Source organism: Paenibacillus sp. FSL H3-0469 (assembly GCF_038051945.1).
Lineage (GTDB): Bacteria > Bacillota > Bacilli > Paenibacillales > Paenibacillaceae > Paenibacillus_AQ.
Genome location: NZ_CP150302.1, coordinates 3,343,774 through 3,401,444 on the forward strand (window position 1 = coordinate 3,343,774; position 57,671 = coordinate 3,401,444).

Annotated in this window: 54 protein-coding genes, 1 pseudogene and 1 riboswitch (1 of these 56 running past the window's edge); of the genes and pseudogenes, 15 read left to right on the forward strand and 40 right to left on the reverse strand. The window is 52.8% G+C overall.

Going from position 1 to position 57,671, the window contains the following annotated elements; genetic code table 11:
• Nucleotides 1-90: 90 nt before the first annotated feature.
• The 3 genes from NSS83_RS14500 to NSS83_RS14510 all read right to left on the reverse strand — a co-directional run bounded on the left by NSS83_RS14500 (nt 91) and on the right by NSS83_RS14510 (nt 5,101).
• Nucleotides 91-1,761 (reverse strand): response regulator, encoded by a 1,671-nt coding sequence (locus NSS83_RS14500; protein WP_341183924.1) that lies wholly within the window; start codon nt 1,759-1,761, stop codon nt 91-93.
• Nucleotides 1,758-3,512, reverse strand: coding sequence for a histidine kinase (locus NSS83_RS14505; protein WP_341348485.1), 1,755 nt, complete (start codon nt 3,510-3,512; stop codon nt 1,758-1,760). Before NSS83_RS14505 ends, NSS83_RS14500 begins: the two co-directional genes overlap by 4 nt.
• A gap of 629 nt (nt 3,513-4,141) precedes the next feature.
• Nucleotides 4,142-5,101 (reverse strand): alpha/beta fold hydrolase, encoded by a 960-nt coding sequence (locus tag NSS83_RS14510; protein WP_341348486.1) that lies wholly within the window; start codon nt 5,099-5,101, stop codon nt 4,142-4,144.
• A gap of 105 nt (nt 5,102-5,206) precedes the next feature.
• On the opposite strand from NSS83_RS14510, the gene NSS83_RS14515 reads away from it, so the two are divergent.
• Nucleotides 5,207-6,070, forward strand: a complete 864-nt coding sequence (locus NSS83_RS14515; protein WP_341183921.1) for a PocR ligand-binding domain-containing protein — start codon at nt 5,207-5,209, stop codon at nt 6,068-6,070.
• A gap of 246 nt (nt 6,071-6,316) precedes the next feature.
• Here NSS83_RS14515 and NSS83_RS14520 read toward each other — a convergent pair whose 3' ends face one another.
• The 11 genes from NSS83_RS14520 to NSS83_RS14570 form a co-directional block, all read right to left on the reverse strand.
• Complete coding sequence (locus NSS83_RS14520; RefSeq protein WP_036696310.1) at nt 6,317-6,700, reverse strand: hypothetical protein; 384 nt, start codon at nt 6,698-6,700, stop codon at nt 6,317-6,319.
• 158 nt (nt 6,701-6,858) lie between these two features.
• Entirely contained in the window at nt 6,859-7,632 is a 774-nt protein-coding gene (locus NSS83_RS14525) for an ABC transporter permease subunit (protein WP_341348487.1), read from the reverse strand.
• Nucleotides 7,629-8,540, reverse strand: coding sequence for an ABC transporter ATP-binding protein (locus tag NSS83_RS14530; RefSeq protein ID WP_341348488.1), 912 nt, complete (start codon nt 8,538-8,540; stop codon nt 7,629-7,631). Before NSS83_RS14530 ends, NSS83_RS14525 begins: the two co-directional genes overlap by 4 nt.
• Nucleotides 8,540-8,731 carry a PLD nuclease N-terminal domain-containing protein gene (locus NSS83_RS14535; protein ID WP_036696316.1) on the reverse strand — a complete coding sequence of 64 codons (192 nt, stop codon included), beginning with the start codon at nt 8,729-8,731 and terminating at the stop codon, nt 8,540-8,542. Before NSS83_RS14535 ends, NSS83_RS14530 begins: the two co-directional genes overlap by 1 nt.
• 40 nt (nt 8,732-8,771) lie before the next feature.
• A complete protein-coding gene (locus tag NSS83_RS14540; protein ID WP_341183918.1) occupies nt 8,772-8,999 on the reverse strand; it encodes a hypothetical protein in 228 nt (75 codons plus the stop codon).
• 2 nt (nt 9,000-9,001) lie between these two features.
• Nucleotides 9,002-9,322 carry a YxlC family protein gene (locus tag NSS83_RS14545; protein ID WP_341183917.1) on the reverse strand — a complete coding sequence of 107 codons (321 nt, stop codon included), beginning with the start codon at nt 9,320-9,322 and terminating at the stop codon, nt 9,002-9,004.
• Nucleotides 9,312-9,854, reverse strand: a complete 543-nt coding sequence (gene sigY / locus NSS83_RS14550; protein ID WP_341183916.1) for an RNA polymerase sigma factor SigY — start codon at nt 9,852-9,854, stop codon at nt 9,312-9,314. Before sigY ends, NSS83_RS14545 begins: the two co-directional genes overlap by 11 nt.
• Before the next feature lie 58 nt (nt 9,855-9,912).
• Nucleotides 9,913-10,119, reverse strand: coding sequence for a hypothetical protein (locus NSS83_RS14555; protein ID WP_341183915.1), 207 nt, complete (start codon nt 10,117-10,119; stop codon nt 9,913-9,915).
• Nucleotides 10,120-10,318: 199 nt separating this feature from the next.
• Nucleotides 10,319-10,948 (reverse strand): MBL fold metallo-hydrolase, encoded by a 630-nt coding sequence (locus NSS83_RS14560; protein WP_341348489.1) that lies wholly within the window; start codon nt 10,946-10,948, stop codon nt 10,319-10,321.
• Nucleotides 10,949-10,953: 5 nt separating this feature from the next.
• Entirely contained in the window at nt 10,954-11,520 is a 567-nt protein-coding gene (locus NSS83_RS14565; RefSeq protein ID WP_340751667.1) for a thioredoxin family protein, read from the reverse strand.
• Nucleotides 11,517-12,131: a DedA family protein gene (locus NSS83_RS14570; protein ID WP_341183913.1), complete on the reverse strand. Its 615-nt coding sequence runs from the start codon at nt 12,129-12,131 to the stop codon at nt 11,517-11,519. The genes NSS83_RS14565 and NSS83_RS14570 overlap by 4 nt, the downstream gene beginning before the upstream one ends.
• A gap of 349 nt (nt 12,132-12,480) precedes the next feature.
• Here NSS83_RS14570 and NSS83_RS14575 point away from each other — a divergent pair.
• Nucleotides 12,481-12,726 (forward strand): annotated as a pseudogene (locus NSS83_RS14575) (autorepressor SdpR family transcription factor); the annotation flags it as partial.
• Nucleotides 12,727-12,851: 125 nt separating this feature from the next.
• On the forward strand, nt 12,852-13,505 hold the full coding sequence (locus tag NSS83_RS14580) for an SdpI family protein (RefSeq protein WP_341348490.1): 654 nt from the start codon (nt 12,852-12,854) through the stop codon (nt 13,503-13,505).
• Nucleotides 13,506-14,371: 866 nt separating this feature from the next.
• On the opposite strand, the gene NSS83_RS14585 is transcribed toward NSS83_RS14580, so the two are convergent.
• From NSS83_RS14585 to NSS83_RS14595, 3 genes are all read right to left on the reverse strand, one after another.
• A complete protein-coding gene (locus tag NSS83_RS14585) occupies nt 14,372-16,948 on the reverse strand; it encodes an O-antigen ligase family protein (RefSeq protein ID WP_341348491.1) in 2,577 nt (858 codons plus the stop codon).
• Between the two features lie 682 nt (nt 16,949-17,630).
• Nucleotides 17,631-18,812, reverse strand: a complete 1,182-nt coding sequence (locus NSS83_RS14590) for an SAM-dependent methyltransferase (RefSeq protein ID WP_341183910.1) — start codon at nt 18,810-18,812, stop codon at nt 17,631-17,633.
• A gap of 57 nt (nt 18,813-18,869) precedes the next feature.
• The gene (locus tag NSS83_RS14595; RefSeq protein WP_341183909.1) at nt 18,870-19,532 is read right to left on the reverse strand and encodes a DUF6483 family protein; all 663 of its coding nucleotides are present in this window, start codon (nt 19,530-19,532) and stop codon (nt 18,870-18,872) included.
• Between the two features lie 238 nt (nt 19,533-19,770).
• Here NSS83_RS14595 and NSS83_RS14600 point away from each other — a divergent pair, with 238 nt between their 5' ends.
• Both NSS83_RS14600 and NSS83_RS14605 read left to right on the forward strand, forming a co-directional pair.
• The gene (locus tag NSS83_RS14600; RefSeq protein WP_341348492.1) at nt 19,771-20,331 is read left to right on the forward strand and encodes a winged helix-turn-helix domain-containing protein; all 561 of its coding nucleotides are present in this window, start codon (nt 19,771-19,773) and stop codon (nt 20,329-20,331) included.
• Nucleotides 20,332-21,636, forward strand: coding sequence for an MFS transporter (locus NSS83_RS14605; RefSeq protein WP_341348493.1), 1,305 nt, complete (start codon nt 20,332-20,334; stop codon nt 21,634-21,636).
• Between the two features lie 86 nt (nt 21,637-21,722).
• On the opposite strand, the gene NSS83_RS14610 is transcribed toward NSS83_RS14605, so the two are convergent.
• Nucleotides 21,723-22,508: an alpha/beta fold hydrolase gene (locus NSS83_RS14610; protein WP_341348494.1), complete on the reverse strand. Its 786-nt coding sequence runs from the start codon at nt 22,506-22,508 to the stop codon at nt 21,723-21,725.
• 68 nt (nt 22,509-22,576) lie between these two features.
• Nucleotides 22,577-23,104 (reverse strand): spore protease YyaC, encoded by a 528-nt coding sequence (gene yyaC / locus NSS83_RS14615; protein ID WP_341348495.1) that lies wholly within the window; start codon nt 23,102-23,104, stop codon nt 22,577-22,579.
• A gap of 160 nt (nt 23,105-23,264) precedes the next feature.
• Between yyaC and NSS83_RS14620 the strand changes: the two genes are divergently transcribed.
• Nucleotides 23,265-23,489, forward strand: coding sequence for a DUF1128 family protein (locus NSS83_RS14620; RefSeq protein WP_341183904.1), 225 nt, complete (start codon nt 23,265-23,267; stop codon nt 23,487-23,489).
• Between the two features lie 156 nt (nt 23,490-23,645).
• On the opposite strand, the gene NSS83_RS14625 is transcribed toward NSS83_RS14620, so the two are convergent.
• Nucleotides 23,646-24,365: a pirin family protein gene (locus NSS83_RS14625; protein ID WP_341183903.1), complete on the reverse strand. Its 720-nt coding sequence runs from the start codon at nt 24,363-24,365 to the stop codon at nt 23,646-23,648.
• A gap of 323 nt (nt 24,366-24,688) precedes the next feature.
• Between NSS83_RS14625 and NSS83_RS14630 the strand changes: the two genes are divergently transcribed.
• Both NSS83_RS14630 and NSS83_RS14635 read left to right on the forward strand, forming a co-directional pair.
• Nucleotides 24,689-25,192, forward strand: a complete 504-nt coding sequence (locus NSS83_RS14630) for a YtxH domain-containing protein (protein ID WP_036694978.1) — start codon at nt 24,689-24,691, stop codon at nt 25,190-25,192.
• Between the two features lie 128 nt (nt 25,193-25,320).
• Nucleotides 25,321-25,650 carry a DUF5665 domain-containing protein gene (locus NSS83_RS14635; RefSeq protein WP_036694977.1) on the forward strand — a complete coding sequence of 110 codons (330 nt, stop codon included), beginning with the start codon at nt 25,321-25,323 and terminating at the stop codon, nt 25,648-25,650.
• Between the two features lie 219 nt (nt 25,651-25,869).
• On the opposite strand, the gene NSS83_RS14640 is transcribed toward NSS83_RS14635, so the two are convergent.
• The 10 genes from NSS83_RS14640 to NSS83_RS14685 form a co-directional block, all read right to left on the reverse strand.
• Nucleotides 25,870-26,640, reverse strand: coding sequence for a sigma-70 family RNA polymerase sigma factor (locus tag NSS83_RS14640; RefSeq protein ID WP_341016627.1), 771 nt, complete (start codon nt 26,638-26,640; stop codon nt 25,870-25,872).
• Nucleotides 26,637-27,089 carry an anti-sigma B factor RsbW gene (gene rsbW, locus NSS83_RS14645; protein WP_341348496.1) on the reverse strand — a complete coding sequence of 151 codons (453 nt, stop codon included), beginning with the start codon at nt 27,087-27,089 and terminating at the stop codon, nt 26,637-26,639. Before rsbW ends, NSS83_RS14640 begins: the two co-directional genes overlap by 4 nt.
• 18 nt (nt 27,090-27,107) lie before the next feature.
• A complete protein-coding gene (locus tag NSS83_RS14650) occupies nt 27,108-27,446 on the reverse strand; it encodes an STAS domain-containing protein (RefSeq protein ID WP_341183901.1) in 339 nt (112 codons plus the stop codon).
• Between the two features lie 97 nt (nt 27,447-27,543).
• Nucleotides 27,544-29,214, reverse strand: a complete 1,671-nt coding sequence (locus NSS83_RS14655) for a response regulator (protein ID WP_341348497.1) — start codon at nt 29,212-29,214, stop codon at nt 27,544-27,546.
• A gap of 17 nt (nt 29,215-29,231) precedes the next feature.
• The gene (locus tag NSS83_RS14660; RefSeq protein ID WP_341348730.1) at nt 29,232-30,092 is read right to left on the reverse strand and encodes a protein-glutamate O-methyltransferase CheR; all 861 of its coding nucleotides are present in this window, start codon (nt 30,090-30,092) and stop codon (nt 29,232-29,234) included.
• A gap of 90 nt (nt 30,093-30,182) precedes the next feature.
• A complete protein-coding gene (locus NSS83_RS14665; protein ID WP_341348498.1) occupies nt 30,183-33,851 on the reverse strand; it encodes a response regulator in 3,669 nt (1,222 codons plus the stop codon).
• Nucleotides 33,848-35,020, reverse strand: a complete 1,173-nt coding sequence (locus NSS83_RS14670) for a fused response regulator/phosphatase (protein WP_341348499.1) — start codon at nt 35,018-35,020, stop codon at nt 33,848-33,850. Before NSS83_RS14670 ends, NSS83_RS14665 begins: the two co-directional genes overlap by 4 nt.
• A gap of 222 nt (nt 35,021-35,242) precedes the next feature.
• Complete coding sequence (locus tag NSS83_RS14675; protein WP_076080447.1) at nt 35,243-35,590, reverse strand: general stress protein; 348 nt, start codon at nt 35,588-35,590, stop codon at nt 35,243-35,245.
• 91 nt (nt 35,591-35,681) lie between these two features.
• A complete protein-coding gene (locus NSS83_RS14680; RefSeq protein ID WP_341183896.1) occupies nt 35,682-36,218 on the reverse strand; it encodes a hypothetical protein in 537 nt (178 codons plus the stop codon).
• 80 nt (nt 36,219-36,298) lie between these two features.
• Nucleotides 36,299-36,805 carry a DUF948 domain-containing protein gene (locus NSS83_RS14685; protein WP_341183895.1) on the reverse strand — a complete coding sequence of 169 codons (507 nt, stop codon included), beginning with the start codon at nt 36,803-36,805 and terminating at the stop codon, nt 36,299-36,301.
• 190 nt (nt 36,806-36,995) lie between these two features.
• Here NSS83_RS14685 and NSS83_RS14690 point away from each other — a divergent pair, with 190 nt between their 5' ends.
• Both NSS83_RS14690 and NSS83_RS14695 read left to right on the forward strand, forming a co-directional pair.
• Complete coding sequence (locus NSS83_RS14690) at nt 36,996-37,163, forward strand: DUF1328 domain-containing protein (RefSeq protein ID WP_036694965.1); 168 nt, start codon at nt 36,996-36,998, stop codon at nt 37,161-37,163.
• A gap of 283 nt (nt 37,164-37,446) precedes the next feature.
• Nucleotides 37,447-37,851, forward strand: coding sequence for a hypothetical protein (locus tag NSS83_RS14695; RefSeq protein WP_341183894.1), 405 nt, complete (start codon nt 37,447-37,449; stop codon nt 37,849-37,851).
• Between the two features lie 248 nt (nt 37,852-38,099).
• Here NSS83_RS14695 and NSS83_RS14700 read toward each other — a convergent pair whose 3' ends face one another.
• Both NSS83_RS14700 and NSS83_RS14705 read right to left on the reverse strand, forming a co-directional pair.
• Nucleotides 38,100-39,197, reverse strand: a complete 1,098-nt coding sequence (locus NSS83_RS14700; RefSeq protein WP_341183893.1) for an SH3 domain-containing C40 family peptidase — start codon at nt 39,195-39,197, stop codon at nt 38,100-38,102.
• Between the two features lie 212 nt (nt 39,198-39,409).
• Entirely contained in the window at nt 39,410-40,279 is an 870-nt protein-coding gene (locus NSS83_RS14705; protein WP_341183892.1) for a cation diffusion facilitator family transporter, read from the reverse strand.
• A 129-nt stretch (nt 40,280-40,408) separates the two neighbouring features.
• Between NSS83_RS14705 and NSS83_RS14710 the strand changes: the two genes are divergently transcribed.
• A complete protein-coding gene (locus NSS83_RS14710) occupies nt 40,409-40,594 on the forward strand; it encodes a hypothetical protein (RefSeq protein WP_036694961.1) in 186 nt (61 codons plus the stop codon).
• 100 nt (nt 40,595-40,694) lie between these two features.
• Here NSS83_RS14710 and NSS83_RS14715 read toward each other — a convergent pair whose 3' ends face one another.
• Both NSS83_RS14715 and NSS83_RS14720 read right to left on the reverse strand, forming a co-directional pair.
• Nucleotides 40,695-42,320, reverse strand: a complete 1,626-nt coding sequence (locus tag NSS83_RS14715) for an ATP-binding cassette domain-containing protein (protein WP_341183891.1) — start codon at nt 42,318-42,320, stop codon at nt 40,695-40,697.
• A 117-nt stretch (nt 42,321-42,437) separates the two neighbouring features.
• Complete coding sequence (locus NSS83_RS14720) at nt 42,438-43,436, reverse strand: MBL fold metallo-hydrolase (protein WP_341183890.1); 999 nt, start codon at nt 43,434-43,436, stop codon at nt 42,438-42,440.
• Between the two features lie 524 nt (nt 43,437-43,960).
• Here NSS83_RS14720 and NSS83_RS14725 point away from each other — a divergent pair.
• The 4 genes from NSS83_RS14725 to NSS83_RS14740 all read left to right on the forward strand — a co-directional run bounded on the left by NSS83_RS14725 (nt 43,961) and on the right by NSS83_RS14740 (nt 48,337).
• Complete coding sequence (locus tag NSS83_RS14725) at nt 43,961-45,094, forward strand: virulence factor (protein ID WP_341348500.1); 1,134 nt, start codon at nt 43,961-43,963, stop codon at nt 45,092-45,094.
• Nucleotides 45,095-45,191: 97 nt separating this feature from the next.
• Nucleotides 45,192-45,409: riboswitch (Lysine riboswitch) on the forward strand.
• Between the two features lie 151 nt (nt 45,410-45,560).
• On the forward strand, nt 45,561-47,048 hold the full coding sequence (locus NSS83_RS14730; RefSeq protein ID WP_341183888.1) for an amino acid permease: 1,488 nt from the start codon (nt 45,561-45,563) through the stop codon (nt 47,046-47,048).
• A gap of 520 nt (nt 47,049-47,568) precedes the next feature.
• Nucleotides 47,569-47,934, forward strand: coding sequence for a MerR family transcriptional regulator (locus NSS83_RS14735; protein WP_341183887.1), 366 nt, complete (start codon nt 47,569-47,571; stop codon nt 47,932-47,934).
• A gap of 79 nt (nt 47,935-48,013) precedes the next feature.
• The gene (locus tag NSS83_RS14740) at nt 48,014-48,337 is read left to right on the forward strand and encodes a DUF3889 domain-containing protein (protein ID WP_341183886.1); all 324 of its coding nucleotides are present in this window, start codon (nt 48,014-48,016) and stop codon (nt 48,335-48,337) included.
• Between the two features lie 38 nt (nt 48,338-48,375).
• Here the strand turns inward: NSS83_RS14740 and NSS83_RS14745 are convergent, their stop codons facing one another.
• From NSS83_RS14745 to NSS83_RS14770, 6 genes are all read right to left on the reverse strand, one after another.
• Complete coding sequence (locus NSS83_RS14745; RefSeq protein ID WP_341183885.1) at nt 48,376-49,515, reverse strand: transglutaminase domain-containing protein; 1,140 nt, start codon at nt 49,513-49,515, stop codon at nt 48,376-48,378.
• A gap of 223 nt (nt 49,516-49,738) precedes the next feature.
• A complete protein-coding gene (locus NSS83_RS14750) occupies nt 49,739-52,120 on the reverse strand; it encodes a glycoside hydrolase family 95 protein (RefSeq protein WP_341348501.1) in 2,382 nt (793 codons plus the stop codon).
• A 111-nt stretch (nt 52,121-52,231) separates the two neighbouring features.
• Nucleotides 52,232-53,974 carry an ABC transporter substrate-binding protein gene (locus NSS83_RS14755; RefSeq protein WP_341183883.1) on the reverse strand — a complete coding sequence of 581 codons (1,743 nt, stop codon included), beginning with the start codon at nt 53,972-53,974 and terminating at the stop codon, nt 52,232-52,234.
• A gap of 191 nt (nt 53,975-54,165) precedes the next feature.
• Nucleotides 54,166-55,065 carry a carbohydrate ABC transporter permease gene (locus NSS83_RS14760; protein ID WP_341183882.1) on the reverse strand — a complete coding sequence of 300 codons (900 nt, stop codon included), beginning with the start codon at nt 55,063-55,065 and terminating at the stop codon, nt 54,166-54,168.
• Nucleotides 55,066-55,077: 12 nt separating this feature from the next.
• The gene (locus tag NSS83_RS14765) at nt 55,078-56,058 is read right to left on the reverse strand and encodes a sugar ABC transporter permease (protein WP_341183881.1); all 981 of its coding nucleotides are present in this window, start codon (nt 56,056-56,058) and stop codon (nt 55,078-55,080) included.
• Nucleotides 56,059-56,191: 133 nt separating this feature from the next.
• Nucleotides 56,192-57,671, reverse strand: partial view of a histidine kinase gene (locus tag NSS83_RS14770; protein ID WP_341183880.1) — the 3' portion only. The gene runs 299 nt beyond the window's last position; 1,480 of the gene's 1,779 nt are visible here — the last part of the coding sequence; its start codon lies beyond the right edge, outside the window; the stop codon is at nt 56,192-56,194.

A 57,671-nucleotide genomic window follows, 5' to 3' on the forward strand; every position in this document is an offset into this window, starting at 1 on the left:
CCCCCTGAATCTTGGTGGGTCCGCGTGAAAGTTCGCCTTATTTAGCATTATTATAGGCTGGCTTCCTCTCGCCCCTCTACTCGCCGATTTTCACTTTTGATTATCCGATTTGGATAATGCATGCCTCTCTCTGTATTCCTGGGGGGTGATACCAGTCTCCTTCTTGAAAAAACGGTAGAAGGATTGCTCCGTCATAAAGCCGACCGCTTTGGAAATATCCTGAACGATCAGGCTGCCGCCTTCCAGCAGTTTCTGGGCTTCCGTGAGCCGGGAGTCTGCCACGTAATCTGCCAACGACTGGCCCGTTAAGCGTTTATACAACCGGGTCAAGTAATACGGATTGTAGCCTACGACATCACCGATCCTGGTGAGCGACAAATCCCCGGCCAAATGGTGCTCTACGTACAGCCGGACGCGGGTGATTAAATCATGCTCACGGTAGACCTGATCATTTTGCTTTTGTTCAAACAAAAGCATAGCCAGCGCCGATAAGTAGGCTTCTGCGCTATCCCAGGACAGGTGAGCCTCATATCTTGTCAGCTTGTCCAAATCAATGGAGTCTCCGATGACCTCATGCAATTCCCAGCGGTTCATATAAGACAGAAATAAACACATGAGGGAATAGTAGATCTCCAGCTTCAGCCGGTGACCGGTGCCGCGCTGCGGGGAGGCCAAGGCCGCCAGTTTGCCGAATTCGAGAAAGAAATGCTCCTGCTGCCCGTTGTCCAAATAAGCCGCCATGGCCCCCAGCTTACCCAATTGGCTGCTGACTTCATGATTATGCAGTTCCGTCTCCAGCGAAGCATCGCCGATTTCCTTGCACTCTTCGATTAGGACAAGCTCCTTGCCCATGCCCAGTCCCCGGCCCAGCAATGCCTTCAAGGTGCTGAACTGCCGGGGCGCATCCTCCCAGGGGCGAAACACTGCACCGGCTGAGAAAGAGATCCGCAGTTTCAGCAGCCGCTTACAGCACATTGCGATCGTCTCCAGCGTCCCGTGAATGAAACGGATTGCCCGCTTCTTTTCCTCCGGAGCATCGTTCAGGGGCTGCAGCAGCCATAACAGCTTGTTCTTGTCATAACGCAGACTGAGGCAGCGGACGGAGGGGTGCCAGTATTCCTCGGCAATATTCCGGATAGCGTACAGCATCAGCTCCCTGTCTGCCACACTGAGCTCATCCCGCCAATCATCCACGCGTCCGATGGTGAGCAATACGCCGCAGCCGGCATCCAGCGGACACTCAAGCTCATGAAATTTATGTGCAAGCTGGCTTAAGACCGGGCTGTCTCCCTGCAGCAGCTCCAGTAAATAATCGCCCAGCAGCAGCGGACGGACCAGCTGAAGCTGCCGGTGAGCCCGGCCGATCAGCTCCTCTGCTTCCACCGCGGCATCCAGCTGCGCAGCAGCCTGCTCCACGGCATGAAGAATCGCTTCCTCGCCCTCCGTCTTTAACAGGTAGTCCACCCCGCCGCCGCGCATGACCTGCTGTATATAATCAAACTCATCATATCCGCTCAAGAAAATAATTTTGCACCACGGCCAGTGACGCCTGATTTCCTGCTGCAGCTCAATCCCGTCCATTCCCGGCATGCGGATATCGGACAATACAATATCGAACTTCATCTTTCCCAGCAGCTCCAGCGCCTCCGCTGCGGAATACACGCCGTATACCTCCAGCTCCAGCTTGTCCCAATGCCCGAACAAATCAAGCAGGTTCTGCACAATCCACCGTTCGTTATCGACAATCAGCAGTCTGATCATGGCTGTTCCCCCTCTTCCCGTCTCATACTCAGCAGCACCTTCAACCCGCCCAGCTCGCTGCGTGAAACCTCAATTCCAAACTCCGGCCCATATTTCAGTTGAAGCCGGCGGTGCACATTGAGGACCCCTGTCGTTTCCATAGCTTCTTCAGCCAGAGTCAGCGTTCTTCGCAGCGCCTCCAGCTTTCCGTCGTCCAGCGCTTCGCCGTTATCCTCAACCCCGATAACAAGCCGGTCCGTTCCTTCCTCCCGGAAGGATACCCGCAGAATTCCTCCTGCCAGCTTGTTCTCCAATCCGTAGGCATAGGCGTTCTCAATTAATGGTTGTACAATGAGCCGGGGCACCATGGAAGACTCCCATCCCTGAGGTATGGGCTCCAGTTCGGATATGACCGTACCGGAGAAGCGGATGTTCTGAATTTCCACATAGGACCAGGCATGCTTCATCTCAGCAAGCAAACTGACCTGCTCCGCCCCATTTCGTGTGATGAATTGGAAATAACCGCTGAGATGACGAAGCATCCGGTCGGCTACTTCAAATTCCCTCATCCGGACAAGACCCTGCAGAATAAAGAAGGTGTTGTAGAAAAAATGGGGGTTAATCTGCGATTGCAGTTGCTTCAGCTCAGACTGCTGGGATCGGATTCTCTGCTCATACACTTCATGAATTAATTCCTGAATCCGTTCCAGCATGTGGTTGAAGTGATTATACACATAATTGAATTCATCCTGATTGCCGTGATATAGCCTGACGCTCAGGTCCCCTCTCTCCACTCTCCGGAAGGAAGTAATCAGCCGCCTCATCGGCTTATGAATAAAGCGGTAAATCCAGTAGGAGAAAACTACGACGAGCAGCAAAGCGATCAGCGACACCCCCCAAATCCAGCGCCGGTGCTTGCTCAGAGGCTCAAGGACCGTTTCCGCAGGAACAAAAACAGCCAGCGTCGTCCCTAGCAGCGGTGAATATTCACTGGCTCCAAAATAGTCAATTCCCTCAGATTCCAGCCGGTATTGACCGGATGTGCCGCCTTCATTGAGCAGTTCACCCTGCAGACCTTCCCCGAGCGCAGCCAGCAGCGAGTCCTCCACACCGGAAGCAATCTGCCACTGCCCGCCCGTATCCATCCATACTGCTCCGCCGCCTTCCCCCTCGGCCATGCTGGAGAGTGCACGGAGAATTTCCGGGCGGGACAGCTGAATCTCAATGGCCAGCACAGGCGGCCGGCCGGCGTACACAGCATCAGGATACACCCCGCTCATCAGCAGCTTCTCCCCCAAACCGAAAATCGGCGATTTCATATGGGCCGGGTTCAGAAGTTCTTCCAGCTCTTCAGGCGGCATCGCACTGTCGAAATTGTTGGCATTAATACTTCTGTCCATGGAGGGAATATACAGCTTAACGTTCTCCACGAACGGGCTGGAGCTTTTGAGCAAATACAATTTATTCTTGGCAGATAATAAGGCGCGGATTCGTTCGTAGTCATTCAACTGATCCGGAACCGTCGCCAGCAAGAGCAGGTCGTCATCATTGACATACTCCAGCTTCAGCCGCGTAAGCCGTGTCAGCTCTGTCTCCAGCGAAGTCAGATAGAAGTGGACACGGCTGGCCATGGATTCCGAGATTTGCTTCTGGACAACCTCTTGCCCGGATTGATTCATGATCAGCCCTGACAGGTAGAGCGGAATAATAACAAGCAAGAAAGCCATAACAAGTTTGGGATAAATTGAAAGCGCTCTCATAAATCTTGTCAATAGTATCTCTCCTTCAAAAGCTTTCCTTCGTATCGACATCATACCTCTGTAACAGGTCCTGGAACAACAAAACAACCCCACAAGCTATCCATGCCGCTGGCGCGGCACCACAGAAAATGGAAATGGGGAAGTAAAGTTATTTCCAAGGTAGGCTTCGCGGTTTTTTGGTGCATGAAATAAATAATTTGGGTGATTGCCGGACTGGGCGTCTCTTATATTGCCAAAAAGACACCTATTCTGCTGATTGCGGACTGAGTGGCCGTTATTGGGTCTGGACGAGCCGAAAACAAGAGCAAATAAGTTAGTTAAGAGCACCTCAGTCCGCCGAGCGTGCAGAATAGCCCAAACGTCTGAAATAACGGCCTTCCAGTCCGCATGGATTGCAGTAGCATGGATGATGTACGGCTGCGATAGGCAAAACTACTGAATTCTACGTACATACCCAAGACTATACAAAATACCCCCACAAAGCCATCCATGCCCTGACGCGGCACCACAGAAGATGGAAATGGGGAAGTAAAGCTATTTCCAGGGTAGTGAGGCTTTAGCGTAGGTGTTGACTCAGGTACTTTGCGGGGACCCCAAAACATATAAATTCTATCTATCAAGAAAGAGAGGCGGTTCGCCTCTCACATTTCAAGCAGAAATTGTATCGTCTTGTCCTCGAAGCCCGGCAGCCGTTCATGAATAAAATCGGGGTAAATCTCCAGTGTCTTCTCGCTGCGGATGCGGTTGTAGGCAGCGAACTGAGTGGAAGGCGGGCACACCGTGTCCAGCAAGCCCACACCCAGCATCACTTTTCCTTGAATCCGGTCCGCCAGATGTTGAACATCAATGTATCCGAGCCGTTCAAAAATCTCGTCCTCCCGCAGGTGCTGGGGATCGCGGTGACGAAAAAAAGTCCGCAGTTCCTCGTAGGCATCTCTGGCCAGGTCCATTTCCCAGACCCGTTTGTAATCACACAGGAACGGAACACTGGGCGCAGCCCGGTTGATCCGCGGCTCAAGCGCCGCACAGGCCAGCGCCAGCCCTCCTCCCTGCGATCCTCCGATTGCCGCGACACGGGCAGCATCCACTTCCGGCATGTCCATTACAATCGCGGCCAGCTGCGCCGCATCAAGAAAGATCTGCCGGAACAGCAACTGTTCGGCTGAATCATCCAGTCCGCGAATCAGGTGCCCTTTATGTGTGGTTCCTTTGACCCCTCCGACATCTTCGGACAATCCTCCCTGACCTCTGCAATCCATTGCAGCTATAGTAAAGCCCAAGGAAGCATAGATCAGCTTGTCGGCCCAGTCATCCGAGTGGTGGGCGTACCCGTGGAACTGCACCACCGCCGGATGCGGGCCGGCAGCACGCTTCGGCTTGATCAGCTTCGCGTGGATACGCGCTCCACCTGTCCCTGTAAAATATAAATGAAAGCATTCAGCGTACGGAACCTGAAACTCGCTTCTCACCAATTCAACTTGGGCATCCGTCGTTCTCATCTCTTGCAATGCTTGTTCCCAATAAGCCTCGAAGTTGGCCGGACGGGGGGTCCGTCCCTCGTAAGTCAATAATTGCTCCAGCGGCAGATCGATAAGCGGCATTCTAAAAGCACCTCGTCTCTTTTTTTTGTTTGTATGTCACACATAAGATACAGTACAATGTTGCCAGCAACGAGTGATCCATCCGGAAGAAGAGGAGGCAGCATAATGGGCTTGTTGTTCAACTTATCGGACGTCAAGGAACTGCTGCGCAATTTTTATACATTGACCGGTATCCGCACAGTGATTTTCGACAATTCCTTTCATGAGCTGGCTGCTTATCCCACCCGCCATTCGACCTATTGCCATATCATCCGGAGTGATCCGCGCGCGGAGGCCCAGTGCATCCTCTGCGACCAGCAGGCCTGTACCCAAGTGAAAAAGGAGAAGCAGCTATATACCTATCAATGTCATGCCGGACTTACAGAAACGGTGGTTCCTATTCAAACGGATAATCAGGTCATCGGGTATATTATGTTCGGCCAACTGCTGCAGACCGGAGAACGCGATGAGCTATGGCAGAGGGTCTATGAGAATATAGGCGTCTATCAGGTGGATATGGATAAACTGCACCATGCCTTTCAGCAAAAAAAACAGATCTCCAAGGAAATCATTGATGCTTATGCCAAAACCATGGAGATGAGCGCCAGCTACCTGTATCTGTCCCGGATGCTGATTCTGAAGGAGGATTCGCTCGCACAAAAGATTGACAGTTATATTACAGATCATATTAAGGAGCATCTGTCCGTTCCTGTTCTGTGCAGGGAGTTCAGCATCAGCAAATCCCATCTCTACAAGCTCTCGGAGCAGAACTTTGGCATGGGCATTGCGGAATATATCCGCAACCTGCGCATTCAAATGGCCAAACGGCTGCTGGGTGACACCGACAGTCCGATCTACGAAATTGCGGAGCAAGTCGGCATTCCCGATTATAATTACTTTACCAAAGCCTTTAAAAAGGTCACCGGCACATTGCCCAGAGTCTACCGCAAAGAAAATCCTTTGCAGGGACGCACTATGGACCGGTTCTGATTATAAGTGGAAGCGTATACAGGAGGGGAGGCGTCATGGCTGTCTCCCGCAAGCAGCCGATTGTTATCACCCCCGGTTTATAGATCTATTGCCCTGCTCTTTGCTGATCTTATCATCCGTTCCCTAGACCAAAATAGTAATAATCGTTTGAATTAATAGTCATTTTGTTTGTAAAGGTGTGGACTGCAGGCGGCATGCTTAGCTTATCACTAGACAAAAAAAAGCCGGCATTTCGCCGGCTCTTACTTAAATCCAAGCGCGAAGATTCACCTGTTTGATGAAATCCGCCTGGGACAAACTTTCTGGGGATGTTGTCTCTATCTCTTCCGCTTCAACTTCTTCCCCGTTCATCAGGTGATGGAACAGCTTCTCGTTGTACGTTGACAATGCATAATCTATCAGCGCTTCGTGCGTGGCTCTCTCGGCTTCTGCTACCAGCAATTGCTCCTCGGCCTCAATATCCTCTGCCGTAACATAGAAATTCCGGTTAGCTTCGGGAACACGAATGACATAATCAAACGCATTATCAGGATTGCGGTCGTAAGCAATCAGGTAGCCATAGTCTCCGATAGGAAGACTTTGCTCAAAAGCGTCTGCGACAATGACAATTTTCTCTCCTAAACGCAGCATCATCCTACCTCCTGACCAAAATCTATCATGGTTCTGCTTGTTTCAACAGTCTACTAAAAAAAGATAGAGCTGTCCAGCAGCAGGATGATTGTACGATGAATTTCCGCAGAAAACACTCTGAAAATTCATGAAAGATGGCTTTCTTATTGTAAAGCTTGCTAAACTGGCAATTTATTCCTTCCAGCCAGCAGTGCGGCACCGGCAATACAAATCACAATCAGGAGCACGGCGGAGACAATCGGTGCCAAGCCCACTCCGGTGCCTCCATCTGCAAGCACACCGGCAGACATTCCGGGCAGAGCAGCAGGCATCCAGCTCAGCTTAACTGGCAACAGGCCATGGACGAGACTCATGACTGCTGCCAGCAGGAGAGACAGGCCGGCAGCTGCAGGCCCGCGCAGCCAGGCACTGAAGAGCAGGGTAAGCGACACCGCACAGAGCAGCCACAATGCATACAGTCCGGACGCTGCGATCACATCCCGCCAGGATAAAGCTCCCATAAGCTGTATTGTATAATAAGCCGCTCCCGCTGCCCCCAGCCCAATGGCAATAACCAGTACCGTGAAGTTCGCGGTCCATTTGGCCGCAACAACGGATATAGGGGAGACCGGCTTCGCCATTAACAGTTCGGAGGTGCCGCTGCTGCGCTCTCCTGCCAGGCTGTTCATCGTTCCCAGCACCAGAATCAGCATACCAATTGTTCCATACTGGCCCAAGGCCTGAACCATTACAGAGGACGCGGCCGGTCTCTCCATATTCTCCATCAACCCAGCCGGGACATTGGAAGAGAACGCCAGGATATCCGCCATATAAAAGCTCACCAGCGGCTGCATAATTCCCAGAACAATAAACACCACGGGAACCCATATCAGCTTATAGCTGCGCACATTCTCCAGCATCTCCTTCAAATATAGAGCCCAAAGCTTCCTCATGTTCCCACCACCTTCATGAACAGGTCCTCCAGTGTCGATGAGCCTGCTTCAAATTGCAGCAGCGGAATATCCAGCTCTACGGCTTCCTGTAATAGCGTCCGGCGGGCAAGCCCTACATCCGTGACGTTGAACACGGCCTTGCCCTCCGAAATAAGCGCTTCTTCAATAAAATCCCTGTGTCTAAGCTCCTCCAGCCACCGGATAGCCGAAGCTTCCTTCCCTGTAGTGAGCCGGATTACCGGCAGACTGTATTCTGCGCGGAGACTGGACAAGGTTCCTTGAACGGCTATGGTCCCCTGGTTCATCAATACGACATCATCGCATATCTCTTCCGCATCATGCAGCACATGCGTGGAGAAAATAACGGTTGTCTGCTCCCGGATGTCCCTAAGCAGTTCCATGACTTCCCGGCGTCCGATAGGATCAAGCGCGGAGACCGGCTCATCCAGCAGAAGCAGGCGCGGGCGGTGTACCAGGGCCTGGGCCAGCCCCAAGCGCTGCTTCATCCCCCCGGAATATCCGCCAATCCGCCGCCGTGCCGCAGAGCCTAGTCCCACACGCTCCAGCACAACGCCCGATGCCGCTGCAGCCTCCCGTGCATTCAATCCGCTCATCTTGGCGGCAAATAAGATATATTCGTGCCCGCTCATCCAATTGTAAAAAGCCGGGGCTTGCGGCAGATAGCCCAGTTGCCGGCGGTAATCCGTCCCCGGAGACCCGTCAAAAGTGATCGTTCCCGCAGTCTGCGGCAGAAGGCCGGCAAGCATGCGCAGCGTTGTAGTCTTCCCGGCTCCATTGGGTCCGAGCAGGGCGACACAGCGTCCTGCTTCAATTCCAAAGCTGATGCCATTCACTGAGGGATGTCCCTTAAAGCTCTTGTGAAGATCCTTAACCTCTAGCAGCGGCATCAGAACTCTTTCCTTCCCAGTGTGAAATAAGCCACACTGCCCAGCAGGTTGCCAAAAATCAAGAATAGAACCCACATCCATTTCGGTCCGCGTACCTGCTCTGTCTTGCTCAGAGAAATCAGACCGATGATTGCCAGTATTACCTGCAATGCAAGCAGCGGCCCAATCAATCCCCAATTCAAATCATTCATAGCCGTATCCTCCTTATCTCCCGGGCAATCAGCTATTGTCTCAGCGGCTCCTTCCGGCCTTCCGTTTGCGCTTATCTGGAAGAACTACAAACAGCAGGTAACATACTGCCGGTGAGGGCGCCCCGGTAAGTCCCCAGATTCCCCACAACCAGGCCTTCATCCCCTGACCTCTGTCTCTGGCATCATGGAACAGCCAGGTTCCCTGCAGCAGCAGTAAGGCCGCAATAATCATCCAGAGCCAAATAGGTATCTCCTGCAGCTCCTTCACAATTATAATTCCTCCCGCCCGTGTCTGATCCGCGCTGCTCCCAGGCTGCCAAGTGCGCTCAGAATGAACACTGCCTGCAGACTCCAATACAGCACCGGCGCCGTGCTTAGAATAGAAATCACTATGGTAACCAGTACAAGAGCCACCAATAGGAAGATCAGCAGCTCCTTACGGCGCCGCTTCCTCCGGCGGACAGCTTCCCCGGCAATAAGCTGCTCCAGCTCCGGCAAGGAGGGCGGAGTAACATCGGCATACAGCATATCCAGATGATCCAGCTCCGCGGACAGCTTACCCAGCAGCTCCTCGTCACTCTTAAACCTCATCCTCATTCAGCTCCTTTCGCAGTTGACCCAGTCCGGCAGCTACCCGTGATTTGACCGTTCCGGAAGGAATCTCCAGCATCTCCCCGATCTCATCATAGCTGTACCCGTAATAATGCTTCAGCAGTACAGCCATTCTGTGCGCAGAGGATAGACGCGACAAGGCGTCAAGCACTTCACTCCACTCCATATTCCGGCTCTCAAAGCTCCAGCGTAAACTGCGGTTCCCCTGCTCCTGCATCTGCCCTTCCCGCCACTGCGCCTCACGGCTCCAGCGCCGCTTACGGTCGATGTAGAGCCGGCTGCCAATGGTAATCAGCCATGAAGAGAATGCCGAGGTCCCGTTATAAGTCCCGATCTTCTCCATACATCTGACCATCGTGTCCTGAGCAATCTCTTCCGCAAGCAAAGGGTCAAGTGTCGCTTTGATCAGATACTTGTACAGGAAGGGATAATGCTCCCGCAGCAGCACGGCCAGTGCAGCAGCGTCACCCTGCTGTGCCTGGCTGATGTTCTCCAGCGTCCTGTCGCCCATAGCCCCTCCCCTTATCTCTTCTGTCACACCTGTAATACGTCTATGTAATAGCTATCGTTCATTCAGAGTCCGAATTATTCTGCAGCTCCCACAGTCTGCGTCTCCATGGCTGTACAGCCCCCTTGCCTCCGGGAAAGCTCCAGAACAGCGTATACTTAGTATCACTCTTCCCGGTCAGATCATTCCCTTCATTCCGCTCTGCTATCAATGAATCATTCGCTTCCAATTCCCCGTAATCCAGCTGGCAATGCATATTATTCTTCATTCTGCTTCCCCCTAAAAAAATTCATATCTATAGGCAAATCTATAGGCAAAAAAAAGAACGCAAACCGGGATTATTCCACAGTCTGCGTGCTTCGCGAGGTAAATGTTACATTTAATTAACCATATTGTAACAACCTGGCCCCTGCTTGTCCACCTCTAATTTCCCGGTTTGTGTCAAATCAGGCCAGAAGATGTCGTTCCTACATCGGAACATACGGGTTGTGAAGCTTCTCATAGCCGATTGAGGTTCGCGGACCATGTCCGGGGAACACTCTCACTTCCTCATCCAGCCGGTAGAGCTTGCCGCGGATCGAATCAATCAGATCCCGTTCTCTGCCGCCCGGAAGATCGGTACGTCCCACTCCCATTTTGAACAAGACATCACCGGCGAACAGATCATTCCCGCATAAAAAGCTGACGCTGCCCGGCGAATGTCCCGGCGTATGCAGTACACGGAAAGAAAGGCCGAGCAGCTTCAGAATCTGGCCTTCCGCCAGATCGTATTCTGCCGGATCTGTGCTGATGGGAGGCGTGGTATCAGGCCACATCAAGGAGCCGTTCAGCTTCGGGCTGCCCAGCCACTCACTCTCCAGCGGATGGATATAGACCGGGCACTTCTTGGCCTTGCGGACCTCGTCCAGCCCGGCAATATGGTCGAAATGGGCATGTGTCAGCAGAATCGCCTCAATCTCCATTCCCTCAGACGCGCGCAGAAGGGCAGCTGGATTAGCACCAGGATCGATGATGACACCGCGCTTAGGGTCTGCCCCCGTCAGAAGATAGGCATTGGTCTGGAGTGCCCCCAGATTATAAGAACGAATATCAAGCATCGGCATTAGAATCCGGAGATCAGACTGCGCAGCTCTTTGGCGATAACTGCGTGTGATTCCGTTCCTTCTCCGTAGGCTTGCCCCATTGCTTTGCGCACTTCGGTAATTTTGCTGTCATAGTCCGCTGCTTCGCGGTCCGGGTTCTCCCGTTTGAATTCTCTCATCAGGGTCTGGACATGCTCCGGACGCGGTCCCCACTGCCCCAGTACATAACCTCCGGTATCCGCAAAAATCACGATGGGAACGGAGCGTCCGCCCATGGTCAGGAAATTGTCCATCAGCTCCTGGTTCTCTTCGAGAATCAGCACTTCCGTCTTAATGCCCGCAGTCTCCAGAATCCGGAAGACGACCGGAACATTGCGGACCACATCTCCGCACCAGTCCGCAGCCAGAATCAGCACACGCAGATCATCACGGTGATTCAGGCTCTCGAAATATTCCCGGTCACTCTCGTCTTCCCAGGCGAACTTCTCATACCAGGATTCAAAAGCCTGCTGGTTCTTCGTCATGGCTTCCACGAACTGGCGCGGAGTCAGGCCTTGGCCAAATTTGGATGCTACATTCTGCTTCATACTGCACTACCCTTCTTTTTGGATTTGTACCACTTGAACAGGAAATACAGAATAATTACCGCAATAGCGCCAAGAAGAATCTCATGAGTATACTTGGCTGCGACCTCATCAATGGTCTCCCACTTGTCTCCAAGCGTGTACCCCAGATAGACAAACAACGCGCTCCACGGGATAACTGCAAGGGTTGTCAGCATAGTGAATTTGCCCAGCGGCATGCGGGAAATACCGGCCGGAACGGATATGGCATGGCGGACAACCGGGATAAAACGGGCTGTGAAAATCACACCGGTCCCATACTTTTGAAACCATTCTTCGGAGTGGTCAATATGCTTTTTGGAGATGAAAATGTACTTGCCGTACTTCTCCAGCACAGGCCTGCCGCCATAACGGCCAATCCAATAAACAAAGATCTGGGCGATTACTCCCCCAACGGTACCGAACAGCACCGCACCAAAAAAGTTAATATCGCCTTGTGAGACCAAATAGCCGCCAAAAGCCAGGACAATCTCACTTGGAATGACTTCAATCATGAGCCCGATCATAATCCCGAAGTAGCCCAGAGACTGAATCCATTCAAACAATTGTGAAATGACATCAGATATAAAATGCACTGCAGGTCTCCTCCCGTATGGCGTAATAGCCTGGTATTCTGCTGGCAGAACCCATCTGCTTAACCGCTCTATGTATCCAGCTTCTCCTAGCCTATTCTAGCATATGCAGGCTTACGACTTCTACTTAAGGAATACAAGCGTAAACGGCTCTGCTGTTCTTTGCAGGACGGTAGCGGTTTGGCGGGAAATAGAAGGATAATTTATAGCGTGAAGCATATAAATTCTTCTATTTGGAAGAAAAGCGCCTTCGCTGAAACATATGTGTGAGTTTTCCGTGTTGACAAAGATTGGAATCGAGTCATATTATACATTTAGATAATTATTTAAATATCGAAAGGAGGACATGGAGTTGAATGAATCGTTCAAAGCGCTCGCCGACCCGACCCGGAGACAAATTCTCCGGCTGCTGCGTGAAAAGGACCGGACGGCCGGGGAAATCGCCGATTTTTTCAATATGACGAAGCCCAGCATCTCTCACCACCTCAATGCGCTGAAGCACGCAGGACTGGTGCAGGACGAACGTAACGGGCAATTCATCGTCTATTCGCTGGACTCCACGGTACTTGAAGAGGTACTTGGCTGGTTCCTGGAATTAACGGGTACGGGCAAGGGCAGCACGGACGGCCAACCGGAAACTCAGACAGATTCTGGCTCGAAGGGCTCCGGGACCAAAGGGAAAAGTGAACCGCCCGCTATTAAACATACGGAGGATGAACATTGATGAAGAATTTCACATGGAAGTGGCAGGATACGCTGATTGTCATTCTCGGGCTCCTCTCACTGGGCTACGCGCTGGTGAATTACGGCAGGCTGCCGGATCAGCTGCCCGCCCAATTCAGTATAACGGGCAAGGTCAATACTTACTGGAGCAAGGGTTCGGTTATTATCTTGTTCTCTTTTTTGGGCTTGATTTTTCCGCTCGCGATGCAGTTCATACGCAATGTTGACCCCAAGGGAGAGAATTATAATAAGTTCCCCGGCCCTTACAAAATGATCCGTCTCACCGTTGCCGTCATCTGTGATGCCGCTCTAGTCCTGTCGGTCAGCTTCGGGCTCGATGAGCAATTTGCCGCCGGAAAATGGGCTACTGTGAGCGTAGGGCTGCTGCTGGCTGTAATCGGAAATTTCCTGCCGCAGATCAGGGATAATTATTTCACAGGAATCCGCACGCCCTGGACGCTGCATGACCCTGCCGTATGGCGGAGAACCCACCGTTTCTCCGGAAGAATGTGGGTGACTGGCGGTCTGCTGATTGCGCTTGCCACCTTCATGCCCGTTACGCTGTCGATCAGCATGATCATCACCGCTCTGGTAATCATGACTATTGTTCCAATTGTGTACTCATGGCTGATCTCGCGGCGTGTTAAAGCCTGAGATAAGCCGGGGGATGGGTAGGAACTGCGGCTCGGGGGATGGGCGGTGGTGGGAAGTCCTAGTACAGCAGTCATTCGGATGCTGCAGGCGCTCGAACGATAGTAACTGCATTTTGTACAATGGAATGCTGTAAAATAGGCTCCGAAATAGAATCTATTGTATTCCGTACAATGGAATGTTGAACAAAGGCCAGTTTTCACCCAAAACACAACATTCTACTGTATGAAATACAATAGAATCTCATTCTACGGTCAGTAATCCATTTTCTATTGCAGGAAATACAATCACCTACTTGAATGCAAGAGTAGAAGTCTGCAACGGGTGCAGCATCAGCTTAATATCAGCTTGATGTTCATGGATGTTCATGTTCACACGTTAACACTCCTGAGGTCTTCCTTACAGTTTTAAAGCTGATGGGCTACTAGTACAGTGTCAGATTGAAAAGGGCGGATACGCTTTTGATACTCAGGGGTTCGTGTAATGAAACCTTATCATCTCAAAAAATCTAACGGACTGAAAAGACCTTATTCCCACGAGAACGCCACCTTTTGCAGCGTAACGGAATCAGGCGACCTTAGACTCTCTCTAGGAGACGTTTCGGAGCTGAAGTGCAAAGGATAAGGCCTGTGGAGTCCGTTACTCGCCCAATAGGCGAATTTCTTCCCGGATAAGAGCATCTCTGTCCTTTACGCGAAGCCAAACGCCCCTAAAAACAACCCCCGCTTGGAAAAGTTGCAATTTGAAGGGGAATTGCTTCTGCTCCACTATTTTAAAGCTGATGAGCTACTTGGTTGAAGCTGCGGTCATTGTGCTAATGTGTTTACCCCATTCGCGATCAAACTTCGAGTTCCATACTGAGGTACGTCTTATTTATTATTGGAGCTAAGGGCCGCCTGGGACTGTAAATGTGTTAACGCAAGATAGATCCCTTCGCTCTGCGGAAGTAGGGTGAAGTTGCGGTCATTGTGCTGCGGTCCTCTGTCCTGCTCCATGGTGGTCAGCAGGCTGTACTGCCGCAGCAGCTCTAGTCCCGCCGTCGCGCTGTCCTCCGCTATACGTCTGTCTCCCTCTGCCAAGCTGCGTTCCCCCATCTCAAGCATTCCTCTTAGAGCAGCAAGCCGCCCCGAAGCATTAAAGTGATCCGTCTGTTGACTTCGGCGGACCCAGTACAACGCTTCACCAGGATCACTGCCCCGCAGATAATTTGCCGCAAGCTCCCCATGCAGAGCAACATTCCCTGGAGAGAATGACAGGCTGCGCAATAACAGATCAACCCCTTGGTTTTGTGGGAGCAGCCGTGATAAAGCAACCGCAGTCTGCGGCTCTCTCGGATTCCATCTCAGTGATTGCTGCAGCAGTGTAATTCGTACCGCAGGATCATTCTCTCTGACCGCCTGCTTGAATAGAGCAGCCCCTTTCATGACCTGGAAGGAAAGGCCGCTGTATAGGACGGTCAGCCCGCAGAGAACGGTTATGCCTGCATAAACCCATAACCGGCGCGGCCGCTTCCTTCGCTGGCCAGTCAGCTTGCTGCGCTGCCAACGGGAGTCATGCTGAGCTGGAGAGTTAACCGTCCTAATAGTCAGGCTATTAGCTTCGGCAACTGCCCAGGCGGGCAGCAGGAGCAGCAGCAGCCAGACCAGTCCATAGCTCCAGTCGAAATCGGCTGCGCTATGCAGCACGATCACAAGCAAGGGCGGAAGCAGCCTTGGTGACGCCTTGAATACCAGCCCTCCTGCGGCCAGGAGCAGCAGGAGGAGCGCAGCCAGACCCGCCATCCCGAGGTTCAGGAGGATGTCGAGGTAACCGCTGTGCACCTGGCTGCCTACGTAGGGGCGGGACTGGGCGGCAAGGTACGCATGCCGCCAAGTCTCGCCCCCGCGCCCCAGCCAGGGCGCTTCTGCCGCGAGCTTCCAGGCGTCGCGGTAGAACAGCCCGCGCGCGGCGGCCGTCGGTGACGGCCCGGTGATCCGCGCGCGTACCAGCAGCAGGACGGCGCTGGCCGCCGCCGTCCAGCCCGCCGCCGCCAGTGCCAGCACGGCGGCGCGGACCCTGCCCGCCGCATGGCAGCTGCGGCGGTGCAGCCATAGGCCGGCCAGCCACGCGCCGGCCCAGAGCCCGGCCAGCAGCAGCAGGCCGGGCAGGGGCTCTGCCGCCAGCCCGGAGCGGGCCAGCTGGCGGTAGAGCAGCGCCGCCGCGGCAACGGGGGCGGCGCCGGTGATTAGAAGCGGCACGAACAGTTGCCGCTTCAGGAGAAGGGCTGCGGCACTGGCGGCAGCCGCAGCCAGCCATGCGCCGCGCGACTCGCTGAGCAGCAGCGCGGCGGCGTACGGGAAGAGCGGCAGCAGGCGCGCCGCTCTCAGCCAGTGCGAAGCGGACCAGGTTCTGGTCAGCTTCGCACTGCTGCCTGCATCTCCTGCACCTGACTCACCTGACTCACCTACTCCGCTGACACCTGAACGTACCACATTATTGCCCGCACCCGCAGTTTCTGCAACTGACTCATCTACTCCGCCGACACCCGCGCATACCCAATTATTGCCCGCGTTCACACCTTCTGTACCTACCTCACCCTCTCCGCTGACACTCGCACGTACCGAATTATTGCCCGCACCCGCAGTTTCTACCCCTACCTCACCCGCTCCACCGACACTTGCACGCACCGCACTGATGCCTGCACCTCCCTGAGAATCTTCACGCCTGAAGCTATAAGCGGCAGCAAACAGCCGTTCCAGCAGATATACGGCCATCACCGCACCAAAGGCATTCGGATACTGAAGCAGCCCGGCCAGTCTCGCACCAGTGGCACTGACCCCAGGCGATTCGGTATACGCCACCGCATAAGGAACCGGCAGACCTCCGCAGACCGCTAAGAGGGCCGACAAACTAATAGTGATTCCAAGCAGATGCCACACTGCTGCAAGAAGGGCCCCTCCCCGGCGGGTTCGTGCCGCCAACAAAGCGAATATCACAAAGCTAGTATAGAAGCCTGAGCGCAGCATTTCATTCAGTGTTCCTTGCGCGGACACGGGACTGCCCAGTGCATGGATAGCATACAATAGACAGAGTAGCAGACAACCGCTGAGTAACCCCCATACAGCCAGCCGCCCCCTCCCGCCACCTATATTGTCAGCCAACTCCCGGGTATTCTCTCTGCGTTCAGACTGTTCCTCAATTTGCGTCCTATTCAAGTAACCACCAGACAACTTCGGATCTACCTTGTGCAGCCTCAGCCCAGCCCCTCTACCAACCGCCATATAGATTAGTACCGATCCCAGCAAGACCCCGCACAAGCCAAACCACACCGTCAGGAACAAATACATCTCCCCGGTGAAAAAGAACCCTCTCAGCACACAGGCCGCAACCCCCGCTGCTATTAACGCCAACCCGCAAACCAAAGTAACCAACCAGTCACTTGGCCGTCCATACTTGTTCACCTGCATCCTAAATCTCCTATTACTCATGATGCTTAACAGTCTGCCCATATTTACTGGAAAACAGAAGAGGCAACTGGTCCCCCTAAGTTAACTCGAACGCGCGAATGAAGAGCACTTCTGCACCTGATTCCACCAAAAGTAGCTCTCACGCTCAAATGAAGAGCACTTCTGCACCTGATTCCACCAAACGCAGCTCATACGCTCAAATGAAGAGCACTTATACACCTGATTCCACCAAAAGTAGCTCACACGCTCAAATGAAGAGCACTTATACACCTGATTCCACCAAAAGTAGCTCACACGCTCAAATGAAGAGCACTTATACACCTGATTCCACCAAACGCAGCTCACACGCTCAAATGAAGAGCACTTCTGCACCTGATTCCACCAAAAGTAGCTCTCACGCTAAAATGAAGAGCACTCCTGCTCCTCATTCCACCAAACGCAGCTCTCACGCTAAAATGAAGAGCACTTCTGCTCCTCATTCCACCCAAATTGGCACTCCGCCAATTCAGGAACACTATTGTCTATCAAAGCTCCTATAGGCTCCAATTTGCATTCGGTTTTCCACTTGCATAGGCTCTATCCCCTTGATCAACCAGTCCATACAGCCTCAAACCGCAAAAAAACAGCCGCCCCCATCAGGAAGCGGCCTTTCTGTCATACCCTAAACTATTCATCACGTAAATTAAGCTTCCGGACTGCCGGCAGGCAGCAGGTCGGAGCAGACGCGCTCCAGGTAAGGCTTGGCGCCGAGGAAATCGCGGAATGCGGTGTATTCGCGCCATTTGGCGGCCTGGTCGCCGCTGTCGCTGCGGACGGCGCGGATCAGGATGTTCTTCGGGGTATGTTCCATGTCGATGAATTCCAGCAGCTGGCTGCGGTAGCCCATCAGGTCCAGCAGCTTCGCCCGGATCGCATCGGTGGCCAGCGCTGAGAACCGCTCCTTCAGGATACCGTGGGACAGCAGCGGATTCAGCACCTCGCTCTCCACCTGCGCGAACAGCTCATGCTGGCAGCAGGGCACCGAGAGAATCACCGATGCGCCCCAGCGCACCGCCTTCTCCAGTGCAGCATCGGTGGCGGTATCACAAGCATGCAGCGTGACCACCATGTCCACCTGATCCAGCTCATTATAGTCGGCGATATCCCCCACCAGGAACTTCAGCCGGTCATAGCCCAGCTTGGCAGCCAGCGCACCACAGTGCGCAATGACATCCGCCTTAAGGTCAAGGCCGACAATATTCAGCTCCCGCTGCTCGCGGACAGCAAGATAATGGTACAGGGCGAAGGTCAAATAAGACTTCCCGCAGCCAAAATCCACAATCGTCAGCGGACGGCCTGCCGGCAGATCGCCCAGCACATCCTGAACCATCTCCAGGAACCGGTTGATCTGGCGGAACTTATCATATTTCTTGGCCAGCACCTTGCCTTCGCTGTTCATAATACCAAGCTCGACCAGGAACGGCACCGGCTCCCCCTCATCCAGCACATACTGCTTCCGGCGGTTATGGGCCAGATCTGGCGCTTCCTGCTTGCTGGCTGATTTGGTCAGAATAGATACCTTGTATTTCTTGCTGATCAGCACCTGATAGTCGGCACCTGCCGTACACAGCAGGCCTTGGCGGAAGGTGTCCCTCAGCAAGGAGAGCATCTCTTCAGCAGCATCCTCTGCGGGAATGTTGCGGTGTTCTACCTTAGGGCCGATATAATAGGCAAACTGATAATGCAGCTTCCCTTTTAGCTCAACAGGCTTAACCTGTACTTTATTGTAGGCGGCATCGCCCTTACTGCGCAGTTGGCTTAGTGTAGCCGTAATCAGAGTGCGGCCGGTTATCACTTGCTCGATCAATTCCTTCAAAGCTTCCAAATGGGTACATCTCACTTTCGGATATATAAAATAGAGCACGTAGTCTCCTGAATATCGTTACATTATAGCATTAACTGTCAGCTTGCTCCATTGTTCCATGCCCTGCTGTACTTCCTCTAGTGGAAGACTGCCCTGGGCTAACTGCTCCGGACTTAACATCAGCAGCCGTTCATACAGCTCCCTGCCTTCCTCCGCTACATTCTCCCCCTGCTCCCAGAGCCGGTAGAGACTATTCTCCGCCTTGGCGTAATGTCCCAGAGATTCGTGGTAAGCCATCAGGAGACGTTCGGTCTTGGCGGGAAGGCGGTACGGCTCCACTTCCTCAAGCAGCTCATGGATCTCTTCCGTCATATTCAGCAGCTCACGGTCCGCGCCATGAAGATCGGCATAGATGAATAAATGCAGGGAACGCATCGCCCTGAACAGGGCTGCATCCCGGTCTCCTTTGGCCGCGTAAATCCCGCCTTCCTCCTTCAGCAGCCGGGCTACCCCTTGCAGCCTATCGGCCTCAAGCACCCCTCCAAGACGAAACATATCAGTAATATCCTCTACGGACAACGAATTGAGCAGACGCGAATTCAGGCGAAAATGCCGCATCAGCAGCTCATCTACTTCCCACAGGGCCTCCGTTGTTTTTTTATCCTGCTTCAAGGTCAGCACCTTGGCGACCATAGCTGTCATATCCTCGATCATCCGCACAATATAATCTCTCCGGAACATACTGAGCTCCTTTCGTTACGCAACTGCTTCTCTTCTGTATCCTCTGCTTGCTGTTGGACTCATCTTAAACCATTCGTCTCTCCGGCGCCACTCTGCGGAGTTAAGTCTTGACCCCACTATAATGATAAACTATAATTCAGTTACCCAATCTGCATTACAGATCGAACTATTTAACAGATCGAAATTTGGATACAGATGGTATACATGTTAATACGGACCCTACAGAGGAGGCTTATTGATGACCAAGCCAACTGGCAAAACGCAAGACTCGACCACAGCGGCCGTTTCAGATCAACAGGATCTGCAGACAAGTAACCAGCTTTTGAACGTTACGCCGGAACAGGATAAGCTGCTGGAGAGCGCCTTACGGATTAAGATTATGCACACGCTGTCGGCAGAGCCGCTTACCTCCAAGCAGGTTGCGGAGAAGCTGAACAAGACTCCAGGTAATATTCACTACCATATCGTCAAGCTCTATGAAGGCGGTCTGCTGGAGCTTGTCCGTACAGAAGCCGCAGGAGGCATCATCCAGAAATTTTACCGTTCCAAAGGTACGATGTTCCACTCGGAGGCGCTTCGCAGCCTTCACTTCCGCAAAGAAGACCAGACCCGGCATTTCACTACCAGGCTTACTCTCTCTCCTCAGGAGCTTGCCGAATTCCACCAGGAGCTGCTGGAGCTGATTACTGCCTGGGAGTCCAAGGTAACGGAAGGTGACGAATACGGTGTGGAAGTGATGCTGGGCCGTCTGCAGTCTGCCGATGCTGCTGCGCAGCCGGAAGAGGAGGTACAGCAATAGATGAGCACCGCTGGCCCTTCCGGACAACCGAAGCATCATCCGCTTGAGGGCTTCGCCGCCCCTTTCCGGCAATCCCGCGCCTTTCCTTACCTGTGGCTGGGACATTTAGTTTCTTTTTTGGGCAGCTCGGTAACCATGGTTATCCTGCCTGTCCTAGTCTATTCCCTGACCGGCTCCACCACCATTATGGGGATGGTCATGGCCGCCTATATGCTGCCTAATGTAATCATGCTGCCGGTATCCGGACATATTGTTGACCGCTACGACCGGGTACGGATTATGATGCTGGCCGATATTGCCCGGTTCATCGTTATGATTACGACGGCTGTGCTGTCCTTGACCGGAGTACTGAGCATTCCGTTGCTCTATGGACTTGTTGCCTGCTACGGCCTGCTGGACGGCTTATTCCAGCCCGCCTACGCTGCCGTCCGCGCTACCGTATTCACTCCGGATATCCGCGTAGCAGCGAATTCTTTAACTCAGATCACGACCCAGTCCGTGCGGCTGATCGGTCCCGCGTTAGGGGGACTGCTGATTACCCACCTGTCCGCAGGCTTCGGCTTCGGAATTGATGCCTTCACCTATCTTATCTCCCTCATCTGCCTGATCTATCTGCGCAGAGTGATGATGACCCGGCTGCAGTCTGCTGCCGCTGAGACTGAAATCCCGGCTAAGCCTGCTGCCGGGACCTCTCCAGCTCCGCACTGGAGGCAGGATTTCGCCGAAGGAATACTTGTTCTTCGCAGCCAGCCCTGGCTCTGGATTACAATTCTCGCCTTCTGCTTCGTCAATATATGTTATACGGGCGTAATCAGCATCCTTCTTCCCTGGCTGTTCAAGGTCCATCACGGCTGGCCTCCTTATCTCTACGGCCTGGCCGTTACATTCTCCGGTGTCGGGGCCATAACGGCCGGCCTGCTGTACGGCCTGCGGCCAAAATGGAATCACCGCGGCATCCTGGCTTACGGCGGCGCCATGATCAGCGGGGCTGCCCTGCTGCTGCTCCCGTTCGCAGGCACCCCGGCAGCAGCCATCACCTTATTTGCCGTAGAAGGCTTCGGATTAATGATCTTCGGGCTGATCTGGGAGATCAGCCTGCAGGAGCTTGTTCCGAAGGAAGCCTTCGGACGGGTAGCCAGTCTGGATATGTTCGGTTCCTTCGCCCTGCTGCCGGTCGGATATATCTTAGTCGGCTGGCTGGCCGACCGGATCGGAGGCGTACCGACCATTATTATTTTTTCCGGCCTGGGTCTCTCTTGTGTTGCCCTGGTGCTGTGCATTCCGGCGATCCGTAAGTTTCAATAAAATATATAAATTTGCACAACAAAAAGAAGGCAGCACCCCGCCGGAGAGCGGGAGTGTTGCCTTCTGTCCCTATTGCCTGATGTAATTTATTGCTGCACAGGAGCATGCACGAAATCCTTAATAATCTTCGCCAGCTGCTCCGGTGCTTCAAACATGCCCATATGGCCAACACCCGGCAGCGTCACCTTGGTGATGTTCCGGTTGTCTGAGGTGAACGTCCGCTCCGGCGTCACCTTCGAATCCTCTGCTCCGGCAACCAGCAGCACCGGCAGCGCCGTTGCCGAGATCACATCGCGGCGGTCGGGGCGCTCACGCATAGCCAAGGACGCGCCAACTGCTCCTTGCGGCGGAGTCTTGTAGCCAATCTCCTTGGCACGTTCCAGCAGCCGTGGGGCCGCTTCAGGAGCAAACAGTCCAGGCACCAGCTGATCCACAAAAGCAAAGATGCCTTCGCTCTGGATCATGGTGACGCTCTTGAGCCGGTTCTCCTTGGCTTCTTCACTGTCCGGATAGCCGGAGGAATGAATCAGCCCGAAGCCCTTCAACCGGGAGGCATGGCGCTGGGCAAATGACAGGGTGATATAGCCTCCGAGAGAATGTCCGAGCAGATAGCATTCAGGAATCTCCAGGGCATTCAGCAGCGACAGCACATCGTCGGCCATCTGCTCAATGGTATAGGCTCCAAGCGGAGCATCCGAAGCCCCGTGCCCGCGCAGATCCGGGGCTATGACCCGGTAATGGGCGGTCAGGTCTGGAATTACATTTTCCCAGTACTCAGCACTCCCGCAGAATCCGTGCAGCAGCACGATTACATCCCCTTTGCCTTGATCACTGTAGCAGATGTTGCTTCCCTCGCATCGAACATTTTCCATGGCTGCTTACCCTCTTTCTATGTAGTGGTCTATATTAATAAGCTAGAACAAGGTGATTTGAAACGCTCTCAATCCGTAAGTCCGAATCCCTGGGCGGCTGCCTTGGCAATCTGATCTGCCATACTCATTACCCGGTAGAGCGGGGTAGTCTGTATCGTCCGGTAAGGGCGCGGACTGTTCACATCAACGATTGCTGCCAGACTGTAATTCCCTACAGCAGGCAAGAGTCCCCCTACCGATTCTGCCGGACGCAGCGGCTGCGCTGCCGCAAAATAACAGCCGAGTGCGGCCGGCGGTCCCAGGCAGGCATCAACAGCGATAATAATCTGCCCTTCCGGAATCTCTGTTATCCGCTGAACGAGATTATCCGCATCACAGGGCGCCGGAAGCGTACCCGTCACATTCGGAAATCCGTACTCCAGCAGGCGGCTTCCCGTCAGCGGTCCCAATGCATCTCCGGTGGAGCGGTCTGTTCCGATGCAGAGGAAGGTCAGCTGCTCAGCGGAATACATGTCTGCGATCCCGCGGAAGAAAGCTGCCAGCTCTCCGGCATTCATTTTACGCCGTTTTCTGCTCTCTTCTTCTCTGATGGCCAATGCCTCACTCCCCCTCACTCAGCAGCCTGTTATATTTACCTTTAATTTAACATGTTTGCGGGATCTGGACAAAAAAATGGTCATCCCCTGCCCAAACATGATAAGATATTTGAACTATACCAGTTCAAATTCTATTACACAGGAAGGACGGTTATACTCAATGGATTTGTCGAACCCAAGCCAGGAGAACGTTGAATATATGATTGAAGGCATCAAAAACAAGCTGAAAATGGCAAGTAGCGCTGCAATGCAGGCGTCTGCCTTTTCGGTGGAGCAGTATGAGGATATTCAGGATATTTACGAGGTGGCAATGGGCAGTGACCGGCTCAGTATCTCCCAGGTGGAGGCGCTCGTCTCAGAGCTTGGCCGCCTGCGCAAGAAATAACAACAGCTAGGTACACAAAATACCCCACAAAGTGAGGCTTCGGCTTCGAAGTTTACTCAGGTACTTTGCGGGGACCCCGAAATCTATCATGAGAAAGCCCTTCAGCTTCAACGTCCCGACTAACGGGCAATGAAGCTGAAGGGCTTTTGTGTGCGGCTACGGGAGATCAATCAGAATGAATTCTGCATCCCCTGAGCTGCTTATGCCTTTGAGCGTAAGCTCGCAGCTCTTGCGGATACGCGCCGCATCCCCCTGCTGGAGCTGGAATGTACCATCTGCGCATGAGATCTCCAGATTCCCGGAAATGACATACAGATGGGTGCGCCGCTCTTCCTGCTGAGGATAACTCAGCTCCCGGTTCGTCTGCAGCACGGACAGATAGATGTTAACGTCATTGTCCAGCTGCAGCGAACCCTGTGTCCCATCTCCTGTAGCAACGGGCAACAAGTGATTAAGCTTGAGCTCCGTAGGGAAGAACCGGGCATCCCATTTCGGCGGTTTACCGGGCCGGTCGGGCAAAAGCCAGATCTGCAGGAACCGGACATCCACATGGTCCGAGGGATTCGTCTCTGAATGATTAATGCCTGTTCCTGCGCTCATCAGCTGTACACTTCCTGCCTGCAGATCTGCATGATTCCCCAGATCATCCTGATGCTTCAGCACACCGGATACCACATATGTGATAATCTCCAGATCATGATGCGGGTGCTCATGCATGCCTTGCTCCGGCTTCAACTCATTGTCGTTATGCGCCAGCAGGGCACCGAAGTGGGCGTTGCTGGGATCATCGTAATCGGCAAAGGAGAAGCTGAATTCACTGTGTATCCATTCTCTATTCGAAGTATGACGCTCGGCTGCTGTGACTACTTTAATCATAATGCTGCACCTCCATAGATGTTGTTATTTTATCAATATCCTAAGCAGGGGAATGAATGCTCCTCAATATGAGATGTATATAGGCGCTATAATTTACTATTTCTTACCCCCTTCCCTTCGTGATCAATCAAACTTGTAAAGCCGCAAATTCTTCGGAATAGGTGTATAAAAGCTCGTTTTTAGCTGGGATGCTCCCTTATCCTCCGGCAATCTTTGCCAAGCTATTCCGCTGTTTCAGCCGATAGCCCAAAGTTTATATACGAAGTAAGAACATTCAGGCTAACCTGAATTTGAATGACAATTCTGATAAGGAGTGATTGATAATGAATAAAGCAGAGAAGGAATTTCCGGTAGAAAGCGGCAGCACGTTCTTTAAAGGGATCTTCATCGGCGGTCTGCTCGGAGCAGCAGCGGCCCTGTTATTCGCACCGAAGCCAGGGCGTGAGATGCGCAGTGACCTGTCCGACAAGCTGACTGTAGCTACGGACAAGACGAAAGAGGTCGCAGGAACGGTAACGGATAAAACTAAATCCTTGGCCACAACAGTTAGCGAAAAGGCTACCGATCTGGCCGGCACAGTCTCCGCCAAGGCCTCTGATATCTTCACAACAGTTAGTGACAGCAAGCAGCAGATTGCAGCCACTCTGGCCGAAACAGGTAAAAAGATTGGCGAAACAGTTACGGATGCTTCCAAGGATATTTCGGAGAACGTCAAGGATGCCTCCGGCGAGGTAGCCGACAAGGCGAAGGATGCTTCCAAAGAAGTCGCAGACGAAGCGAAGGATGCCAAAGAGGAAGTTAAGAATACTTACAAATCTTCTTATTAAGGCCGGGTCTCTGGCTGAACAGACATTCAAGAGAGCGGCCAGATCGTCTATAGCTGGCTGCTCTCTATTTATGCATGCCTTATATTCCAATAAAGCCTGGTTCAGGCTACAGAAAGCAGGTACGCCTTATGGGAGAAGCGGACAACAGAACCAAAGCTTATGACGTAGATGAGCATCCCTTCGAGCTGCGGCATGAGGTCAAACGCTTGAATGCGAGGCTCGACAAGATTGCCGACTCACTGGAGAAATCCGAGTTCAAGGATATCCTGGAGAACTATACAGACCCTAAGAAGCGGATCATCACCAATCTGATGGCCGGGATCTCCAGAGGCCTGGGCCTCTCACTCGGTACCTTTGTCATTCTCGGTATTCTTGGCTATATCCTCAGTTTGTTTCTCAATGTACCGGTTATCGGGGAATATCTTGGAGAAATCAAAAAGTATATCGATGCGAACTAAACACATTTCCCGCGCATCCCTCCTGCAGCCTACTCTACCGTGAATAGACTGCAGGAGGGATGTTGCTCTTTAGCCCCACAAAGTGGGGCTTTAGCGTAGGTGATGACTCAGGTACTTTGCGGGGACCCCAAAACATAAAATTCTTATCTACCTAAAAAAGGGCAGGTTCCATCCCGTAAGGGATAGAGCCTGCCCTGATAACTATAATGGCATTGATATTTAATAGGATGAATTAGCCATGATCTGCTTCAGCTTCTCGGTGGCCCGCTTTTGGATACGGGAGACACTCATCTGCGACACACCCAGCTTCTGGGCAATTGCCCGCTGGGATTGGCCGTCCTGGAAGGCCAGCAGCAGCACCTGCTGCTCCTGCTCCTTCAGCTGTCCAAGCGCCTGCTGGAGATCCATGCGCTTCTCCACCGTCTCGTAGTCATTCGCATCGGAGCTGATCAATTCGCCCAGTGTGGCCCCGCTCTCTTCCTGAGAGAGCGGTGAATCCAGGGAGACATAATGATAACATTCTCTGCCGGCCAGTACTTCTACAGTTTCTTCTACAGTAAGATCCAGATAATGGGCAATCTCTTCAACCGCCGGAGAACGTTCTAACCGGATGGTCAGTTCATCGATGGCCTGCTGAACAAGCGCGCCTTTTTCCTTAATCCGCCGCGGAACCTGTATGTACCAGGATTTATCACGCAAAAAGTTTTTCATATGTCCAATCATACTCTTCATCGCATACGGCTCGAAGGGAATCCCCAAGCTGATGTCGTATTGCTGCAGCAGCCGAATCAGCGCCATTTGCCCCACCTGGTACAGATCCTCGTAGAGATCCGGACGGTTACGGGCAATTTTGCCGGCAGCCATCTTCACCATGGGTTCATATTTGCGGATGAGCACTGTTGCAATTTCATTGTCTTTCGTCTGCTGGTATTCCCAGATCAGGCTTACCGCTTCATTCATGGACTCTGGGGGAGTCACTTTGTCATTCATACTTTCTCCTCGCTGTAATTGAGCCGTTTAGTCAGGGTAACGACTGTCCCTTTCCCTGCTTCGCTAACGACGCTAACGTCATCCATCAGCGCCTGCATTAGGTAGAATCCCAGTCCGCCCACCTGAACATCATTCAGCTCCTTATCATGCAGCGTCAGACGTTCTCCGGACGCGTCCATACCGTCAAAGCTCTCCCCCTCATCTTTGACAGTAATGGATAAGACACTTGATCCTACCTCAAAGATTACATCAACCATACCGTCCGCCTGCCCATAGGCATAGAGCACGGAGTTATTACAGGCTTCCGAGACTGCTACCTTCATATCTTCAATGTCTTCATAAGTGAAACCCATTTTCGAGGCAATGCCATATAAATTAAGCCGGACAATATCGACATATTCTGCACTGGCGGGTAACTGAAGAACTACTCTTTGTATGTCATCACTCATTCTTAGTTCGATCCTTTCCTAGTGGGAATTCTCTTGGGAGGCAAAAAATTTGGAAATGCCGGTCATGTCAAACAGCTTCTGTATTTGCGGAGGAACTTCAGCAACGGTAAATTTGACATCCATTCCGTGTCTTGCTTTGAGGATTGACAACAGAATTCCGATCCCGGTGCTGTCAATATACTTCAGATCCTTCAGATTAATCACGAGGTCAAGCCCCGTATCTCCCACTAGCGGCTCCATCACCAAACGGAAATCAGGGGCCACAGACAAATCAAGCTCACCCACCAGATAAACAGTGCATACTGTACCTACGGTTTCGGTTTTTGCATGAAACTTTTCGCTTTTATGTGTATTCATAGACAACTCTCCTGATTAAATGTTTTCTTTACCAATAACCCTAATAGCACACTGTTGAAACAACAAATGAGACTGTACAGCAGCGGTAATTCCTGGATTATGCGTTGAAAAGCGAGGTGTTCCGCTGGGTTGCGGGGTTATCCTTGCCTGAATATCTGGAGATCATTTGTTTGATGCTGCTAAGCTTGAGCGGCTTGCTGATGTATCCGTCCATCCCGGCAGCGGTACAGCGGTCTTGAATCCCCTCCATCACATTCGCAGTCATCGCAATGATCACTGTCTTGTCGGGAGAACCGCTGCTTTCCTGACGAATCAGGGAGGTTGCTTCAAGTCCATCCATCACCGGCATCTGCAGGTCCATGAAGATAAAATCATAAGCACATTTCCGGGCCAGCTCTACAGCCTGGTTCCCGTCCTCGGCCACATCAGCGCGGTACCCGAGCTTATCCAGCATGCTAACCATAAGCCGCTGGTTAATCGGATGGTCATCCACGACCAGCACTTTGCTCCGGTTTGCCTCGTCTACCTGGTCCGCTGTGCCTTCCTCTTCCCGGCTGCAGCCCTCCAGCTCATGCTCAGGCACGGCTACCTGAATACTGAATACAAAGGTAGCCCCCTTCTCTTCCATCGACTCAACACGGATATCTCCGCCCATCATGCCCACGAGGGATTTGCAGATGGCGAGGCCCAGACCTGTGCCTCCGTACTTACGGGTCATGGAGGAATCAAGCTGGGAGAATGGCTGGAACAGCCGGTCGCATTTCTCCGGCGAGATTCCGATGCCGGTATCTTTAACCGTAAATTCCACTACCAGTTTATTATCCACTGTAGGCAGGCTGGAAGCAACCAAATACACGCCGCCCTGGTTGGTAAATTTCACCGCATTGGATACAAGGTTAATGAGCACCTGGCGCAGACGGGCCATATCTCCATAGATCAGCCGCGGGAGCTTCTGGTCGATGAAATAGGCCAGCTCCAGATTTTTTTTGCCGGCTTCGGCAGAGAACAGACTGAACACCTCCTGAATGGTGGTATTCAGCTCGAATAATTGCTCTTCCATCTCCATCTTGCCCGATTCCATCTTGGTGAAGTCAAGAATATCGTTAATCACAGTAATTAGTGTGTCCGCACTTTTACGGATAATCTCAGTATATTCCTTCTGTTCCGGAGCAAGCTGGGTCTCCATCAAAAGATCAATCATGCCCACTACGCCATTCATCGGCGTGCGGATCTCATGGCTCATCATCGCCAGAAACTCGGTCTTAGCCTTAGCCGCGATCTCTGCTTCTTCCTTGGCTTTGATTAATTCGCCGTTCATGCGCTCAAGCTCCAGCGTCTTTTGCTGCAGCTGCATCGCTTGAATCTGCTGCTTCTTGCTGGTCAGATACATATTCACAAAGCCTTCAATCTTCGACTTCAGAATCTGCGGGATAAACGGTTTGACCATATAATCAATAGCACCGGCAGAATACCCTGCGAACAGATGCTCCGACTCCCTGCTGTTGGCTGAGATGAAGATGATCGGAATATCCTTGGTTTTCTCCCTGGCCTTGATTAATTTGGCGGTTTCGATCCCGTCCATACCTGGCATCTGAACGTCCAGAACAATCACGGCGAATTCATATTTCAATAAGCACCGCAGTGCTTCTTCTCCAGAATTGGCTTTGACAAGCTTGTAATGCTGACTCTCAAGGACGGCTTCGAGTGCCAGCAAATTCTCGGGACGGTCGTCAACCAGCAGTATATGAATCGGTTCCTGAACCCCCATAGGTCCCTCCTTACCCGCTATTTATTTTTGCGGTATATTTTCTCAACCCGGTCCAGAGGCTCATAGCTGTCACTGTAACGAGTGAAATGAATGGATTCCTTGGAACCGAGGACCAGCACTCCGAACCGGCTGAGGCTCTCATGGAACAAGCCATGCACATGATCGCGGAGTTCGTCGTTGAAGTAGATCATTACGTTCCGGCACAGGATCACATTGAATTCATTGAAGGAAGTGTCCGTTGCCAGATTATGCTCTGCAAAAATGATGTTCTTGCGCAAATACGGCTGCAGAATCACTGAGTTATATTTCGCTGTATAGTATTCCGAGAAGACACCTGTGCCTCCGGCCTCCAGGTAGTTCTTGGTGTATTGTTTCATCTTGCCGATCTCATACACGCCTTCTTTGGCCTGCTGCAAGGAACGGGCGTTCATGTCCGTGGCATAAATTCTTGCCTTGTCATATAGTCCTTCCTCATGCAGCATAATTGCCATCGAATAGACCTCTTCGCCTGTGGAGCAGCCGGCGTGCCAGATCCGGATATACGGATAGGTCCGCAGGAGCGGAATGACCTTCTGACGGAAGGTCAGGAAGAGTCCGGGATCACGGAACATCTCAGTCACAGGGATCGAGAGACTGTACACGAACCGCTCGAAGCATGCACGGTCATGCAGCACCTTTTCCTGCAGGGCAGAAATGGTAGGTAAGCTCTCTGCATGGACATGATGCCAAATGCGCCGCTTCAAGGAAGGCAGGGCATAATTCCTGAAATCATATCCATACAAACGATGTACTCCGTTCAGAAGCAGCTCAATCTCAATCTGTTCAAGCTCCTGCTTGCTCTCCTGCGGATTCCCCTGCCCCTCATATCCGTGCTCCATCGCTGCCATTGTCATCAATACTCCCTTGCCTGTGCCGTATTTCCGTACTTGGTTTGAACCTGCTGTATAGCTATTACCCCGAAATCACCCTTACGAATACAACCAGACGCGCATTAACGAAAGAAGCTGATCTGTACTGATCGGTTTCTTCATGTAATCGGAGGCTCCGGCTTCAATACACTTGGCCCGGTCCTCCTTCATAGCCTTGGCTGTGAGGGCGATAATCGGCAATTTCTGGTACTGCGGCATCTGCCGGATGCGGCGCATAGCTTCATACCCGTCCATCTCGGGCATCATCATATCCATCAGCACCAGGTCATAATCAGTCTGTTCGACAAGCATGTCGATGGCCTCGCGGCCGTTCTCGGCAAATTTCACTTCCATGTGATAGCCTTCGAGCACACTGGAGAGGGCAAAGACGTTGCGGATATCATCATCGACGAGCAGAATTTTTTTGCCGTCAAACAGCTCCTCTTTATTGTGCAGCTTTTGCAGGATTTTACGCTTATCCTCCGGCAGATTTGCTTCTACCCGGTGCATGAACAGTGTGGTCTCATCCAAAAGCCGTTCCGGCGAGCGGACATCCTTGATGATAATGGATTCCGCATATTTGCGCAGCTTGGTCTCTTCCTTGCTGTCCAGATCCTTGCCGGTATAAATAATAATCGGCAGATCGTTCAGCTCCTCATCGTCGCGGATCTGATCCAGCAGCTCGAAGCCGGTCATATCATCCAGCATCAGATCAAGCACCATACAGTCATATCTCTGCTTGTGCAGTTCATTCAAAGCCTCTTGGCCCGAAGACACCGCCGTAATCACTACATCATCATGTCCGATAAGCTCCTCAATGGAGCGGCGCTGGATATCGTCGTCCTCGACAATCAAGAGATGCTTCATCGTGCTGGCGGTATAGTTCTCAATCTGCGAGAAGGCCCGGTCCAGCGCTTCGCGCGAGGACGGCTTTCTGAGATAGGCCATCGCTCCCATCATGAGTCCCTGCTTCATTTCATCATTCACAGAGATCACATGCACCGGAATATGACGCGTCTGGGAATCGCTCTTGAGCTCCCTCAGAATCGACCAGCCATCCATGACCGGCAGCTGGATGTCGAGGATGATCGCGTCCGGCAGCAGGGTCTTGGCCATCTGCAGGCCGATATCACCCTGCAGGGCTACCAGTCCCTTAAAGCCGCGCCCGCGGGCCATGCTCAGCAGGATCTTGGCAAAGCTCTCGTCATCCTCAATAATCAGCAGCACTTTGTCGCCGCTGGCCAAAGAATCGCGGTCATCTTCCACAACTACAGGCATAGCAGGTGTAGGCGCGATATCCCCTGCTTTATCCCATGGCAGTTCCTCACGGAACTCCTCAAGCTGCAAGGGCTCCCCGGCAGGAGCGGCTTCTACCGCTCCCGGCAACAGGCTGAAGTTCCCCTGAACCGGCAGATACAGTGTGAATATACTGCCCTGCCCTTCACGGGACTCCAGTCCGATGGCTCCGCCCATCAGGCGGGCTAATTCGCGGCTGATCGAGAGGCCAAGCCCCGTACCGCCATATTTGCGGCTCGTCGTACCGTCAACCTGCTGGAACGCCTCGAAGACGATATCCATCTTATCAGACGGGATACCGATGCCGCTATCCTTGACAGCTATGGCAATATAATCATAATCATGCGGCAGATAGGCAGGCAGCCGCTTGACGTCCGCACGGCTGACAGAGAACTCCACATACCCTTCGCTGGTGAATTTGAAGGCATTGGACAACAGGTTACGCAGAATCTGCTTCAGTCTGTGACTGTCGCTATATACACTGTCCGGCAGCGGCTCGTCAAAGGACAGGCGCAGCGACAGCCCCTTCTGCCCAGCCAGCGGAGCAAAGTTCTGCTTCACGAAGGTCTTCAGCTCAATCAGCGGAATCTCTTCATGATTCAGCTCCATTTTGCCGGCATCGACCTTGGACAGATCAAGAATCTCGTCAATCATCTTAAGCAGATCTGCACCTGACATATAGATGGTATGGGCAAATTCCACCTGCTTCTCGCTCAGATTGCCCTCCTTATTCTCTGTAAGGAGCTGCGAGAGAATGAGCAGGCTGTTCAGCGGGGTGCGCAGCTCATGGGACATATTGGCCAGGAATTCGGATTTGTATTTGCTGGTTACCGCAAGCTGCATGGCCTGCTTCTCCAGCTGCATGCGGGCATGCTCGATTTCATCCTTCTTCTCTTCAACCTCCTGCACCTGATCCTGCAGTGCACGGGTCTTGGAGACCAGCTCTGTATTGTAATGCTCCAGCTCTTCCTGCTGGCGCTGCAGCAGCTCCTCTGAGCGCTTCAGGGCATCTGTCTGCTCCTCCAGATTCTCGTTGGAGCGGCGCAATTCCTCCTGCTGGGTCTGCAGCTCTTCCGACTGGCATTGCAGTTCTTCGGTCAGTGCCTGCGATTCGCGCAGCAATTCCTCAACCACAAGCCTGCGGCTGATGTTGTTCAGAATAATCCCCAGATTACTGGAGAGCTGATGAAGCAGTTCATTCTGCAGCACCGAGAACGGTGTGAAGGAAGCGAATTCCACTACACCCAGCACTTCATCCTCGAATAAAAGCGGGTGAATGGAAATATAACTCGGATGCGCTTCCCCGAATCCCGAAGAAACCGAGATATAGTTGTCTGGTGCCTCTGTCAGCTTGATCGGCAGCTTATCCAAGGCGCTCTGCCCGATCAGCCCCTGACCAATCTCGAAGCTCTCCTTCGGCGTAACTCCCTCCTCACCGGCATAGAAGGCGCTGCTGACCAGCAGGTTCGGATTGTCCTGGCTCTTCAGGTAGACGGCACCATACTGCGCTCCCAGCACCGGCGTGAACTCACTGATGAAGGTCTGGGATACCTGATCCAGTGAGCTGACACCGCGCAGCAGCTCAGTAACCCGGGCAATGTTGGCATTCAGCCAAGCCTGATCACTCTGTGCCTGGGAATAGGATCTCTCCAGCTCCTGCTTTTGCTCAATATCCTCAGCCATCCGCTGAAATACCCGTGCTACATCACCAATCTCATCCTTCGACCTCACCTTGATCCTGCGGATCGCCCGCATTTTGCCGTTGCCGAAGCTGGTAATCATCATGGAGACGACGCTTAGGCCGCGCGTGATACTCGGTATCACCCACAGAATGACACCCAGCCCGAGCAGCAGCCCCAAGACCATGATCAGGGTGACCATCTGAATCGATCTGCTCGAAGCCTCCTGGGCATTGGCAGTCTCCTCGGTCATGCGGAAGGCATTGTAATCAGACAACGCATTCAGACTGTTCAGCACCTCGTTCTGAACATCCTGCCCTTCTGCGTTGCGGTACGTGTTGGCATTCTGAAAGTATCCGGCTCCCAGCATCTCCAGAACCTTATCCTGATATTTCAGATACGCAGAATAGGAGTTCTCAATCCGGGATAATATTTGCAGTTCCTCTGCCGTCTTCAGCGTGGCCTTAATGTTCTCCAGATGCTCCGCAGACTTGAGGACCTTACTGTCAATCTCGGCCTTCTGCGCTTCCAGGGTTACAGTATCGGCATTAAGCATGGAAGTCGTCAATATCCTTGCCATGTCGTTTACTTCCCCGCGAAGTCCTGAAGAAGCCCGGCCCTTGCTATACCTCTCCTGGTAGCTGTCCAGCTGACTGCTCATATAATGAAGCCTGTCATAGCCGATCAGGGTCAGCGCAAGCATAATCGCCAGCATGGCACTGAAGCCGATCAGCAGTTTAGCCTTTATCTTCATTCCATATCGGTTCCTTTCTTCAGCGAGATCCAGACCAGACATTTATCGTCATCACGGTCCGCGTTAACAGGCTCGCTCAGGAATGCGGCGCGCACCAGGTCTTCCTGCCAGTCATGAGTGGTATTCAAGTGTCCGATCATGAATTGCAGCTGCTCCTCCTGGCCGCCCTCGACCATCTCCAAAAGGCCGTCCGTGAACAGCACCAGATGCCCCTCATCCTCATAGCTCAGGCTCTGCTGCTGGATATCGATCCGGTCAAACAGTCCCACAGGGTGGCAATTGCTCTCAAGCAGCACCGGAGTCTTAGCGTCTCCTTCAAAGAACAGCGCCGGCGGATGCCCTGCATTCACATAATTAATCCGCTTCATGCGGGTATCAATGACAAGATAAATGGCCGTGAAATAATACTGGACCAGCTGCTTCTCAATATAGAGCTGATTGAATCGTCTGTTCAGCTCCTGAATGACTTTCTCCGGCTCCACATACGTAGTTACGGTATCCTTCAGTACAGAGGCCAGGAACATACAGAACAGGGAAGATGAGATGCCGTGCCCCATCATATCCAGCAGGATCACCGCATAACGCCCGTCCCCCAGCGGATACCAGGCATACAGATCTCCAGCCAGCTCGAAGGAAGGCTGATAGATGGCATGCACCTCCAGAGTCTCCTCGGCCAGCGGCAGACTGAGTACCGCATTCTGCACCAGGGCAGCCAGCTTCAATTCATCCTGTATCCGCTGGTCCCGCTCCTTATGCCAGTCCTTCTCACGCTTCAGCCGCAGCGCGAGGCGGATGCGGGCCATCAGCTCCACCTTGTTGATCGGCTTCGTCACATAATCCACCGCTCCGGCATCCAGCGCCTCGGCGAGCTTCTTAGAGTCACCTACAGCCGTAACCATAATAATAGGAATATCCTTCAGATGCTCATATTGCTGAACTACACGGCAGGCTTCAATCCCATCCATTTCCGGCATCATCATATCCAGCAGAATCAGGTCCACGTCAGAGGGCCGTGGCTGCCCGTTCTCTTCCCCTGCACCGACGCCCAGCAGCTTCAGCATATCTTTAGCGGACGAAGCCGTTATGAAATTCCGGTAATCTTCCTTCTTGAGGATTTCACGAATGATAATTACATTGGTAGGATTGTCGTCTACGATTAATATTCTCAAGCTCTTCACCTCACACGAATAATATTAAGACCCTAAACCCGCAACTCTATCGTTCTATCATACGATATTTACACGGCCTGTTACCATCCAGCTAGATATTGGCATAAAACAGGTTCCGGCTTCAACAAAGTAACCTCCAGCTCCACTACATCTAGTGGGACTGGAGGTTACGCTATTGTACTATTGATGTCAACAAATGAGGCCAACGAAGCTCACCCGCGATTATTGTGGGTTTCTTTTGGCAATAACCAGAACCTTGCCTGTATCCAGCTCTTTCTCGTAAAATGCCGCCTCCGCTGCGCTGAAGCCCAGTGAAGTAATCTTGAAGCGTAAAGCGTCGCCACGCGAACGGAAGAGGTTGGCAATGGCACCGAACAGCCCTTCTTCGCTCAGCCCCACTTCATTAGTATCTGCGGCGTCTACAATACGCCCTTCGCGGTCTTCATCGTGACTAATCACATAAAGATCCTCTCTGGTGTAGCCGCTGCTGCGGAGCCGATTCACTTCTTCTATCGCCTGAACGCCGTTCTCCAGCAGCTTGGCATAAGCCTGTGTACCGGTTGAATCCATGAAATCACTCTCCTTCATAATGAATAAGGGCTTAGCCACCGGATAGATGACTGACCATTCATTAACCAATACCGCCGTATTTGAATCAGCTTCAGAAGGAATACGCGTCGAACAAATCCACGCCGTCCCATTCCCCGCTTTTCATATTACGGTAGATCTTGAGCGCGGCCTCTCCTCTAATGTAAACATCCCCATCCTCGGCTTCAAAATCAGGCGCTCCCAGCATATCCTGCACGTTCATCGTCTGGGGATGGAGCACCTGCCCGTTAAGACTCAGACCGTATTGCCCTGCATGAGCAGGCGAAACATGTACATAGAGGACGACACCGCCGCATACCCCCGCCGAGCTATCGGCATATTGATATTCAAGGCAACCCGCCCAAGGATCTTCAGCAATCTGCTGTGGCGTTCCCTTGGCCTGCAGCAGCTTCTCTTCCGTCATATATAAGCTAATCCCGGACAAAGAATCGAAGCTGCTTATGTAAGGATCGGCAACTGCGCTATGCTCGAAGGCGAACATTGCCGGCAGCTGTGCGGCGGTACCGGGAGCGGGCGTAACCGTCTCTCCTTGCGGCGGTGCAGATATGAAGGGAGAAAGCAGACTAAGCAGTAGAATAACCATTTTCATAGGATTCCCGCCTTTCATGAGCTTTCATGAGCTGGTATTGCCCCGTCCTGTGCCCCGCCGCATATCATGTCATCAAGGTATTAGTGGCGGAATTTCTGCCAGATCGCGGCGGCTGCATCCACGCCTTTGAGGGCTGTAGCAATCTTGCCCTTGGATTTGCTTGAACTCACTGCCTCATAGGATTGAACGGTTCTCTCCTCCGCCGGTGTTAACGGGACTTCTGCGATAGAGACCGATTTTGCCTTATCCTTCAGTTCACGTGATTTACGGAACTTCTCAATTACCGTTACCGATACCTGCTTCACGGTCAATGTCAGCTCGTTCATGACATCGCCCAGATTCTTCACGGAATCCACGATCGGGTCAATCTTCTGGATTTTGCCCTGGACATCGGCAGTGATGTCATTGGCATGCCGGACTGTTGTTTTCACTTCATAGGTTAGCTCATCGATAGTCTTCTGAACCTCCTGCAGCGTCTGGCTGACCTTGTCGAGCGAGTCCTTCGCCGATTTCAAGGTTTTGATTAAGAAGAATACGAGTACTGCAAAGGCGATAGCAACCAGTGCTACGCTAAGTTCAATGATCATAGTAGATAACCCCTTCCAAAAGTGTTTAAATTGTCAGTTTCCCCTGTGTGATACTGCATAGTTACCCTTACAGAATTCGGCCGAAACAAAGGCCAAGCCCCTGGAATCCTCTTCCTTTCCTCCCTGTTTCAAATGGATAAGCCCCGTTTAAACAATGATTACATCAAGCGCACAGAAAGGATGACATCTCATGCTAAGATGGTCTATAATTCTGCTGGTAGTGGCCCTGATTGCGGGTATCTTCGGATTCTTCAATATTGTGGCGGCAGCTGTCGGCATCGCCAAAGTATTGTTCTACATCTTCCTGATCCTCTTCGTGGTCTCACTCTTTATGGGGCGCAGGGGACGATCAATGTAGGCAAGCATACCGTTAACTGACTGCCGGCCAGGCAGTGCTCAAGGCCCGGAGGTCTTTCGTGAGAAAGCCTCCGGGCTTCTTGCTGCCCTTCAAAAAGTATAGGCCTTTCCGCTCAGAATGTCATCGGTGATTCAAACCGGAAGGAAGCGGTTCCCCTCAAGCTGGACAAGAAAAATAAAATTTATTGCTTACGCTGGTTCATTCAATGCAAATTATGTTTACATCCATATTAGCACAGCAAGAACATAGAACATCACACCAACATACCTAGGAGGAATCATCGATGAAAAAATTAGCCAGTTTAACAGTAGCAATGGGTCTTATGGCTTCCCTTGCAGCAACAGCTTCCGCAGCTGAGGTAGTAACAGGAACAACAGATACTACCAAAACCACTTCTTCCGATGCAGTAACCACTGTAACCGGAGCAACTTATCTGAATCCGGCAGACCCGGTCATTACGGCATCTGATATTAAGCCAGCAACACCTCAGATCATTCTGACCAAACTTACAGCATTCCATCTGTCTGCGGGAAGCACGACTGCTATTGGCTGGCTGGGTGCACAGACTGTTGATACTACTGGTGTGATTACGAAAGACGCTATGGGCAACGAATGGAGAGAAATCTACACTTGGCTGGGTAAAGCCTGGATCAAGGTTCCTGCCTCCGCTTACGTAATCAATCCATAAGCGATTCGACTCATAGAGTCATAGCTGCTCATCTCATATGCTGCAGCTATGACTCAACGGATGTACCCTGACAAGGCACGTGGACGCTAATCCAAACGGCCTTTTTTTTGTGTCTATTGACAGTAAAAAGAGGTTATCCCTTCAGTAGAATCTTCTACTGAAGGGATAACCTCGCCATACACCCGCTTGTAGTTCACCCGTCACAAACTTGTACTGCCTGTCGCTTCTTGCTGTCCTCGCTGTATATATTAGCGGATGACCGAGCCTCCGTACAGGAAACGGTTCATCCAAGAAGCGCTAAGATTATCTACTCTTACACCGCCGGAGCTTACTGAATAGGTATGCAGCAGCTTCCCGTCACCTAAATACATGGCGACATGCGTAATTCTTGCCGTAGACTTGTTGATTCCGGTATAAGCAGAGGGAGAAGTTCCTTTATAATCCATGAAGAACATCAAATCGCCCCGCTTCAAGCCGGATACATCCGTAGTTACACCACTGTTCTGCTTCACCCAGTCCCCTTGCTGCCGGGAATCGGCAGGCAGCTTCAAGTCCGCTGCATCCATGAAGATCTGGCGGATGAAATCCGAACAATCGAAGGTACGCGTATCATTACGGCTGGAACCAAATTCATATGGTGTACCCAGATAGCCCATCCCCGCTGCGATCACACGTTCAATCACAGCCGTCTGCCCGGCTGTAGGTACAGGTGCCGGTGTTGGTGTTGGAACAGGCGTCGGCACCGGCGTCTGAACAGGTACCGGTGTTGGAGCTGGAGTGGCTGGAGCAGACGGCGATGAAGCACCCGCTGTAATATATTGATCGGATGAGCTGGTATAACCCACCGTCCCGTTTGCCATTCTTATTTTGTACCAATAGCTGTTGGTCTCTTCAAGAATGGTTACCTGGTCATTCTTATAGAGATATCCAACCACTTGACCGCTGGTTGCAGGGGTCTCCCTTACACGGACCGTGGCCTGAATCACCGCTGTCCGGGACGCAGGTGCGGAAGCCGTAAGCAATCGGATGTAGGAATCTCCCGAGCTCATATACCCCACAATTCCCTCTGCCGTTCTTACTTTGTACCAGTAGCTGTTAGCAGCTTCCAGAATAACGACCTGGTCGCCTTTATTTAGATATTTCAGTACCGTGCTGCTGGTAGACGGATCTGTGCGCAGCCGGACCGAAGCTTGAATAATGCCTGTCTGTCCAGCAGACGCCGCCAATGTTGTAATCGAAGAATCCGTTGCAGCGAAAGCCTGTCCTGGACTGAACACTCCCAAGGATAATGCCAGTGATGCGGAAACCCATAACGATGCTGTAAGTTTCTTGCGTGATACGATCATAGCGTTCCCCCGCTTAGCGTATTAAGAAATTCAACAACGGCGCGCGCTACGTTTGTTGCTTTCTGCCCTCATTATAGGCTGGCCCGGGATTTGGAACATGCTCCAAATTTCACAAAAAACCTTTCCATCTTATGGTAACATGCAGGTCTAAAGTCGCTATTTCTCCTTGGATTTGGTGGAAATTACAGCTAACTAGGAGAAATCATGGAATGTTACTCCTTGGGCTCCACGTGAACTTGCACATGCATAATGTTGTGCAGCTTGGTCATCCGCTCTTCAATCGAATCGCTGATCTCATGCCCTTCCATGACTGTCATGCGGGCATTCACCTCTACGACTACATCCACCAGCACATGATTGCCGTGTACACGGGCCTTCAAATCCTTGATTCCCTCTACGCCAGGGGTCCGGGCAATGGTGCTTCGCAGGTCAAGCAGCTTATCTTCGTCAAAGCCGTCCGTCAGCCGGTACGTGGAATCGCGGAAAATATCCCAGGCTGTCTTGATAATCAGCAAGCCGACTCCGATAGCAGCCGCCGAATCAATCCACGGCAGTCCGAACTGCGCCCCTACAATCCCTACAGCTGCCCCAACGCTTACAATGGCATCCGAGAAATTATCCTTCGCAGCAGCCATCAGCGCGTGGTTATTAATTCGCTCTGCCAGTCGCTTGTTATATATATATACCCCCATCATCGCTACCGCACACACCAGCGCAACACCCGCAGACCAGAGCTGCGGCGTGGCCTTCTCGCCCTCGAACAGCGAACGCACCGCCTCCACAATAACCTGAATGCCCACCAGCGCCATAATAAAAGAGGCCATCAGGGCCGCAATCGTCTCGGCCCGGAAATGTCCGTAGGTGTGATCGGAATCCGGCGGCTTCCGCGAGATGCGCAGCCCGATCAGCACCGCCAGCGAGGCCACAATATCAGTTAAATTGTTGAATCCGTCCGCCAGGAGCGCGCTGGAGGCGAACAGGTAGCCGCAGATCAGCTTAAAGGCTGACAGAATCAGATAAGCGGCGATACTGACCAGCGCACCCTTCTCACCCTTGCGAATATCTTCATAAATGTCGGTCATCTCTGCCTCTCCCCCTATTCCTGCCGCATAAATACAGGAAAACTTTCTTTGAGTTATTCTTGCCCTTGTAGCAGCATTTAAAAACATTTAGAATAAGGAAAAGGACTTGCTGCCTAAGGGGGTAACATAATGAGCGAGAACAACGAGAAACCAAAAATTAATTTGGCTGATGCCATCCGCCAGAAGCTGGAGCAGAAGAAACAGCATGCTTCGGGAAAACCGGGTTCAACCTTTCAGGCCGGCTCCGCGAAGCCGCTGAAAAGCCAGAATAACAAGAAGCCTAACAATCAGCGCCGCCGGACCGGCGGTTCCTAGACCTTAGATTTCAAGTGGAAACGGCTGCGTTATCCCTCCGGGGACGACGCAGCCGTTTTTCGTATGAACTCAGTACTGTCCATTCTAGTATATCTACTTCTTAAACCTCTACAGGATACATGCGGGCACGCATTTCCTTAATCTCCGGGTTCTCCAGATACTCATCATAGCTCATCGTACGGTCAATGATGCCAGCCGGTGTAATCTCAATGATGCGGTTGGCAATCGTCTGAATGAACTGATGGTCATGGGAGGTGAACAGGATCGTGCCGTCAAAGTCAATCAGGCCGTTATTGAGCGCGGTGATCGATTCCAGGTCCAAGTGATTGGTAGGCTCATCGAATACCAGTACGTTCGCTCCGTTCAGCATCATCTTGGCCAGCATACAGCGGACCTTCTCACCCCCGGACAATACGCTTGCCTTCTTCAGTGCTTCTTCGCCGGCGAACAGCATCCGGCCGAGGAATCCGCGCAGGAAGGTTTCGTCCTGATCCTTGGAATACTGGCGCAGCCATTCAACCAGGTTCATGTTCACCCCGTCGAAGTACTTGGAGTTATCCTTAGGGAAATACGCCTGGGTTGTGGTCACCCCCCAAGTATATTCACCCTCATCTGCTTCCTTCTCACCCATAATCACATCGAACAGCAGAGATTTAGGCTGGGAATACGGTCCTACAAAAGCGATCTTATCCCCTTTGTTGACTACAAAGCTGACTTCATCCAGTACCTTCTCGCCGTCCACCGACTTGGTCAGGCCGCTGATCGTAAGCAGCTGTTTGCCGGCTTCACGTTCAGGCTTGAAGTTCAGGAACGGGTATTTACGGTTGGACGGACGGATGTCATCCAGGGTAATCTTCTCGAGCTGCTTCTTACGGGAAGTCGCCTGCTTCGATTTCGAGGCATTGGCCGAGAAGCGCTGAATGAAGGCTTGCAGCTCCTTCATCTTGTCTTCCTTCTTCTTGTTGGCATCGCGCTGCAGTGCCTGGGCCAATTGGCTGGATTCATACCAGAAGTCGTAGTTGCCGACATACATTTGGATTTTGCCGAAATCGATATCCGCAATATGCGTACAGACCTTGTTCAGGAAGTGACGGTCATGGGATACCACGATAACGGTGCCTTCGTAGTCCATGAGGAAATTCTCCAGCCAGCCAATCGATTCAAGATCCAAATGGTTGGTAGGCTCATCGAGCAGCAGGTTGTTCGGACGTCCGAACAGGGCCTGGGCCAGCAGGACCCGTACCTTCTCGTTGCCGCTGAGTTCGGCCATTTTCTTGTCGTGCATCTCACGCATGATCCCAAGACCAATCAGCATAGCAGCAGCATCAGGCTCTGCATCCCAGCCGTTCAGCTCCGCGAATTCGCCTTCCAGCTCACCGGCGCGAAGTCCGTCTGCTTCGGTGAAGTCGCTCTTTGCGTACAGGGCGTCCTTTTCCTTCATAATTTCATACAGGCGGGTATGACCCATAATTACGGTCTCCAGCACCTGAAACTCGTCATACTCGAAATGGTTCTGTTTCAGTACGGCCAGCCGTTCACCGGGTGTGATATGCACATCGCCGATGTTCGCTTCGATCTCTCCGGACAGAATCTTTAGGAAGGTCGATTTGCCGGCGCCGTTCGCGCCAATCAGACCGTAGCAGTTGCCGGGTGTGAATTTTATGTTTACATCCTCAAATAGTGCGCGTTTTCCGTAGCGGAGTGTTATACCGCTTGTGCTAATCATTAAGCATTACCATCCTTTTCGCATAGGTTCCGGCTCATTATAGCATAAAATCAAGCAAAATGGCCCTTATTACGGCTCTTATTTAAGTAGAAGTGTTTAATACAAGCCTTCTCCGGGTTATTGCCCCGCCGGGCGTTCCTCAGGCTGGACGACCAGTGTCTCCCCATAGCCCAAGGTACGGATACGCTCCTCACCAAGCCCTTGCGCCACCCTCGCCTGCTCCATCCGGTCCAGCGCTTCGCGCGCGGTATCATCGGCCAGCCTGAAGGTTCCGAAGTGCATCGGAATCATCAGTTCGGCGCCTACATCAAGGAAGGCCTGCACGGCCTCCTCGGGATTCACATGCTGGGAGTTCATGAACCATTCAGGCTCATAAGCGCCAATCGGCATCAGCGCGACATGCAGCTTGAAGCGTCTGCCGATTTCCTTGAAGCCCGGGAAGAAGCCGCTGTCTCCGGCAAAATAGAGGTTCGGCGGAAGCAGCTTATGCTGCGCCTTGCCCTCCTCCCCCTCCGGGTGCTTCTGCGGGTCTGCCGGCTGAAGCACATAACCGCCCCAGTGCGAGGAATTCGTATCGAACGGCGTTCTGCGCGTCCAGTGCTGGGTCGGGACAAACGTCAGCTTGACGGCGCCCAGCGTAATCTCCTGCCACCACTGCATTTCCCGGCAGTTCGGGAAGCCTTTGCGGAGCATTTTGCGCTTAAGCCCGGCAGGCACCACAATGGTTGTTCCTGCCCGGTACAGCTTGCGGATGGACGCGATATGCAGATGGTCATAGTGGGAATGGGAGATCAGAATCAGATCGATCGGCGGGATATCCGCGAGCGGAATGCCCGGCTGACCGATCCGCTTCTCGAAGCCCAGCCGCCGTGCCCAGATCGGGTCGGTGATGATATTAAGCCCTTCGTATTGCAGAAAAAAAGTGGAATGCCCGATCCACGTAATCGTCGTCTCCAGCCGGTTCCCGGCCAGATAGTCGAGGCGCGGCGGATGATTCGGCACTTTATAGGTGTAATCCTTCTTTTTCTTGCGGCGGTCCTCACGCCATTGGCGGAATTCCTTAAGTGTTTTATCGGTGCTGACATTATCGATGTTGTTGTAACGTATTCTGGCCATAATCTGGAACACTCCTTCTGGTTGAAACAGATACCCATTACAAATTTTACCCAAATGGCTCCAGCGGAAACGTCCGGGAGAGATTGGCAGCGCGATTTCTGGGTGGAGCGTGTGTGTAGCCGTCAGATTAGCCGCCAGGCCGTTGCTTCTCTGGCCTCATATTCGCAAAATCCTGCCCAAAATGCAACATTCGCCTCTACTTTTGGTCTAATACCCGAAATTGTTGCATAAAAAGCAGCATCTCCCCGCCAACTCACGACTTAAACACTGGAATTCTGCATTTTATGCAACATATTCTCCACACCTCAGGGTTCCGCGGATTCAGAATTGCATAATGTGCAACATTAGTATGGGGATGCCTGCGCCAGAGGTTGGAAATGACGGGAACGGATAAATAATAACTAAAATTTCAGCTAATATAGTCCCCGGCCGCTTTGTATTCGTCTGCTGAAAGAGGTAAAATGCGGGTAACGCAATCGGTATAGCATTTATGCGATTTTATTGTCAAAAAGAGGAGCTGACGTATGAAGATCACCTTTATTGAACCGACCCCCAGTCCAAATACCATGAAGCTTCATCTGGACGAAAGCCTTGCCCCCGGTATCCGCCGGACCTATACCCCGGAGACCCGGCGCTCCGCCCCTTCCTGGGCGCAGGAGATGCTGGAGATTCCTGGCGTCACCAGTATTTATCATGCCGCTGATTTCGCCGCGCTGGAACGCAAGGGCAGCGCGGACTGGGCAGCGATTCTGCGCGAGGTCCAGAACCGCTTCGGGGCGGACGGCCTCAGCGCGGAATATAGTCTTGGCGATGAGAATGACGGCGCCCACTTCGGGGAGTCCCAGGTCTTCGTGCAGATGTTCCGCGGCATCCCGATTCAGATCCGGGTCAAGACCGGCGCGAAGGAGGAGCGCATCGCCCTCTCCAGCCGCTTCACCCAGGCGGTGACCGATGTGGCCAGCGCCGTGATGATCAAGGAGCGCAAGCTCAGCGATTACGGCGTGCGCTACGGCGAGCCGCCGGAGATTGCCCGCGAGGTCGAGCAGGAGCTGGAAGCGGCGTATCCGCAGGAACGCCTCGACTCCCTCGTGCAGCAGGCCATCGCGCACGGGGCTGCCGGCGAGTTCGTCGAGCAGCGGCACAAGAAAGAGCAGGCCGAGCTGCTGCGCGACCTGCACGATGAAGACTGGCGCGTGCGCTATGCCGCGCTGGAGGATTTGGCGCCGGGCGAGCAGCTCCTGCCGGAGCTGCGGGCGGCGCTGCACGACCCCAAGCTGCAGATCCGCAGGCTTGCGGTCGTGTACCTGGGCGACATCCGCACGCCAGGTGCGATGGAGCTGCTCTATGAGGCGATGAAGGACAGCGCCCCGGCCGTGCGGCGCACCGCCGGGGACACGCTCTCCGACATCGGCGACCCGGCAGCGACGCCGGTGATGACGGCGTCGCTGAGTGATGCCAGCAAGCTGGTGCGCTGGCGGGCGGCACGCTTCCTCTACGAAGTCGGGACCGCCGAGGCCCAGGAAGCGCTGAGCGTTGCTGCCGAAGACCCCGAATTCGAGGTCGGGCTCCAGGCCAAGATGGCGCTGGAGCGGATTCTGTCCGGCGAGGAAGCGGCGGGCACGGTCTGGCAGCAGATGTCAGAGCGCCGGCGGAGCTGACGTGAAACTGCCGTATTTTGTCATTGCCTGAGAAGCTGGTATGCCTTATACTGATTCCTGTTGTTCATATCGTTCAAAGATAGCCTCATCATACCTAGGATGAGGTAGAGGTCGCGGATAAGAAGAGTAAGCGCGTGGAGATGCCTAAGAGCCATCGGTGATACGCGCCCAAAGGAATATCCGCCGAAATCGTAACTGCTGCTCTTAGTCCGCAGCTACGATTGGGGCCGTTTGCCGAAAGGCGCGGAACTGTCACTGTGTATTGCTGCCTGTCAGGAGACTGCGGGAGCTGCACCGTGTTGCGCTATCTTAACAGGGAGTATGATGCGGAGCCAATAATCAGGAAACCGCAGCGTCCGTCTGCGGTTTTTTTGCGTGCAGCATGCCGGGAAGAAGACACCGGCACATGCAGGCAGCGGCACTCCCCTGTGAACAGAACCATCAATCTAAAGGGAGTGTCCTATTCATGCAAGAACAGCAGCCTAAACGGCCGGCAGTACAGGCAGGTAACGCCAATACGCCAGGCCTGCGCAAATCCTTCAAAGCAAGACATCTGACCATGATCGCCCTCGGCGGCTCGATCGGAACCGGACTGTTCCTCGCCAGCGGCGGGGCCATAGCCTCCTCCGGTCCGGGCGGAGCACTGCTCGCCTACACGGCCGTCGGTATTATGGTCTATTTTCTGATGACCAGCCTTGGGGAGCTGGCCACCTATCTGCCCGATTCCGGTTCCTTCAGCACTTATGGTACACGGTTCGTCAGCCCCGCCTTCGGCTTCGCTATCGGCTGGAACTTTTGGTACAACTGGGCAGTGACCATTGCAGCCGAACTCTCAGCAGCTACCGTTATCATTAAGTACTGGTTCCCGGACAGTCCTTCGTTCCTGTGGAGTCTGCTCTTCCTGGCGCTCATGTTCGGCCTGAACTTCCTGTCTGCGCGGGGGTACGGTGAGTCAGAATACTGGTTCGCCATTATCAAGATTATTACGGTGGTCGTCTTCCTGACGGTCGGCGTCCTGATGATCTTCGGGATTCTGGGCGGCAAGGCGGTGGGCTTCAGCAACTTCCAGCTAGGAGGCAGTTCCTTCCATGGCGGCTTCTTCGCCTTCGTCGGGGTCTTCATGGCCGCCGGTTTCTCCTTCCAGGGAACAGAGCTGGTCGGTGTCGCCGCAGGGGAGAGCGAGAATCCGCGCCGCAACGTGCCGATCGCGATCCGCCAGGTGTTCTGGCGCATCCTGATCTTCTATATTTTCGCGATTGCCGTCATCGGTATGCTGATTCCTTATACGAATCCCGATCTGCTCCGCGGCGGCATTGATGATATCGGCGTCAGCCCGTTCACCATCGTCTTCAACAAAGCAGGGCTGGCGATTGCCGCCTCGGTAATGAATGCCGTTATCCTCAGCTCCGTGCTGTCTGCCGGGAACTCCGGGATGTACGCCTCCACCCGTGTCCTGTACGCCATGGCCAAGGATGGAATGGCACCGCGCGTGCTCGGCAAGCTGAACCGCAGAGGCGTTCCTGTAGGCGCACTGCTCGTGACAACCGCTGTCGGCATGCTCGCCTTCCTCGCCTCCTTCTTCGGAGACGGCGCAGTGTACAATTGGCTGCTTAACGCTTCCGGGATGTGCGGCTTCATCAACTGGCTCGGAATTGCCGTCTGCCATTACCGGTTCCGCCGGGCCTTTGTGAAGCAGGGCCATTCCCTGGAGGAGCTGCCTTACCGGGCAAGATGGTTCCCGTTCGGTCCGCTGTTTGCCTTCGCTCTGTGTATGGTCGCCGTATTCGGCCAGAACATGGGTGCCTTCACCGGTGCGAAGATCGACTGGTACGGCATTCTGGTCTCCTACGTCAGCGTGCCGCTGTTCCTGCTGATCTGGCTGGGCTATGGCTGGTTCCGCAAAAGCAGTCTTATCCCGCTGGATAAGTGTGATCTGAGCACCCACACAGACTGATTCATTATTGCAACTTATCTTTCAGCAAAAGACCGGTTTTGATCCCGCAGCAACGGGCCAAAACCGGTCTTTTAAATATAGACAGTACCTTATCAGATTTAAAATAGTGGATCAGACGCAATTCCCCTTCAAATAATTCTCGTAACGGCCTGAGGTGCTTTTATTTGGGAAGAAATTCGCCAATTGGGCGAGTAACGGACTCCACAGGCCTTATCCTTTGCACTTCAGCTCCGATACGTCTCATAGAGAGACTATAAGGTCGCCTGAGTCCGTTACGCTACAAAAAGTGGCGTTTTTGCGGGGATAAGATCTCTCCGGTCCGTTAGATTTTGGGTGGATAGGGTTTAACAACCTTACATCCTTTTAAATCTGACGCTTTACTAGCTTAAGTTTGCTTCTATTCGTGGGAATTCCTGCAACTGTTGCTTACGCCCAGGTTGTGATCGTATCGACCGGCAGACAGTAAGATGGATAGCCTTCCTTGGCAGCTCATAGCAAGAACAAACCATGAGGTGATGGCATGCAGATCAGTGAAGTCGCAACACAGGTGGGCCTTCCTATTTCAACCCTGCGTTATTATGAGAAAATGGGCATCATTACGGAGGAGTATATCCTCAGAGAAGAGAATAATTACCGGAATTATGTCCCGGAAACCGTTCAATATATCGAAGTGGTAAAGAATTGTATAGCGGTTGGATTTTCAATTCAGGATATTAAAGACATGATTGCCAAGCATGGAATGTCCAAGGATGAGCAAGCACGCATTATACATCACAAAATAGCAGAGATTGAAAACACGCAGAAAAAAATGGAGGCTTCCAAGCAATCTCTGTACAATATTCTGGACATGAACATAACGTGTGAGGACGGGTTCGGAAAAACCTGAATCCTGTAAGAAGCAAGCCAGGCATAGAAGCGCCTTCGAAGGGACACGCTACCAGTATTCACAACCCAAGGAGGCCGCTATGAAAATGAAAAAAAACTGGATGATAGCCTTGCTGATGCTCCTGCTTGTCACCGCCGCCCCTGTTAGCCGGAGCTCCGCTGCGCCTGACTATGCCCGGTGGGGAACCATCGCCGTGAAGGAGACGCAGCAGAAATATAACGCCGAAATCATCGATTACAAGCACATCGGCCGGACCCAGATCAAGCCAAAGCTTACCGAAGAGAAGTTCAAGCTGCTGGTCCGCAGCAAAACGGGCCGGGAATTCGGCGTAGTCGTGATGGTCCGCTTCAACCCTTCAACAAACAAGCTTCAGACCATTCAATTCCTGGAAACCACTGCTTGAAACTCCACCTGACGGGTTCGCCGGTTAGCTGACACTTTTTATTTCCAGGTCACATATACCTTAAGATCTCCTGTATTCTCGAACGGCGAGCTGTTGAAGGCCAAGTTGTTCAGTCCCAGACCGTAGAGCACCTGCAGATCCTGTCTCAGCAGCTTGTCGCTTCCGCGATAGCGGAACAGCAGCGATTGCTGTCCGGCCTCTGCCGCCTGCTTCGCAAGCTTCTTGAGCTGTTCCGCCGACGAAATCACCTGATTCTCCTCGTACAGCCAGTAATTCAGGTCCTTCTGCAGCGTCTTGTATGCCTCCACCCCCTGGCCCCCTTGATTAACCAGCTTAGTCAAGGTCTGGGCATAACTGGTGGAGGCCGCCGGATAGGACTTGGTCCAAGTGTGGTCAAGGCGCATCTGGGCATCGGTCCTCATATAATAGAGCGTACTGATTCCACCCTCCGGACTCGGGTCCGGGTCATCCCAGGTGGTGTCGAGATGATACCATGCCCCATTCAAAAGCACCAGATTCCAGGCATGCGACTGAGTCACACCGTCTGCGGCCCTGGCCGTCCCTTCCACAATCCTGTTCGGAATTCCCGCCCCCAGCAGCAGCTTATAGGTTAGCAGCGTATAGCCTTGGCAGACCGCACTCCCAGTCTGAAGTCCCTCATAAGCGGTGTATTTGCGGTGCGAGTGATCGTATTCCAAATTCAGCACGACCCAGTCATGGATCGCTTTTACCTTCTGGTGATTGTTCATCCCCGGTGTTATGATCTGCTGCAGAATAGCCTTCACCTGCTTGTTAACATATGCCGTCTGCTGCAGCGTCTCCCGGTATTCCACCTGAACCGTCACATGAACAGCCCGTGTGCTTCCACGGTAAGAGAAAGCATAGCTGTCAATAATATAATACAGGTACGGGTCGCTCCCCATCGCCTGATTGATGGCCGTCTGGATCTCACTTTTCAGCTTGGCGGTCTTGCCCTGATAAGTGAAGGTGATCGTCTCTCTGCGGTTACTCATTGCTCCGGCCAGCTTCTGCGTCATTCCTTGTGTGGTCTGCACCACCGCCGAATCCGCTGCAGCATACGCATGCTCGTATCCCCAGTACATCGCAGGCGGTATAGCTGCACACACAAGCATAAGTCCAACCGCCGTCTTCATCAGCGATCTATATCTCTTCCCCATATGATCCGCGCGCCTCCTGCAATCTATATTATCGGCAATAGCCGTATACTCTATAGTTAATGCCAATAAACCCCTAATTACAACTTCAACCTGAAGAATGCAGGCGTTCGTGCCTTACTATCCATTATATCGGCTCTGACCTTTCCGTGCATAATAAGCAAATCTCTCCCCGCTGCGAGCAGTAAACCAAAGTGTAGAGGTGAACACAGGAATATACGCCCCCTCACACCCCCACAAAGTACACCCCGCCAGCCGTAACCTGAAGCGCACCGTTCAGCGCCCGGCGGCTGCCGTCTGCAAGCTGCAGGTGCAGCTCTTGCGCGTAGCCAAGGCGCAGCGTTCCATCGAACCGGGCTGTAATCCGCGCGGATACCAGAACCCCAGCCTGCCATTCGATGTCCACCTCATACCCCCCGCGTGCCTTCAGGCCGCTGATACGGCCGTTCTTCCAGGCTTCCGGCAGCGCGGGAAGCAGCGTAAGCTCCCCCAGATGACTCTGCAGCAGCATCTCTGCGATCCCGGCGGCCGCACCGAAATTACCGTCAATCTGAAACGGCGGATGCGCATCGAACAGGTTGGTGTAGACGGAACGGGTTAGCAGCGTGCGCACATAGCCGTAAGCCGCATCGCCGTCTGCGAGCCGGGCATAGAGATTGATCAGCCAAGCACAGCTCCAGCCGGTATGTCCCCCGCCGGAAGCAACCCGCTGCTCCAGCGTTAAACGGCTGGCTTCCAGCAGCTCCGGCGTGTCCCGCCTGTTAATCCGGTTGCCCGGATACAGGCTGTACAGGTGGGAGACATGGCGGTGCCCCGGCTCAGCTTCGGCGAAGTCATAGAGCCATTCCAGCACCCGTCCGCTCTCGCTGATCTTCAGCGGAGACAGACGTACGAGTGTCTGCTCCAGCTCCTCCTGAAACTCAGCGTCTACGTCAAGAATACGTGCAGCCTCCAGGCAGTGCTGCATCAGCTCAGCGATGAGGCTCATATCCATGGCCGAGCCCACAGATATACTGCAAGCTCTGCCGTCCTCCGCGATGAACCGGTTCTCCGGCGAAGTAGACGGGCTGGTAACCAGCCGGCCCTCCGGTCCTTCCACCAGCCAATCCAGGCAGAAGAGGGCTGCTCCTTTCATTAGCGGATAAGCGGTCTCGCCCAAATACTCCAAATTGGGGTTGAATTCGTAATGCTCCCACAGGTGACGGCATAGCCACACGCCGCCCATGGGCCAGAAGGCCCAACTGGCATCTCCGCCAGACGGTGTGGAAGCCTTCCACAGATCCACATTATGATGGGCTGCCCAGCCGCGCGCTCCATAATGGATGGCAGCCGTTCTGGCTCCGGTCTCACTAAGCTCCTTAATCAGCTCAAGGAGCGGTTCATGGCATTCGCTGAGATTACAGACCTCCGCCAGCCAGTAGTTCATCTGTGTATTGATATTGGTTGTGTAATTGCTGTTCCATGGCGGCTGAACATGGGGATTCCAGATCCCCTGCAGATTCGCTGCCTGTGTTCCGGCCCGTGAGCTGCCCATCAGCAGATAGCGGCCATATTGGAACAATAGGGCCTCCAGTGCCGGGTCTTCTGCCCCCTCCTGATAGGCTGCTAGACGTTCATCGGTTGGCCGCTCCTCCGCCTCGTGACCGCCGAGATCCAGATCCATCCGGCGGAAGATCGCCTGATGATCCCCGGTATGCCTTCTACGCAGCTCCTCATAAGTCATACCCGCCGCAGCGCTTAATCTGCTGGCGCATAGCTCCGCCGGGCTTAGCATAGCTGTGGAATACTGAGCTGGCGCTGCGGCTCTATGACTTGCTCTTGACCGCACCTCCTCATAGTCCGTTCCGGCAGCCAGCAGCAGCAGCACACGCTCCGCGCCACGGATTACCAGCTTGCCTGCGGAATGCCCGATACTTCCCCCGGTGACCTGTACATGCAGGTGCAGCTCGAACGCAACTCCAAGCCCCTCCTCATAGAGCACCGCAAGCGGATGATCCTGGTGGTAATTGTCAGCAATATGCGAGGGGCAGCGCCCCTGCATTACCAGCCCGTTCCCCTCCGCTGGACTAACGCTATGCTGTAATTGGCTGTCCAGCGCAAGCTCCAGGTGAATTCCTCCCGGCTGACCGCTTGTCAGATGCACAACACCAACCTGGTCCGGTGTGCTGATGAACACCTCACGGGTGAAGTTGCCCTGCTCCGTCTGATAGGTCACTTTGGCAACTCCGCTATCCAGATCAAGCTCTCTTTCATAGCTCCGGTAATTCTCTGCGCCCGGCTGCGTAAGAATCAGGTCCCCGAGCGGCAGGTAGGCCTGGGCGTTGACCCCCAGCATATGGGCATTCACCATATCCTCGGCCTCGCCATAGTGGCCTGCAGCGATTAGCTCCCGGGTTCTTTTCAAATACCTGAGCGCTTCGTAATTATTGGTATCCCGGGGGAACCCGGACCATAGGGTATCTTCATTCAGCCGGATCAGCTCTCTCCCCGTACCACCGAATACCATCGCCCCCATATGCCCGTTCCCGAGCGGCAGCGCCTCTTCCCAGACGGCTGCGGGCTGGCTGTATCTAAGCTTCCACGCGGAGTTCCTTTGTTCAGTTTCCATATTCTCCTCATCCTTCCTGCTAAGAGTTCTGAATACAGCAAAAGGCCCTGACCTAAGTCGGGCCTTTCTGCCTCCTGCTCTACTCTAAATCATGCTACATTTCATTAAGGATTACAGATTTTTTCCTGTCCACAGGGATACTCTCTTCTTCACCAGCTCAGTAAATTCTTTTTCCATATCCTGAGCGCCGGCTTTGTCCAGCTCAGCCAGGAAGGCGTCATAGACTTTATCGAAATCAGCCGGTTTGGACAGAATCGCTTCCGGGATACGCTTACGTACGATATCCTGGGTCTTTTTGAAGATGACCTGATATTTACCGTCTGTCGGAACCGGCAGGTTGTACAGGGCGCCTGTTTCTTTTACAGGGAATTCATCCTCTTTCGGGAACAGGTCCTTCCAGGTAGTCGCCTTATATCCGGCAAGGGATTCCTTCTCAGCTTCTGAATAGGAAGCAACGATCTGTTCAGGGAAGCTTGTAGTGTAGTAGTTGTCTGTTGAATCCTTCACCCCGTCACCATACCGTGCACCGAAGATCAGGTACTGGCCGATCCCGGTTGTTTTTTGGGTGTTCGCTGTATCATTGGCTAAGCCGTCACGGATTTCAGGCAGAACCTCACGTTTGCCGTTCGCATCCACAGTATAGTGCTTGTCTTTAATCCCCCAGGTTCTCAGGATCTGGCCTTCATCGGAGGACATCCAGTCCAGCCATTTGATGATCCGCTCAGGATCTTTGGCCGCTGTAGTAATTGCGATACCGTAACCGTCGATACCGGTCTGCATGAAGGAATGATCCTTATACTCTTCGGTCAGGGTTACAGGGAAGTGTCCATAGGTATACTCGTCTTTGCCGGCAGCCTTCAGGGCATTCTCACCATCAGAGTATTCCCATTCCTGGGAGATCAGACCGAGTACACGGCCGCTGGCCACTTTCGCTTTGTATTGGTCATCCTTTTGTACGAAGGTATCCTTATCAAGCAGTCCTTGATTGTACATGCCGTTCAGCCAGCGGAAATATTCCTTTTCTTCGGCGCGTTTGTAGTGAAGCTTCGCTTCGAAGGTCTCAGGGTCCACATAGTATTCACCATCATCCGGTGCGCCGGTTGTAGTGAAGGCCGGGTTCGTCACGGTGATCATAATCTTCCAGTCATCAGCGTTCAGCGTCAGCGGAATGGTAGGCTGCCCATCGGTTTCAGGATGCAGAGCGACATAATCCTTCAGCACCTTTTCAAAATCAGCTACAGTCCGCACCTTTGGATAGCCGAGCTCTTTGAGCACACGATGCTGAATTTCAAATCCGCCTGTGGCATCGAAGGACTTCTGGCCGACACCCATATTCGTAGGAATCTGATAAATACTCTGATCGTCCAGGCTGTACTTCAGACGGTTCATGTTCTCGCCGTAGACTTTCTTGAGGTTGGGGCCATATTTGTCAATCAGGTCCGTCATATCAATGATTAGGCCCGCATCCACCAGGGTACTCAGACTTCCTTTAGCGAAAATAATATCAGGAACGTCGCCGCTCGCCGCCATCATCGCAATCTTCTGGTCGCCGCCGCCGCTGCCTACATCGAATTCAGCTTCAAGGGTGACGCCTGTCTTTTCTGTAATGGCTTTACCGACATCATCCTGCATCTTGTTCCAGTTCGGGCTGGCATCCGCTCCAAAGAAGGTGAATGTAGCCGGTGAGGTATCTAGAGCCGTATCATCTGCTGCGGCAGTAGCATCAGGTGTAGTTCCTGAGTTGTTAGGCGTCGTATTGTTGGCTGCATTATTGCCGTTCCCTCCACAACCGGCGATCAGCATCGAGCTCATCAGCAGGAGTGTGAAGATCGTTTTGGTACTCTTGCGGTTCATTGTGTATCCCCCTTGTATCTTAGTATGTTGCCTCTATGCATATCAGGTGAGACCTGAATATACCATTGTGAACGCTTGCAAAACTACCATAAATATAAATTACCACTAATTAACACTTTGCCCTAAGCGGGTTAGCTGCCAGGCTCTGCACTGAACCCGGCAGCTTCTCCACTGTTGCTCTGGGTGAAGGTTTATGCCTTAACTGCACCCAGCGTCATCCCGCCGACAAAATATTTTTGCAGGAACGGATAGACCACGAGAATCGGCACGGTTACGACAATGGTAATCGCCATCTTGATCGACTCCGGTGAAATCTGCGCCATCTGTCTGGCCATATCATTCGCATTTGCCATGCCGCTGCCCTGATTGGTCGAAGACAGGACCTTCATCAGCTCGTACTGCAGCGTAGTCAGATGCGGCTTGTTGCCGTTGTAGAGATAGGTGGTGAACCACTCATTCCATTGTCCTACAGCCAGGAACAGCGCGACAGTTGCGAGTACCGGCTTGCAGAGCGGAAGGATGATTTTGTAGAAAATCATAAAGTCATTCGCCCCGTCCAGCTTAGCCGATTCCTGCAGGGCAAAGGGCAGTCCGTCCATAAAGGAGCGGATAATGAACACATTAAATGCGGCAACCGCACCCGGCAAAATGTAGATCCAGAACGTCCCGATCAGATGCAAATCCTTCATCAGAATATACATCGGCACCATACCGCCCGAGAAATACATGGTCAGGGCCAGAAAAACCGAGATGAACCTTCTCGCTCTGAATTCCGGACGGCTGAGCGTAAACGCCAGCATAGAGGAACTCACCAGACCCAGCAGTGTACCTGAAACGGTACGCAGAATCGATATTTTGAAACCTTGAATCAGACCGGTATAGCTGAAGATCCGCTGGTAATTCTCCAGAGTCCAGACCCGCGGGAAGATATAGATGCCGCCCCGGACCGTATCTGTAGATTCATTGAAGGAAATTGCCAGCACGTTCAGAAAGGGATATAAGGTCACAATCATGACTAATCCCAGAGTGATGTAGAGAAACACGTCGAATACGCGTTCACCTTTAGACATTTGAAAAGCTTTGCCGCCCATTTGATCCCCTCCTTACATAATGCTTTCTTTCGTTAATTTCTTCATCACTCCGTTAGCCGTAAACAGCAGAATGACACTGACTACCGAGGTGAACATACTTATCGCTGTACCATAGGAGAACCGTCCAATCTGTATCCCGTATTTAAGCGCATACAAATCCAGCACTTCCGAATAATCGGTAACGAGATTGTTCTGCAATTGGAACTGCTTCTCAAAGCCGATTCCGACCAGATGACCAATCGACATGATCAGGAGTACTGTAATCGTCGTACGAATCCCCGGCAATGTAATATTGAACATCTGCTTGACCCGTCCTGCTCCATCCACTTTAGCCGCTTCATACAGTTCTTTATCAATGCCTGTAATCGCTGCCAGATAGATGATCGCGTTCCAGCCCGTTTCCTTCCAGATGTCAGCAGCCGTTAAGACTCCCCAGAAGTATTTCCCTTTGGCCATGAACTGGATCGGCTCATCAATCACATTCATCCAGAGCAGCAAATCATTCACGATCCCCCCGTCAATCGCAAGCGTCTTGTAGACAATTCCGCCTACAACCACCCAGGATACAAAGTGTGGCAGGTAAGATATCGTCTGGACCGTTCTTTTGAAGACGCTTCCGCGCAGCTCGTTGAGCAGGACCGCAAACAGAATCGGAACCACGAAGCCGAAGATCAGCCCCAGCATACTCATCGCCAGTGTATTTCTTAATACGAGGTAGAAGCGTTCATCCTGGAACAGCTCCTTGAAGTTGTCCAGTCCGACCCATTTCTGCTCGCTGAACGATCTGACCGGCTTATAATTCTGAAAGGCCATTAGCCATCCCCATATGGGCACATAGCTGAATATAAATACCCAGATTACGAATGGAAGGGACATCAGGTATAAGTACTTTTGCTGGAGTACGCTTTTCCAAAATCCACTATTCCGTTTCGCAGGTGGGCGGGGGGTTACGCTTTCATTTGTTGTAACACCGCTTTCAGTGAGCGCTTTCACGATCAATATTCCCCCTTCGCTTTGATAGCTTTATCTTATCCCAGCGCCGGGGGCGAGAATACCCAACAGATTTCACGTAAAAACCTATAGAAATTAGACATTCTCCCCGCCTGTATCCCCTTAAGCCTTCAAATCACTGTCCCTTCGGGATTGAAAATGTAATCCGGGTCCCCTCTCCTTCCCGGCTTGAGATGTTCAGCCCGTGCTCCGCTCCGTAATACAGAGTCAGTCTCTGCTGCACATTGCGCAGCCCGATCCGGCCCTGCTCCTCTTCCTCCACCTTGGTGATGACCTCCATAATCTCGGACAGCCGTCCTTCCTTCATCCCGATCCCGTCATCCATTACAATCACCTCAATCTCCTGTTTCTCCGTGAGGGTAATGGCGATGCTGACATGCACCGTGCCCTCCTTATTCTCCAGACCGTGAACGACCGAATTCTCCACCAGCGGCTGGATAATCAACGGCGGAATCATCACCTCAGCGGTGGCGGGATCCAAGGTAATCTCATATTCCAGCCTGTCCTCGTACCGGAACTTCTGAATCTCCAGATAGGAGCGGATCATCTCAATCTCTTCCTTGATCGGCGCTCTCTCCCGGCCGACTTCCAGATTCTTGCGCATCAGCTTGCCCAGCAGCCGGACAATATTAGCGATCTCCTTCTCTCCCCGCAGATGGGCGTTCATACGGATCGACTCCAGCGCGTTGAACAGAAAATGCGGATGAATCTGGCTCGCCATCATCTTCAGCTTAATCTCGCGCTGCGCAATCTCCAGCGTGCTGTTCTTCTCATTGCTCTCTATCACCTGGTTAATCAGCTGGTTGATGCTGGCTACCATGTAGTTGAACTGGCGCGACAGCTGGCCGATCTCGTCTGTTCCGTCAATGCGGGAGACGACATTCAGGTTCCCGAGGGCCACTTGATTGAGCTGGCGGCTCAGCCGCAGCAGCCGGTTGCTCGTCAGCAGCGAGATCGTGTAGACCAATACAAGCGCAACCAGCAGCACCCCGATTACGATAAACAGGCCCAGCTGACTCACCTTGTTGGCATCGCTCAGAATGCTTTTGGTCTCGAATACGGAAATGATTTTTAACTTGCTGACACTCAGCTCAGGGATCATCTCATCGATGATGACGTAAGAATCCTTGGCCTTCACCTGGGTCGTGAACACGCCCTTGGACTGCGCCTGCACATCAATCCCTATGTCAAAAGCATCCACCGTGCTGCCCACCAGCTGCGGATTTTTAGCGGATACAATATAGCCCTGCTCATCGATAATAATGGTCTCGAACGGCTCCTGGTGCAGCATCTGGTTCAGCTCATTCTGATTCACCTGCACCATCAGAATTCCTGACTTGCTGTATTCTGGGTAGGGCACCTGGCGGACCAGGCTCAGCTTGTTGATGGTTCCTTTGGGGCTGTTGATATAAGGGTCCTTGTCGTGGATATACATCCAGTAGATCTGATTGTTCTGCATAGCCTGTGTATACCAGTTTCTCGTGCGGATCTCCGGCGTTACCGGCGCGATGGACATATCGTCCACCAGAGTGGGATTATCGATGAAGAAGCGGATATTGGAGATTTCCCGGTACCGCAGCACGTATTCCTTGAGG

Coding starts and splice junctions, on each gene's coding strand:
- NSS83_RS14500 (WP_341183924.1), bottom strand. CDS start 1,761: ATGATCAGACTGCTGATTGTCGATAACGAACGGTGGATTGTGCAGAAC.
- NSS83_RS14510 (WP_341348486.1), bottom strand. CDS start 5,101: ATGCCGCTTATCGATCTGCCGCTGGAGCAATTATTGACTTACGAGGGA.
- NSS83_RS14515 (WP_341183921.1), top strand. CDS start 5,207: ATGGGCTTGTTGTTCAACTTATCGGACGTCAAGGAACTGCTGCGCAAT.
- NSS83_RS14520 (WP_036696310.1), bottom strand. CDS start 6,700: ATGCTGCGTTTAGGAGAGAAAATTGTCATTGTCGCAGACGCTTTTGAG.
- NSS83_RS14525 (WP_341348487.1), bottom strand. CDS start 7,632: ATGAGGAAGCTTTGGGCTCTATATTTGAAGGAGATGCTGGAGAATGTG.
- NSS83_RS14530 (WP_341348488.1), bottom strand. CDS start 8,540: ATGCCGCTGCTAGAGGTTAAGGATCTTCACAAGAGCTTTAAGGGACAT.
- NSS83_RS14535 (WP_036696316.1), bottom strand. CDS start 8,731: ATGAATGATTTGAATTGGGGATTGATTGGGCCGCTGCTTGCATTGCAG.
- NSS83_RS14545 (WP_341183917.1), bottom strand. CDS start 9,322: ATGAGGTTTAAGAGTGACGAGGAGCTGCTGGGTAAGCTGTCCGCGGAG.
- sigY (WP_341183916.1), bottom strand. CDS start 9,854: ATGGGCGACAGGACGCTGGAGAACATCAGCCAGGCACAGCAGGGTGAC.
- NSS83_RS14555 (WP_341183915.1), bottom strand. CDS start 10,119: ATGAAGAATAATATGCATTGCCAGCTGGATTACGGGGAATTGGAAGCG.
- NSS83_RS14560 (WP_341348489.1), bottom strand. CDS start 10,948: ATGCTTGATATTCGTTCTTATAATCTGGGGGCACTCCAGACCAATGCC.
- NSS83_RS14565 (WP_340751667.1), bottom strand. CDS start 11,520: ATGAAGCAGAATGTAGCATCCAAATTTGGCCAAGGCCTGACTCCGCGC.
- NSS83_RS14580 (WP_341348490.1), top strand. CDS start 12,852: ATGAAGAATTTCACATGGAAGTGGCAGGATACGCTGATTGTCATTCTC.
- NSS83_RS14585 (WP_341348491.1), bottom strand. CDS start 16,948: ATGCAGGTGAACAAGTATGGACGGCCAAGTGACTGGTTGGTTACTTTG.
- NSS83_RS14595 (WP_341183909.1), bottom strand. CDS start 19,532: ATGTTCCGGAGAGATTATATTGTGCGGATGATCGAGGATATGACAGCT.
- NSS83_RS14600 (WP_341348492.1), top strand. CDS start 19,771: ATGACCAAGCCAACTGGCAAAACGCAAGACTCGACCACAGCGGCCGTT.
- NSS83_RS14605 (WP_341348493.1), top strand. CDS start 20,332: ATGAGCACCGCTGGCCCTTCCGGACAACCGAAGCATCATCCGCTTGAG.
- NSS83_RS14610 (WP_341348494.1), bottom strand. CDS start 22,508: ATGGAAAATGTTCGATGCGAGGGAAGCAACATCTGCTACAGTGATCAA.
- NSS83_RS14620 (WP_341183904.1), top strand. CDS start 23,265: ATGGATTTGTCGAACCCAAGCCAGGAGAACGTTGAATATATGATTGAA.
- NSS83_RS14625 (WP_341183903.1), bottom strand. CDS start 24,365: ATGATTAAAGTAGTCACAGCAGCCGAGCGTCATACTTCGAATAGAGAA.
- NSS83_RS14630 (WP_036694978.1), top strand. CDS start 24,689: ATGAATAAAGCAGAGAAGGAATTTCCGGTAGAAAGCGGCAGCACGTTC.
- NSS83_RS14635 (WP_036694977.1), top strand. CDS start 25,321: ATGGGAGAAGCGGACAACAGAACCAAAGCTTATGACGTAGATGAGCAT.
- NSS83_RS14640 (WP_341016627.1), bottom strand. CDS start 26,640: ATGAATGACAAAGTGACTCCCCCAGAGTCCATGAATGAAGCGGTAAGC.
- rsbW (WP_341348496.1), bottom strand. CDS start 27,089: ATGAGTGATGACATACAAAGAGTAGTTCTTCAGTTACCCGCCAGTGCA.
- NSS83_RS14650 (WP_341183901.1), bottom strand. CDS start 27,446: ATGAATACACATAAAAGCGAAAAGTTTCATGCAAAAACCGAAACCGTA.
- NSS83_RS14655 (WP_341348497.1), bottom strand. CDS start 29,214: ATGGGGGTTCAGGAACCGATTCATATACTGCTGGTTGACGACCGTCCC.
- NSS83_RS14660 (WP_341348730.1), bottom strand. CDS start 30,092: ATGGAGCACGGATATGAGGGGCAGGGGAATCCGCAGGAGAGCAAGCAG.
- NSS83_RS14665 (WP_341348498.1), bottom strand. CDS start 33,851: ATGAAGATAAAGGCTAAACTGCTGATCGGCTTCAGTGCCATGCTGGCG.
- NSS83_RS14675 (WP_076080447.1), bottom strand. CDS start 35,590: ATGGATTCAACCGGTACACAGGCTTATGCCAAGCTGCTGGAGAACGGC.
- NSS83_RS14680 (WP_341183896.1), bottom strand. CDS start 36,218: ATGAAAATGGTTATTCTACTGCTTAGTCTGCTTTCTCCCTTCATATCT.
- NSS83_RS14685 (WP_341183895.1), bottom strand. CDS start 36,805: ATGATCATTGAACTTAGCGTAGCACTGGTTGCTATCGCCTTTGCAGTA.
- NSS83_RS14690 (WP_036694965.1), top strand. CDS start 36,996: ATGCTAAGATGGTCTATAATTCTGCTGGTAGTGGCCCTGATTGCGGGT.
- NSS83_RS14695 (WP_341183894.1), top strand. CDS start 37,447: ATGAAAAAATTAGCCAGTTTAACAGTAGCAATGGGTCTTATGGCTTCC.
- NSS83_RS14700 (WP_341183893.1), bottom strand. CDS start 39,197: ATGATCGTATCACGCAAGAAACTTACAGCATCGTTATGGGTTTCCGCA.
- NSS83_RS14705 (WP_341183892.1), bottom strand. CDS start 40,279: ATGACCGACATTTATGAAGATATTCGCAAGGGTGAGAAGGGTGCGCTG.
- NSS83_RS14710 (WP_036694961.1), top strand. CDS start 40,409: ATGAGCGAGAACAACGAGAAACCAAAAATTAATTTGGCTGATGCCATC.
- NSS83_RS14715 (WP_341183891.1), bottom strand. CDS start 42,320: ATGATTAGCACAAGCGGTATAACACTCCGCTACGGAAAACGCGCACTA.
- NSS83_RS14720 (WP_341183890.1), bottom strand. CDS start 43,436: ATGGCCAGAATACGTTACAACAACATCGATAATGTCAGCACCGATAAA.
- NSS83_RS14725 (WP_341348500.1), top strand. CDS start 43,961: ATGAAGATCACCTTTATTGAACCGACCCCCAGTCCAAATACCATGAAG.
- NSS83_RS14730 (WP_341183888.1), top strand. CDS start 45,561: ATGCAAGAACAGCAGCCTAAACGGCCGGCAGTACAGGCAGGTAACGCC.
- NSS83_RS14735 (WP_341183887.1), top strand. CDS start 47,569: ATGCAGATCAGTGAAGTCGCAACACAGGTGGGCCTTCCTATTTCAACC.
- NSS83_RS14740 (WP_341183886.1), top strand. CDS start 48,014: ATGAAAATGAAAAAAAACTGGATGATAGCCTTGCTGATGCTCCTGCTT.
- NSS83_RS14745 (WP_341183885.1), bottom strand. CDS start 49,515: ATGGGGAAGAGATATAGATCGCTGATGAAGACGGCGGTTGGACTTATG.
- NSS83_RS14750 (WP_341348501.1), bottom strand. CDS start 52,120: ATGGAAACTGAACAAAGGAACTCCGCGTGGAAGCTTAGATACAGCCAG.
- NSS83_RS14755 (WP_341183883.1), bottom strand. CDS start 53,974: ATGAACCGCAAGAGTACCAAAACGATCTTCACACTCCTGCTGATGAGC.
- NSS83_RS14760 (WP_341183882.1), bottom strand. CDS start 55,065: ATGGGCGGCAAAGCTTTTCAAATGTCTAAAGGTGAACGCGTATTCGAC.